The sequence below is a fragment of the Pseudomonas sp. MF5691 genome (assembly GCF_016405645.1).
Taxonomy (GTDB): Bacteria; Pseudomonadota; Gammaproteobacteria; order Pseudomonadales; family Pseudomonadaceae; genus Aquipseudomonas; species Aquipseudomonas shahriarae.
Window position 1 is genome coordinate 57481 of sequence record NZ_JAEKDC010000012.1, and the last position, 57671, is coordinate 115151.

At 55.6% G+C, this 57671-nt stretch carries 38 protein-coding genes (1 of these 38 running past the window's edge); 21 read left to right on the top strand and 17 right to left on the bottom strand.

What is annotated here, in order from left to right; genetic code table 11:
- From JFT44_RS17905 to JFT44_RS17935, 7 genes are all read right to left on the bottom strand, one after another.
- Positions 1-58: the beginning of a D-serine ammonia-lyase gene (locus JFT44_RS17905; protein ID WP_198830981.1), read on the bottom strand. 1298 nt of this gene lie to the left of the window's left edge; 58 of the gene's 1356 nt are visible here — the first part of the coding sequence; its start codon is at positions 56-58; its stop codon lies beyond the left edge, outside the window.
- Positions 59-84: 26 nt separating this feature from the next.
- Complete coding sequence (locus JFT44_RS17910; RefSeq protein ID WP_198830982.1) at positions 85-1428, bottom strand: gluconate:H+ symporter; 1344 nt, start codon at positions 1426-1428, stop codon at positions 85-87.
- Positions 1429-1690: 262 nt separating this feature from the next.
- Entirely contained in the window at positions 1691-2632 is a 942-nt protein-coding gene (locus JFT44_RS17915; RefSeq protein ID WP_057960601.1) for a bifunctional oligoribonuclease/PAP phosphatase NrnA, read from the bottom strand.
- Positions 2629-3825 (bottom strand): cysteine desulfurase family protein, encoded by a 1197-nt coding sequence (locus JFT44_RS17920; protein WP_057960600.1) that lies wholly within the window; start codon positions 3823-3825, stop codon positions 2629-2631. The genes JFT44_RS17915 and JFT44_RS17920 overlap by 4 nt, the downstream gene beginning before the upstream one ends.
- Positions 3826-3898: 73 nt before the next feature.
- Entirely contained in the window at positions 3899-4669 is a 771-nt protein-coding gene (locus JFT44_RS17925; RefSeq protein ID WP_057960599.1) for a sulfite exporter TauE/SafE family protein, read from the bottom strand.
- 1 nt (position 4670) lies between these two features.
- Positions 4671-5720 (bottom strand): selenide, water dikinase SelD, encoded by a 1050-nt coding sequence (gene selD, locus JFT44_RS17930; protein WP_057960598.1) that lies wholly within the window; start codon positions 5718-5720, stop codon positions 4671-4673.
- A 148-nt stretch (positions 5721-5868) separates the two neighbouring features.
- Complete coding sequence (locus JFT44_RS17935; protein ID WP_225923837.1) at positions 5869-6480, bottom strand: GNAT family N-acetyltransferase; 612 nt, start codon at positions 6478-6480, stop codon at positions 5869-5871.
- Positions 6481-6637: 157 nt separating this feature from the next.
- On the opposite strand from JFT44_RS17935, the gene JFT44_RS17940 reads away from it, so the two are divergent.
- From JFT44_RS17940 to JFT44_RS17975, 8 genes are all read left to right on the top strand, one after another.
- Positions 6638-7492: an AraC family transcriptional regulator gene (locus JFT44_RS17940; RefSeq protein ID WP_198818181.1), complete on the top strand. Its 855-nt coding sequence runs from the start codon at positions 6638-6640 to the stop codon at positions 7490-7492.
- A gap of 1058 nt (positions 7493-8550) precedes the next feature.
- Positions 8551-10743: a type I Zorya anti-phage system protein ZorA1 gene (gene zorA1, locus JFT44_RS17945; RefSeq protein WP_198830983.1), complete on the top strand. Its 2193-nt coding sequence runs from the start codon at positions 8551-8553 to the stop codon at positions 10741-10743.
- Between the two features lie 13 nt (positions 10744-10756).
- Positions 10757-11500 (top strand): type I Zorya anti-phage system protein ZorB1, encoded by a 744-nt coding sequence (zorB1, locus tag JFT44_RS17950; RefSeq protein ID WP_056741006.1) that lies wholly within the window; start codon positions 10757-10759, stop codon positions 11498-11500.
- Positions 11497-13125: a type I Zorya anti-phage system protein ZorC gene (zorC, locus tag JFT44_RS17955; protein WP_198830984.1), complete on the top strand. Its 1629-nt coding sequence runs from the start codon at positions 11497-11499 to the stop codon at positions 13123-13125. Before zorB1 ends, zorC begins: the two co-directional genes overlap by 4 nt.
- A complete protein-coding gene (gene zorD / locus JFT44_RS17960; protein ID WP_198830985.1) occupies positions 13125-16373 on the top strand; it encodes a type I Zorya anti-phage system protein ZorD in 3249 nt (1082 codons plus the stop codon). Before zorC ends, zorD begins: the two co-directional genes overlap by 1 nt.
- A 270-nt stretch (positions 16374-16643) precedes the next feature.
- Complete coding sequence (locus JFT44_RS17965) at positions 16644-18053, top strand: DUF262 domain-containing protein (protein ID WP_198830986.1); 1410 nt, start codon at positions 16644-16646, stop codon at positions 18051-18053.
- Positions 18046-20019 carry a DUF262 domain-containing protein gene (locus JFT44_RS17970; protein ID WP_198830987.1) on the top strand — a complete coding sequence of 658 codons (1974 nt, stop codon included), beginning with the start codon at positions 18046-18048 and terminating at the stop codon, positions 20017-20019. The genes JFT44_RS17965 and JFT44_RS17970 overlap by 8 nt, the downstream gene beginning before the upstream one ends.
- A 618-nt stretch (positions 20020-20637) precedes the next feature.
- Positions 20638-20847 (top strand): hypothetical protein, encoded by a 210-nt coding sequence (locus JFT44_RS17975; protein WP_070413310.1) that lies wholly within the window; start codon positions 20638-20640, stop codon positions 20845-20847.
- Here JFT44_RS17975 and JFT44_RS17980 read toward each other — a convergent pair.
- The 3 genes from JFT44_RS17980 to JFT44_RS17990 all read right to left on the bottom strand — a co-directional run bounded on the left by JFT44_RS17980 (position 20844) and on the right by JFT44_RS17990 (position 23312).
- The gene (locus JFT44_RS17980) at positions 20844-21521 is read right to left on the bottom strand and encodes a hypothetical protein (protein ID WP_198830988.1); all 678 of its coding nucleotides are present in this window, start codon (positions 21519-21521) and stop codon (positions 20844-20846) included. The genes JFT44_RS17975 and JFT44_RS17980 overlap by 4 nt on opposite strands.
- Before the next feature lie 90 nt (positions 21522-21611).
- Entirely contained in the window at positions 21612-22262 is a 651-nt protein-coding gene (locus JFT44_RS17985) for a HEPN domain-containing protein (RefSeq protein WP_198830989.1), read from the bottom strand.
- Between the two features lie 36 nt (positions 22263-22298).
- Positions 22299-23312: a YafY family protein gene (locus JFT44_RS17990; protein ID WP_198830990.1), complete on the bottom strand. Its 1014-nt coding sequence runs from the start codon at positions 23310-23312 to the stop codon at positions 22299-22301.
- A 376-nt stretch (positions 23313-23688) separates the two neighbouring features.
- On the opposite strand from JFT44_RS17990, the gene JFT44_RS17995 reads away from it, so the two are divergent.
- A complete protein-coding gene (locus JFT44_RS17995) occupies positions 23689-25170 on the top strand; it encodes a hypothetical protein (RefSeq protein WP_198830991.1) in 1482 nt (493 codons plus the stop codon).
- Positions 25171-25232: 62 nt separating this feature from the next.
- Positions 25233-28634, top strand: a complete 3402-nt coding sequence (locus tag JFT44_RS18000) for a TM0106 family RecB-like putative nuclease (protein ID WP_198830992.1) — start codon at positions 25233-25235, stop codon at positions 28632-28634.
- A 140-nt stretch (positions 28635-28774) separates the two neighbouring features.
- Here JFT44_RS18000 and JFT44_RS18005 read toward each other — a convergent pair whose 3' ends face one another.
- Positions 28775-29650: a WYL domain-containing protein gene (locus tag JFT44_RS18005; RefSeq protein WP_019582650.1), complete on the bottom strand. Its 876-nt coding sequence runs from the start codon at positions 29648-29650 to the stop codon at positions 28775-28777.
- Positions 29651-29769: 119 nt separating this feature from the next.
- Here JFT44_RS18005 and JFT44_RS18010 point away from each other — a divergent pair, with 119 nt between their 5' ends.
- Together JFT44_RS18010 and JFT44_RS18015 are read left to right on the top strand one after the other, a co-directional pair.
- Entirely contained in the window at positions 29770-30027 is a 258-nt protein-coding gene (locus tag JFT44_RS18010; RefSeq protein WP_069673146.1) for a hypothetical protein, read from the top strand.
- 10 nt (positions 30028-30037) lie between these two features.
- Positions 30038-31090: an ADP-ribosylglycohydrolase family protein gene (locus JFT44_RS18015; protein ID WP_198830993.1), complete on the top strand. Its 1053-nt coding sequence runs from the start codon at positions 30038-30040 to the stop codon at positions 31088-31090.
- A gap of 253 nt (positions 31091-31343) precedes the next feature.
- Here JFT44_RS18015 and JFT44_RS18020 read toward each other — a convergent pair whose 3' ends face one another.
- The 6 genes from JFT44_RS18020 to JFT44_RS18045 all read right to left on the bottom strand — a co-directional run bounded on the left by JFT44_RS18020 (position 31344) and on the right by JFT44_RS18045 (position 38688).
- Positions 31344-31658, bottom strand: coding sequence for a hypothetical protein (locus JFT44_RS18020; RefSeq protein ID WP_198830994.1), 315 nt, complete (start codon positions 31656-31658; stop codon positions 31344-31346).
- 34 nt (positions 31659-31692) lie between these two features.
- A complete protein-coding gene (locus JFT44_RS18025) occupies positions 31693-33525 on the bottom strand; it encodes a hypothetical protein (protein ID WP_198830995.1) in 1833 nt (610 codons plus the stop codon).
- A gap of 75 nt (positions 33526-33600) precedes the next feature.
- Positions 33601-34290, bottom strand: coding sequence for an OmpA family protein (locus tag JFT44_RS18030; protein WP_169989877.1), 690 nt, complete (start codon positions 34288-34290; stop codon positions 33601-33603).
- A 7-nt stretch (positions 34291-34297) separates the two neighbouring features.
- Complete coding sequence (locus JFT44_RS18035) at positions 34298-36412, bottom strand: hypothetical protein (protein WP_233098385.1); 2115 nt, start codon at positions 36410-36412, stop codon at positions 34298-34300.
- An 80-nt stretch (positions 36413-36492) separates the two neighbouring features.
- Positions 36493-37725 carry a hypothetical protein gene (locus JFT44_RS18040; RefSeq protein WP_198830996.1) on the bottom strand — a complete coding sequence of 411 codons (1233 nt, stop codon included), beginning with the start codon at positions 37723-37725 and terminating at the stop codon, positions 36493-36495.
- Entirely contained in the window at positions 37726-38688 is a 963-nt protein-coding gene (locus JFT44_RS18045; protein WP_198830997.1) for an ATP-binding protein, read from the bottom strand.
- 361 nt (positions 38689-39049) lie between these two features.
- Between JFT44_RS18045 and JFT44_RS18050 the strand changes: the two genes are divergently transcribed.
- From JFT44_RS18050 to JFT44_RS18090, 9 genes are all read left to right on the top strand, one after another.
- Positions 39050-39970: a restriction endonuclease gene (locus JFT44_RS18050; RefSeq protein ID WP_069673153.1), complete on the top strand. Its 921-nt coding sequence runs from the start codon at positions 39050-39052 to the stop codon at positions 39968-39970.
- Positions 39971-40338: 368 nt separating this feature from the next.
- On the top strand, positions 40339-45471 hold the full coding sequence (locus JFT44_RS18055) for a RecQ family ATP-dependent DNA helicase (RefSeq protein ID WP_198830998.1): 5133 nt from the start codon (positions 40339-40341) through the stop codon (positions 45469-45471).
- Between the two features lie 330 nt (positions 45472-45801).
- Positions 45802-47094, top strand: a complete 1293-nt coding sequence (locus JFT44_RS18060) for an HNH endonuclease (RefSeq protein ID WP_083294000.1) — start codon at positions 45802-45804, stop codon at positions 47092-47094.
- A gap of 379 nt (positions 47095-47473) precedes the next feature.
- Complete coding sequence (locus JFT44_RS18065; RefSeq protein WP_198799041.1) at positions 47474-50239, top strand: DNA methyltransferase; 2766 nt, start codon at positions 47474-47476, stop codon at positions 50237-50239.
- Positions 50236-51297: a YhcG family protein gene (locus tag JFT44_RS18070; RefSeq protein WP_198799042.1), complete on the top strand. Its 1062-nt coding sequence runs from the start codon at positions 50236-50238 to the stop codon at positions 51295-51297. Before JFT44_RS18065 ends, JFT44_RS18070 begins: the two co-directional genes overlap by 4 nt.
- Positions 51294-53411 (top strand): DEAD/DEAH box helicase, encoded by a 2118-nt coding sequence (locus tag JFT44_RS18075; RefSeq protein WP_198799043.1) that lies wholly within the window; start codon positions 51294-51296, stop codon positions 53409-53411. The genes JFT44_RS18070 and JFT44_RS18075 overlap by 4 nt, the downstream gene beginning before the upstream one ends.
- Entirely contained in the window at positions 53404-54594 is a 1191-nt protein-coding gene (locus JFT44_RS18080) for a GIY-YIG nuclease family protein (protein ID WP_198799044.1), read from the top strand. The genes JFT44_RS18075 and JFT44_RS18080 overlap by 8 nt, the downstream gene beginning before the upstream one ends.
- A gap of 396 nt (positions 54595-54990) precedes the next feature.
- Positions 54991-56787, top strand: a complete 1797-nt coding sequence (locus JFT44_RS18085; RefSeq protein ID WP_198830999.1) for a P-loop NTPase fold protein — start codon at positions 54991-54993, stop codon at positions 56785-56787.
- A 236-nt stretch (positions 56788-57023) separates the two neighbouring features.
- A complete protein-coding gene (locus JFT44_RS18090) occupies positions 57024-57539 on the top strand; it encodes a hypothetical protein (RefSeq protein WP_198799046.1) in 516 nt (171 codons plus the stop codon).
- Positions 57540-57671: the final 132 nt, after the last annotated feature.

Consider the following 57671-nt stretch of genomic DNA (forward strand, 5'->3'; position numbering starts at 1 on the left):
ATTGCTGGATAATGGGATGGCTTGCATACCAGGCGTCTAGGGTTTTGCCTTGAATCATGGGAACTGCCTTTGGAGTGGGGTTCATCACACAAACCGGGAAAGGATGAGGGTAAAGACCAGGGCTGCCACCGAGGCGAGCACGGTGGCGCCGGTGAATTTCTTGAGGGCTTCGGAGAGGGAAATCCCCAGGTACTCTTTTACGACCCAGAACGCCGAGTCGGTCACGTGGGTCCAGCCGATGGCGCCGGCACCGATGGCGATCACCAGGATCTCGGGGCTGTATTGCGGGTTCTGCCCGAGGATCGGCAACACCATGCCGGCGGTGCTGATCATGGCCACGGTGGCCGAGCCCACGGCGAAGTGCATCAGCCCGGCGATCAACCACGCCAGGATGATCGGGTTGATGTTGGACTGGCCCAGCACGTCCGCCAGGACTTTGCCGATGCCGCTGCCGACCAGCATGTCGTTGAACGCCCCGCCGGCGCCGATCACCAGCAGAATGCCGGCCAGCGGCGGGAAGCCGCGGTGGGTCAGGTCGAGCAAATCGCCCATGCCCAGCCCACGGCGCAGGCCCAGGGACCAGTAGGCAAAGCAAATCGACAGCGCCAGGGCAATCAGCGGGTTACCTATGAAAGACACCCACTCAAACGCCATCGAGCCTTTGGCCAGCAAGGGGATGGCCAGGGTTTTGCCGACCATCAGCGCCAAGGGCAACAGCACGGTGATCATCGCCATCGCGAAACTGGGGGCCTGGCTGTCGTCGATGCTCCCCTCACCACGCTCAGCCAAAAACTGCGCCTGGTTGGCCGGGGCCTGCCGCGCACAAGTCAGCTTGACCCAGATCGGCCCGGCGATCACGGCAGTGGGCAAGCCGACGATCAGCCCGTACAAAATCACCTTGCCGATATCGGCATTGAGCATGCCGGTAATGGCCGTGGCGGCGGGGTGCGGCGGCAGGATGCAATGCACCACCATCAGCGAAGTCGCCAGCGGTACACCCAGGTACAACAGGTTAATCCGAGTCTGACGGGCAACCACATAAATCAGCGGGATCAGCAGCACAAATCCCACCTCGAAGAACACCGGAATCCCGGCGATAAAGCCCACCAGCATCATCGCCCACGCGGCGTTCTGCTCACCCAGCAGCCGCAGCAGCGTGGTCGCAATGCGCTTGGCGCCGCCAGACTCCTCCAGCAACTTGCCGAGGATACTGCCCAACCCAATGATGCCGGCAAGAAACCCGAGCGTGCTGCCCATGCCCTTCTCAAATGCCGAGACAATCGCGGTGGGAGTCATGCCCGTGCCGACCCCCACCAGCAGACTGGCGGCGATCAGGGCCAGGAACGGATGCACACGGCATTTACCGATCAGCACGACAATCAACAGAATGGACGCGCCAAGGATCAATAGAGAAAAGGTAGGGGACATGGGTGGGTCTGCTCCATCGCAGTTATTGTTAGTTGTTTGCGATGGATTAGATTTCAGGCCTATGGCGGGGACAAACGATGATTCGTCAGGCGCTAGCTGACGCCTGTTCACTTATGGCCAGGGGCGGCCGATTGCATGACAATGCGCGGCGCCTGCGTAATTGTCAGGTCATTACAGGAGGATGTATTGCCCTGGCCCTGACGGGGTGCACCGCCAGCGGCGTCAATGAAATTGCGCATGATCCCCAGCCACGGCAGCCTCTTTAACTGCCGCGAAGGCTTGTTGGAACAACGCAGGTGCGCGCCAACCCCAACTTCAACAGCTCCTTACGCAGTAGCGGGCACTCAAGGACAGCCATTCCGGCCTGCCATTGGATCGACAGCAAATGGCTCAACTTTTGTTGGCTGGCCAAGGGCTCAGCCAGAAAGTAGCTTTTGCACTCGCTGATACTGATGACGTTCAACAGCCAGTCTTCACCCTGCGCGGCCATCCAGTGGGCGAGCGTTGACCGATGCGTTTGGATCAGCGCACTGGCATCCCACACCGCCATCTGCGCGAAAACCTGCGGCAGGTTGCTATCGGCTTTCAGCCGCTTCATATCAACCGCCAACGCGCCAATCAAGTCTGACTCGATAGTGGCTTGACACTCGCGCAAGTACCGCTCGGGCCAGCCCGCATCCAGTTTCGCCCGCCGTGCGAGGACTTCATAAGCCCGGATATCCGATTGGGTGGTCAACTGCCCGGTGAAATTCAGGGTATTGTCCAGAATAGCCGTGGCCAGCAACGCAGCACTTTTTTCGCTTATTAGCGGCAACAGCTCCAACGCTTCCCAACGCTGAAAAATCAGGGTCGCCGCTGCGCCGATTGGCAGGATGTCTGCCGCAGAACCGAGCTTCTGCGCCCAATAGTTTTCAAAGCCTGGGTGATGGTCAATGACTTCCACCACCTGTTCAGGAACCACCACCGGGTCGAAATAGTGGTAGTCGGAGACATCCACCAACACGAACTCATCACCCGCTCTCGGCAGATAGTCATCCAGAGATGACTGCCATCCGAGCACAGTCCTGGAGATGCTGGCATTGAGCGGGGCGCTACTGACGGCCCGAGCCTCAATGCCTTGGCGATTCAACAGCTCGGCGTACGCAATGCAGCAGGCATACGCATCGATGTCCAGGTACGCCGAGCCTGAGGTCACCACCCTCATAACACGTGGGCCACAGCGTGAGCTGCCGAGACAGTTGAAGACAGCTTCAGCGCTTGAGCGATCCCCTCCAGAATCCGCTCATACGCGAATTGACAATGTTCTTCGTCGATGGAAATGCGCACCGTGGCCCCGGCGATCTGCTCGGAATATCCCAGTTGTGTAACCGTGTTGGACAGGCTGAGTGTCTTGTCCGAGCATGCCGACCCACCGGTTATGTAGATCGACTGCCTGTTCAAGGCAAGCTGCAGTTTTTTTGTATTGACGCCCGGCAATGCAATAAAGCTCACACACGGTACACGCGGTGCTTGCTGACCGATCACGACCACTTCGCCCAGCATCGCTTGCAGCTTAGATTCAAATGTTTCCCGGCTCTGTTGTACCGCGACTTTACCGTTGCCGTATTTGTGCTGTTTCTCCTGCAACGCAGTTTCAATCGAAAGAATGCCCGGATAGTTCTGAGTACCACCGCGCAACCCGCCTTCCTGGCCACCGCCAACAATTAATGGCGACAAACCGTAGCGGTTTCTGGCGTATAGAAAACCGGCACCGGGCAACGCTCCGAACTTGTGTCCTGACGCAATAGCGAAATCAACGCCGGATGCGTGCAGATCCACAGGGATTTTGCCGATGGCCTGGGTCATGTCCGAAAATAGCAAACCACCCCCAGCCTTCACTTGTCGGGCGATTGCTTCGATCGGTTGAATCACGCCGGTTTCGTTATGCACCGCCATAACGCAAACCAATGTCGGGCGACCTGCATGGGTGCGGAGCAGCTGTTCCAATTGTGCAGTGTCGAGCAGTCCGTTCATTTGATGCCCGATCGCTATGGATTGCAGACCTTCCAGACCGTAGCGGTTTATGTTCTGCAGGGTGCAGGAGTGTTCGATCGCTGAGTACAGCACCAAGGGTTGCTCATGTTTGTAGCGTTCGAAAAAATCATGAAACACCTGGCTACAGCCCTCACTGGAGCCGCTGTTGAAAATCAGGCAGTCGGCGTCCACTTTCAAAAGGCTGGCGATGCGGCCACGCGCCCGTTCGACTCGTTCGAGCAATTGAACGCCGAGGGCGTGATTGGCGTTGGGGTTGGCGCATTGGCGGGTCGAGAACAACGCCTGAAGCATGTTGCTGACAGCCATTGAAACCGGTGCCGAACCACAGACGTCGGCATAAACTGCATCCACAGCAATATCCATATCAAACACTTCCAGTTTTCTGTTTTATGTCATTCAGGATGCTGCTCGCATAATGCGAACAGAGACTCACGGGTCAAACAATAAGGCGCAGCATGAGCTGGATCGAGCACAGCAAAACGAAAGCATTCAGTGCCTGTTTCAGATGCCCTGAGTCCAGCCGATGAGAAAGCATGGCTCCGAGGAAACCACCCACCACTATCCCCAGTACCAATTCACCGGTGTAGCCGAGAAAGTCCATGGTGGAACCCACTCTGCCGAGTAAAGCCCCACTTGCTCCGATGATTCCGATCAGCGCCGAGGTCGAAATGGCCTGCTTTATCTGCAGACCAAACAAGCTGATCAGTACAGGCAGGTAGATGAACCCGCCGCCCTGGCCGACCAGCCCGCACAATACGCCAAGCACCAGCCCTATCAGTGGCAACGACAGCGATTGATGGTTGCACAACAGGGCCACCGGTCTATGGAACAGATGCGTCACCAACAGCGACATCAACCCCAGCAGCCCGAAGACGAACAGGATGAAGTTTTCGCTGAATGCATCAGCATGGAGAGAGGCAAAAAAGTTGGCGACAGCCATCGGTACAGCAAAGCTTCTGATCACTCGCCAATCCGGCTGAAACTTGATGCGGTGCAGCGCGAACGACACGAGGGACGAAAAGAAGCCTTGTGCGGAAGAAAGTCCCGTCACGACTTCAATCGGCAGTTTCTGACCGGACAAGATCGGGTAAATCAGCACCAACAGGGGCGTCACGATGATGCCCCCACCGATACCGAACAGACCTGACATGAAACCAGCCACCATGCCCACACCGACCATAACCGGGTAGATTGTCACGGCTACCATCTCAGCAGACCTTGATCTTGCCGGTCCCTTCCGTCATCCGACCGATAACAATCAGATCAGGGCAAAGCGCCTGCCACTTCTGATGGTTCTTTTCAAACCCTTCGGCACTCACCGTGAACAGCAAACCGCCATTCGTTTGCGGATCATGCAACAGAAACTTTCTAGCTAATGGAGGATCAGTCAGGTACTCCACGTTCTGCGCGTACTTTTTAATGTTAGAGAAAATACCGCTGTCAGCTGAAGTCACCGCCACTGCCAATGACTCTGTGCCGTCATAAAAAACCAGACCGCTTGTATCCAGGTCAACATCCAGTTGCCCCAGCCCGACCATCTCACTGATATGGCCGATCAAACCGAACCCCGTGATATCAGTCAAACTGCTCACCTCAGGGCTTTCGCTCAGCGTGCGGCCAAACGCGTTGTTGCCGGTAATCTGGGCAAGCGTCGACGCAGCAATATCCTTTTGTTCAATCACTCCGCTCTTCAGGGCATTGGCGAGGATGCCGACACCGATCGGACGCGTCATGACCAGCAAATCACCGGCCCTGGCCGTGTTGTTTTTCTTCAAACGGTGTTTTTCCACCTCGCCAATGATCGAGAAGCCGTACAAGGGCTGGCTGTTCTTGATCGTATGACCACCGACGATGCTGACATTGAACCTGTTCATCACCGACTGGGCGCCAAGGATCATCTGCGTAACTTGCTCGACCGAAACCTGTTCCGGGTCGAACGCCATGATCGAGTTGGCAATAAGCGGACTCCCGCCTGAAGCAAAGATATCGCTTACAGCATTGCTGGCTGCCAATTGGCCGAAGATATAAGGATCGTTGACTATCGGAGAGAAAAAATCGGTGGTGAATAACAGATATTTTTCACCTGCGTCATAGACGGCGCAATCGTCAGAAGACTCAAAGCCCAACACCACCTTGTCATCCGAAACCGTATTGGCTGCTGCAGTTTGCGACAGAATCTTCGTTAACACACTGGATGGGATCTTGCACCCGCACCCACCACTCTCAGATTTATCCATGATCTGACAAAACATCGACATCGACTTTCCTTAGAATCCATTTTCCATAATTAAAACAGCGTATTAGCGTGCTAAAGCATACTGTTATGCCCTATTTCCGCCGACAAAACTCGCATGGTTTCATTGCAGAAATATGACGAAATGGGGGTGTTTCGATGTCATGTGGATGTCAGCGAGCAATGGTGTGCTTGGCTGCGGGGTCAGGGTAGGCAGAGTTTCTTGTTACTTCAGACCCAGTCATTTTCTGTTCCAGCCATTCTTGGTAGGTGATGCGGCTGATGTGTTCCGTCCGATAGTCTTGGAGGAACTGGTTATATTTGTTTTCTTCGGTGTGATGAAAGCGAAAGCCACACTTCGATTGAGCAGCATGGGATTGGATGTTGTCGGCGAAGTAACCACACCAAAGTGCTTTGAGGTTCAGGTTTTCAAAAGCGTGTCGCATCACTTCACGCACTGCTTCCGGAATCAGGCCTTTGCCCCAGTAAGGCACGCCGATCCAGTAGGCTATTTCACCTTCCTGCTCACTGATTTCAAAATTGCTGTTGCTACCTATGAGAATGCCCACACAACCAACAGCACGGCGATTTTCTTTCAATTCGACCGCGTACACCTCTGGGTGATTGAAGACTGTGCGGATGATGTCGGCACTGTTCTCCACACTGGTGTGCGGAGGCCAGCCAGCGATGGGGCCGACTCGGGTGTCTTTGGCATATTCGTATAGATCGGCGGCGTCCGTGTCCTGCCAGGGACGCAGCAAGAGGCGTTCTGTTTTAAGTGTCATGGCCTGTACTCGTAATGGATTGGTGCGTTCGGGACAGAGTATTGGGAGACAGACCATCGGTACACGCTAGTACCTCGGCTTTTTCGGTACTTTTCAAAACAGTTTCACCAGGCGCTGATACGATTGTGGCACTTGTTTGTTGTAGCGCTGGGGCACTATGCATCACATTCCGAAACTTTCCGCTCCTGACGAATCGATGCGGATGGGAGAAACCACGCTCGCGCAAGGGCTAGGTTTACCGCTTTCCTTCGGTCATGCTTACTTGACGCTGCTGGTATGCCTCTGCGGTAGTGCCCACTTCACTCTCAACTTCAAAGAGCATGCGGTCAGGCGCGGTGGTGTGATGCTGCTGGCTGAAGACACGATTGCCCTGCTCAAACGTCGCTCGCGCCGCTTCAAGGTGTTTTTCTGCCTTATGCCGAAAAACTTTGCAGCGGAGGTTGCCTACCCACTGCCAAATACCTTGTTCGTATTTCTGCATGACCATCCTCATTGCGTCCCATCCAAGGACGACATGCCGCTGATAGAGGGGTGGGTGACGCAGATGCGGAACATTGCGCAGACCTGCCCCACCTACCAACGCATCATGTTGCGCAATCAACTGCAGAACCTCTTTTTGAAAATAGCCGAGCAACTTCCAGCCAACCAAATAGAGAACAGGGGATTCAGCAGGAAGGAAATGCTCAGTTGGCGCTTCTGGGAATTGATAGGCAAACACTGCATCCGCCACCGAGATGTGAAGTTCTACGCCGACGCACTGAGTATCACACCGTTCTACCTGTCGCAGTTGACCAAAGCGTTTTTCAATGACACCCCCAAGGGCCTGATCGATCGGCAGGTAACCTTGGAAATCAAGGCTCTCCTTTCATACAGTGACTTGGCTATTGGCCGTGTGGCCGACGAACTGAACTTCGCCGACGCATCTTACTTGTGTCGCTACTTCAAGCGCCAAACGGGGATTTCGCTCTCCCGTTACCGTAAGCACAAGAGGGAGGAGGGCGGGCAGGACTGACCTGCGGTCGAAATAGCGGAGGGAAGGCGCACGAACAATGCGCGGCAGCAGAACCTGCGTGCTATCGCCTACCCGCGCCGGCATGGTGTTTGCTGACGTGCTCAAGCGCGCGGACCCAAGCCGAGGTAGGGGAGTGACGTGTGAGCGGGCTTATGATGGGCTTGGGGAGTAGGGATTGAGTTCGGTCGGCAGAACGCCGTAGATGGATGTTGCTGAAAAGCTGCTGAGACGCGCCAATATCGGCATTCATCCACAGCGATTTTCAGCAATATTCGGTACTCCAGATACAGCGAAGCCCGCACTGGGCGGGCTTCTCTGGTGTTTCAATTGGTGGGCCGGGGTAATCTGAATTGATTCTGTATCGTATTGATTTTTATTGATTATTTTCGGTTATATTTTCTATTGGAATACCTTATGGAATACCATTCGCGAATCTTCTTAAATTCCTGCCTTTACGTCGACCAAAGTTCAATTCCACAGCTGTACTTCGGATTTCGCCTTTGAGTGGAACCAACGGCTACTGATAGCGATTGCTGGCGCTTGGTTCATTCCTTCACTCGCTCTGGCGAGTCGGCGCGTGCCTTATCGCTGTCGCGTACAGCAAATGCGCTCGTGCTCCAACTCCTCAAGATGTCGCTCGTATTGAGCTGATGGTTCGCGAATTGGATGTGCAGAATCAAAGTTTCGACACGGATTAAATTGCAGAGGGGCTGGAGGGGATTTGGTGTCTCTGTACAGTGGCCGCGAAACACACACCCGATAAGCCTATCGGATCTCCCAGATCAGGGATCCATTGATCGCGTCCGGCTTTACGACGGTCAAGGCTCAGGCTAAGGTGCTGGCATAAGGACATGATTTTCTAACATTTGTCCACGGAAGGTTCCTGATCAGTCGTAGTGAAACTACCGCCCTTCCTTTCCGACTTTGTTGTGCCCTGAAAAACGCGTGCCGAGCAAGGTGCTGTCATCGATCACCAACGGGATTGGCGATTGACGCATCAATGTGGTTGTTGCAAGCGTCCCGAACATCAAAAAATTGCTAAATTGAAGGCGGAAAGTATGGATTTTTCGACGCTGTTGCATCTATGGGGTGCAGCAAGCTCCGAGCAGCTGATCGCGCCAATAACGGTAGTTGGCTTCGTTTTCATTTTGTGCGCTTGGTACTTTGTCCGTTATTTTTGTCCATCCTTCAAACTTAGCAGTCAGCTGAAAAAACTGACTAAACGTGTGCACGGTGTGAAAGCGCTCGCCCCGTCTCAACGGCGCTCTGAATTGGAGCAACTGTTCAAAGGAAGCAAGCTGGAGCACTCTTGGCACGAATACGCTGAAACGCTGCACGACCAGTTTGAGTTTCAAGAAGGCGAACAGGTTCTTGTCCGGTCGCGCGCCACCGCCGGAGCCGCGCATTTTTTCTCACCTCAAAGCGTGGTTGATACCCCACTGGGAACCGAGTTTTATAAACACCTGCCTGGTATTTTGACCGGCATCGGTATTGTCGGAACCTTCTTCGGCTTGATGCTAGGCCTACAGCATTTTGATCCAAGCACCCCTGAGCAGGTAAATGCCAGCGTCGATAAGCTGCTCAAGGACGTGTTGTTTGCGTTCATCGGCTCCTTTATTTCAATCATGGCCTCTATAGCCGTCACGATTACTGAAAAGTGGCGTCTGGGCCAATGCTACAGGCTCCTTGAAGCGTTCAACGAAACCATCGACGGGCTTTTCGACAGTGGTGTCGGTGAGGAATATCTAGCGGAGCTTGTGCGCTCGAGTGCTGAAAGCTCCGTGCAAACCCGTCAGCTCAAGGACAGCCTGGTAACCGATCTGCGGGAAATGCTGCAGAACCTCGTTGATACCCAGGTCCGCGAAAGCCTCAAATTAGCGGATACCTTGTCAACGACTTACCGTGACTCTGGGCAGTTGTTGGCGGATCAGGTAAGCAGTGCGATTGAGAACAGTCTCAAATCCCCCCTTGAAGCTATCGCGGGTGCGGTTCAGGCCGCCAGTGGCGATCAGTCAGGGCAAGTACAGAACCTTCTTCAGGATGTTCTAGTTGCCTTCATGAAAAAGCTGGAAGGTACGTTCGGCCAACAGTTCAATGGCCTACACGAACTGATGGGCCAGTCCGTTGCCGCCATGCAGTCGATGCAGCAGGGCTTTTCGACGCTGATCCAAGATATGCGTTCGGCTAGCGAGTCCTCGACCCAAAACAGCTCGACTATGATCGCTCAGTTACTCTCCGATATGCAGGCCGGACAGAACGCCATGCAAGCGGGGATGAACGAGATGCTTGCCAATCTCCAGGCTTCTGTTGCCCGTATCGGCAACGAAGGGGAGGGGGCTGGTGCTCGAATGGCCGAGCAGTTGGAGAAGTTGTTTGCTCAAAGCGAGGCTCGCCAACAGGCAATGGCTGAGAATCTCCAGGCTTTTGTTGAGTCGATCAAACAGAACATCGGCCAAGGTCAACAGGAAACCATGGCGAAAATTGCGGGCTCCGTTGAGGTGCTGGGTGAGCAACTCTCGGCAGTCTTCAAGCAATTGGAGCACGGCCAGCAGCAGATGGATCAAACCACCCGCGCTGCACAGGCTGACCTGCATCAAGGCACCCGTGACTTGGTGGGCGGTCTTGACGAACAGGTCAAGGCGTTGCTGCAAACAGTGTCAGAGCAACAGAAATCTGCACAGGACACAGTTAAGGCATTGAGTGCCCAAACAGAGCAGCATTTGCAGAGCATGCAGCTAGGCGCAGACAAGATGCGGGCGGCGGCTGAGCGGTTTGAAACGGCCGGACAAAGCGTTGCGCGTGCCAGTGAGTCGACTGCGGGGCTGATGGGCACAGTCCAGGGCGCAGGTACTGAGCTTGCACAGGCATCACGTGAGTTGAACACCGTGGTCGCGGACTATCGAAACAATCGTGAAGCGCTGGCGAAAACTCTCGCGGTCATCGAAGGGGTTGTCGCAAGCGCGCAAGGGGAGGCCAGCGGCCGCAGCCAGTATCTCCAGGACCTGAAGGTTCAAAGCGAGCGGATGCAGGCGCTTAACCGTGAAGTTTATGAATACCTGGAAAACATCAGTGGTGTGTTGGGTAACGGCTTTAAAGAGTTCGGTGATGGTATGGATCGGACCTTGAGACAAACGCTGGGTAGTCTGGATGCCGAGCTCGATAAAGCAGTCAAGAGCCTCGCTGGCGGTGTAGAAGGGGTCAAGGAAAGTCTCGAAGACTTCGGCGACATCATGGAACGAATCAGGCAGTAACGGAGGCTAGTCGATGTTTGGTAAGCAAATGCCTTCGGTTGTCCGTTCAAAAGACGAGGGAGAGAAGCCGTTCTGGATCTCCTTCGCTGATTTGATGACTGCGATGATGATTCTATTTCTTGTGGTCATGGTGGCGGCTTTGAGTTCTGTGACGCAGCGTATTAACCAAGCGGAGCAGGGAGAGAAGCAACGTAATAGGGACATCAGTCAGATCTGCGAGCACCTGAGCCTTAAGGCGAAGACTGCCAGTAAAACCATCGTTGTGGACTGTAAGGACAATCGGATTAGCTTCGGCGATGCTGGCCGATTTGGGCATAACCAGTACGCACTGAGCAACGATGGCCAGTCGGCACTTCAGGAGGTTGTGCCGATGATTCTGGACGCGGCTAACAGTGAAGAAGGCCGAAAGTGGTTCAAACAGGTTGTGATCGAGGGATCGACAGATACCGACGGTTCTTATCTTTATAACCTGCACCTTTCACTGCAGCGTTCAGAGTGGGTGATGTGTAGTCTGCTCGATAGCCGCAGCCCGCTCCAAGTCGGATTGTCGCCGGAGCACCAACAGCAAATCAGATCGATTTTCCTGGCGGGCGGTGTGTCGTTCAACAATGCAAAGGACACCAAGGAAGAAAGCCGGCGAGTGGAGTTGCGGATGCAGTTCTTTGGCTTGAAGGAAAAGGAGGACAACCTCAAGCCAGAGGTACCGGTGTTCAATAACACTGATATGGAAAAGTGTCAGTTGGCGATGAGCCGATGACCAGCCCAATCGCGAGGCTTTCCGCCGCTATTAACCTGAGTCTGTTGGCACATCGCACGGGGCCGGCGCCTGAACCGTTGGCGCGATTCCCCCGTCTGGGTGCTGCTGGAATTGATCTTTACGAAAGATTCGAACGCGCTGAAAAAGCTTTGCCGCCACCTCAGGAAAAGCGCCGCGCTGCGATAAACAAATTCCGCAATGTACTCCCACTCAACGCCTCAGAATGGCGTTTGGTTTTTGCCGGTCTCTCGGACAAGAGTGAGCGAGTCGGACCGATACTGGACGATGACCAGCTTTTTGACCGAGTGCACAAAGAAATCCATCATCGCATTGAAAAACGGAGACTGAGCCGCCGAGATTGGTTGGCGCTGTGCTTTAGCTATTTTGGGTACGAGGCCGCCACGCCTGATCAGAACGCCAATTGGTGTGTGTTGCGGGCAGACGTTCAGCTTGGCTTCGAATGCGTCAGAGGTCAGCAAAAACGCGAGAAGGAATGGGTGCATATCGTCCAGCAGCATCAGGAGCTTTTTTCCGAGCAGGCAGGTGCCAGGCTGGGTGACCAGATGTTCAAGGGAGAGATCAGCGACCTTTCGGCATTGCAGACGATTGCGCAGATCCCTGACAGCAGTTGGCTGTGGCGAAGGATCTTTAACGTACTTATCTCTCGTATATTTATGTTGGATGACGCCGAGTTTTCTCAGCGCTTAGCCGACCTTGTCGACATCGGCCGGCAGCATCCGCGGTACATGAACGACATTCTGAGTGCATGCCTGTCGCGTTATCACTTGGCAGCGTATCGAGAGAAACCGTCGTCGCTGCTCAAACAGGTCGCCCTCGACAACTGGGGCAGCCCTCAGATCCGTTCCAGACAAAACAGCTGGCTGCAGTACGTTGAAAAAGATGTCTGTGCAATGGTCGTTGCGTGGTTCGCGAAGGAAGATCTTGAGCACTTCTTCAACCTGTTGAAGGGAGACTCCGAGGTCGATCAATCGCGTCTGCATTATTGGCTGCGATTTGCCAACCAAATGAGCTACACCCGAATTGTTATGGGGGCGGATGCGTGGAATGACCGCGGGCGGGACTTCGTCCATTTCCGTGAGAAGAATAAAGGGCGCTTGAGTAAGTTGGTAGGCGGTCCTGGTCACAACAATGCTGTTGTCATGCAGATTGGGAACTACTTTTTCGTAGAGTTCTCCGGTACAGGCAATGCCTGCTATGTGTACAAAGCAGATGATTCGCCATTCAACCCAGACAAATCCCACCTTGAGCTTACCGCCGAGCTGAAGCAGGCAAATCGTGCGCTGGATCGAATGCGGCATTCACCTGCACCGAGCCGCCCAAACCGTATAGAGGGTTGGCTGAGCAAATTCGATGACTCTCTAGGGAAATTGGGCATTCGCGTGCAGAGTCAGGCCGGCACGCCAGGGGCATCCAAACCCATGGCTTTCGAAGACCAAGTCCGTGACGCTCTAAAGTCGGTCAAGCACAAAGTCTATGACCAACGCGCGCGCGGTGGCGCGTTTCAGGTCCAGCTTGATGACAATGATCAGGCTGCCGTTGCAGCGCTCCAACGCCTGGGCTTCAAGCCCGTCAATCACCAGCCACTCAGGTTTTGGAGACAGTAATGCTCAAGCGTTTGCTGAAAGGCATCGGCCGGCAGCCGAATTCGGTGGTAGAAAATACTGAGCCTGTTTTTTCCATTGAGGAGCAGGGGATTTGTTATCCCCTGAGCTTGGCGGAGAATGTGCAGTCCTGGCCGCTGGCAAGCTATTTGGATCAGTTGGAAGAGGAGGAGTTCGTCTCTCAGCTCAGCGATCGTTGGTTGCTGACGTGGGACGAGCTTTATCGGCTTCTTGATGAGCCAGAGCACTTAACAAGTCTGCCGCTATTGGGGTTGCCGCCACAGACAGCCCTCATCCCTCAATTGAGCAGCCAAGGCAGTCTTGCCTCTGACGACTTCAAGGTCGCTGTCAGTGGATGGCGCGACCCGCAGTCCAATGCAAATGTGCAGGTGCAGCGTACAGGTGCCATCGTCCAGCGCCACGGAATAATGGAAATTCTGCCCGAGTCGTCGTGGAAACTGACCGGTGCGGTACGGCAACTTTATCTGGCTCAGCAAAATGAGCCGGGTGAAGTAACTAACCAGATTGGCTGGGCTAGCATCAGGAAGTTGGCGCGCAGGGCTGGTGCCGGTATGGATGGCTTCTTGGATAAGACCGTCGTTATCAAACCTGAAAGCTTGCGACTCAACCCGCGAAAATCGACAGTAGGCAATATACCGGTTATCGAACTGGAACCCACCTTTGAAGGCCAGCCGGCAAACTGGCTTGAAAGTTTCGACGGCGCCAATCAGGTTCAGGATCGATATCGGGTGACTGGTGATGATGGATCGCTGACACACGTGCTGATTGATCCCGAAGTCAAATCTGTATTGGACTATGTGCGCTCGTTGCCCGGGCGTCGGGTCGCTGGGGACGATGCTCTTTCTTTCGTCCGCAACCCTTACAGCGCACTCGGCGAAAGTGCCGCGCAAGTGTTGGATGCCGAGACTTATGAAGACGACCTGGCCGAGGCTGGGATTTTCTTTCATCGCTTTCATCTGGGGCCCAAACTGGATGAAGCGGGACAGCGCATCGAGCAGGTAAATCTGACGCTCGAACCGATCTCGCCAACGCCGCAAGCGCCCATCGAAGTTGAATTCAAAGCGGCCTATGAGCTCGCGCCGTTCGTGCATGAATTGCAACTGAAGTTGGCCGCTGGAATGCCAGCTGGTTTCTGGCAGGGCTATGAGCTGGAACTCAGCGATTTTGATTTGCGCCAGTTGGCAGGTATCAGCGACCTGCTTAAGCGTTGGCAAAACGAAGCGGCCGGTATTGAGTTCGACTCAGTTTTGGATCTGTCTCTTTACGGCGACCGAGTGACAGGCATCGGGGAAGCGGAACGTATTACTTCACCTTTTCTCGTCAAAGAGGCAACCGAGAACTGGTTACCGAAGGATTTGGCCGCGCTGGGCATTGACGCAGAAATTCTTGGGCGTTGGGATCCATCCGACCGTGCTCAATTTGAAGCGTTTGAGCAGCGGCTGGACGAAGCCCGCGCAGCCGGTGATGAAACGGTTTGCTTGCCGGAGTCCGAAACACCGCTCTCGATTGCCGCCGCCGAGCAACTTTTTGATGCCTGGTCAAAGAAGATCGCCCCTGTCGAGACCGGCCTGGTCCAGCTACAGGAAAAGGTTGGCCGCGCCGTGCTGCAAATTGGGCACAACATCGACGAACCCACCTACGTCCAGATTCGTCAGGCCGCATTACGTGCCGCTTTGGACGCAACGCCAGAGTTGCCCAGCTTGCTCAAGCCTGAAGTCGTCTTGCGTGAGCACCAACTTCAAGGCGTCGCGTGGTTGCAGCACTTGTACCGCTTGTCCCCTTCAGACGTGTCAGGTTGTTTGCTCGCGGATGACATGGGGCTTGGGAAAACGATCCAGTTGCTCACCTTCCTTGTCTGGTACCTGGAAAAGTATCCACAAGACAAACCGACACTGATCGTCGCCCCAGTTTCATTGCTTGATAACTGGGAGCGAGAGCTTCATCGGTTCTTCTTCGCTGATGCGCTGCCAGTGCTGAAGTTGTATGGCTCAGCCTTGAGCGCAGTTAAGTTCAAGAAGGAAGAAATTCCTGCCGACTTGAAAGCAAAAGGCATCAAGAATCTTCTGCGCCCGGGTTGGATGGGCGGCGCCCGAATCGTCCTGACGACTTACGAGACACTTCGCGATCAGGAGTTTTCCCTGGCGCGCCAGCAGTGGTCGATCGTCGTGTGCGATGAAGCGCAGAAGCTGAAGAACCCCGCGGCACTGGTGACTCAAGCGATCAAAGCCATTCCTGCGAGATTTCGAGTGGCGTGTACCGGTACGCCTGTCGAGAACACCCTGATCGATCTCTGGTGTCTGTTCGACTTCATTCAACCAGGTTTTCTAGGTGGTTTGAACCAGTTCGGTCGCGAGTATCAGCGCCCAATCGAAGCCGCGTTGGAGCGTGACACGGTTGCCCTGGAGCGCCTTCGAGGGCTTATCGATCCGCAGACTTTGCGCCGAACCAAGCAGGACATTGCCAAAGACCTGCCCGCCAAAATCGAAGACACAGCATGCCGTTCACTTAGCATGCATGCCTTGCAACGAGATCTGTACCTGTCCGAAATATCCGCGTACAGCCAGAAGCAGCAGATTGAAGAACAGCTCGATCAAAAGACCTCCGGCATGCTCGGATTGCTGCACAAGCTCAAGCTCATTTGTGCTCATCCTTACAGCGTTCAGCCAGACAAGCGATTGCGCGACAACTCGCCGAAGCTGCAATGGTTGATGCAGACCCTTGAATCGATCAAAAGAGCTGGAAATGGCGACAAGGTCATTGTCTTTACCGAGTTGCGTGATATTCAGCGGGAGTTGCAGCACTCGATCCAGGAGCATTTCGGGTTTCGGGCAACCGTCATCAACGGCGATACCAGTACCTGCAGCCAGAGTGCGAATAGCCGGCAGCGGCTGATCGACCAATTCCAGGAGCTGCCGGGATTCGCAGTCATCATTCTATCGACCATCGCTGTCGGGTTTGGGGTGAACGTGCAGGCAGCCAACCACGTCATTCACTTCACCCGTTGCTGGAACCCGGCTAAGGAAGATCAAGCAACTGACAGGGCTTATCGGATTGGGCAGGAGAAGGATGTCTATGTGTACTACCCGACGGTTCGTGATGCGCAGATGCCGACGTTCGAAGCGACACTTGATGAGTTGCTGAGTAAGCGGCGGGCGTTGGCGCGGGACATGTTGAGTGGGGCTTCGGATATTCAGGCTTCGGACTTTGAGGCGCTGCTGAAAACACGCTGAGCCCGACTTGCAGGAAAATGTTGCTTGGCGATATGTCAAATATAAGTACAGGTAAGTTCCTGCTCGGGTTTGCAAATAGGCAAAAACCAGCCAAGTGGCGCTAGTCTGGTACAACCTGTGAGCGGATTGCTTACCTGTGCACACGTCCAGTATTGGCGCCGAAAGCTCAGCGGCTTACTGTGCGCAGCATCCGAGTCTGCTGCCCACCTTAACCCGCTCTCCTGAGCAAGGCATGATGCAAGAACTCCTAACCGGAAGAACCCGACTGCTATGACCAATCTGAGCACGGAAGCGATTCACCTGCCGCAACCCACTGAACTATCCAGCAAGATCGTCAGTGTCTATGAACTGCTTATGGATTCTGCGCTGGATATTCCCCAGTACCAGCGTCCCTACAAGTGGACCGGGAAGAATATCAACCAACTGTTCTCCGATATCGCCATCCACAAGGACAAGTCCGCCTACCGCTTGGGCACTATCGTTTTTCATCAAGAGGGTGGGACAAGGAACATCGTCGACGGCCAGCAGCGGACTGTCAGCCTGCTGCTGGCGGCCCGTGCGTTGATTCAGCGTAACAAAGAAAAAAAGCTCGAACGCAAAGACCTGCAAGAGCGCCTGCTAAAACTTGAGCAAGCGATGGTGAATCCAAGCTTTAGCAGCGAGATCTCGCAGAAGAACATCCACAGCAATTACCTTGAGGTGGCCCGCATCGTTTCCCGCGCGGACTTCACCGAGGTGCATATCGACTTCTTCCTGAACAAGTGCCAGGTCGTGGCCGTGGCCTTGAACGATGTGTCGGAAGCCTTCCAATTCTTCGACTCGCAGAATGCGCGGGGCCGGGACCTGGAGCCCCATGATTTGCTCAAGGCTTATCATCTGCGTGAGTTCGGCCCGCATGACGAGCCATTGAAGGCGGCAACTGTAGCGCGTTGGGAGAACAGCGACTCCAAGGAGTTGGCCACACTGTTCTCCCAGTACCTGTACCGCATCCGCAACTGGTCGAAAGGGGTTTCGGCTCGTTACTTCAGCAAAGATGACAGCGACTTGTTCAAGGGCGTGAACATCGACACGGTGGCCAGCTATCCCTATGTGGAGCAACTGCGCATCGCCCACCATTTTGTAGATAACTACAACGGGCAGTACGAGCGCAAGATCGACTCGCGCGAGCTCGGTTTTCCCTTTCATCTGGACCAGCTCATCATCAATGGTCGGCGCTTTTTTGAGCTGATCAGCCACTACCAGAGCAAAGTGGCGCGGATCAGCGCCGAGTCCTGGAACGGGCATGAACTGGTGGGGGCTGAGGGGCTTGATGGCTATGCGAAAACTATCATGGATACCCTCAATACTTACCCGGCAAGAACCCGAACCGGCGATTGTTATGTACGGGCGATGTTCGATTGCCTGTTGATCTATTACATCGACAAGTTTGGTCACGCGGATATCTCTCGTGCCATCGAAAAGGTTTTCGTCTGGGCCTATAGCCTGCGCCTGAAGATGCAGGTAGTGCAGCTGGCAAGCATGGATAACCACGTGCTGGAGAACAATCTGTTCAGGTTGATCAAAGACGCCACACGTCCTGCCGACTTTATCAACTGCAGTCTGGCGGTGATGAGCGGTACGAAGTCAACCAGGACCGATGAGATCGAGGCTCTGTTCAAGGCGATGAAATATTATGAGTAATGAAATCAGGCAGCTTTCCATCAAGGCGCTGCTGAGCGGTAGCGTTGAGTATGTTATTCCGATGTATCAGCGTAATTACGCCTGGGAGGAGGGTGAGATCACTCAGTTGATTCAGGACGTGATCGACTACCTGCCAATGACCTCTGATAAAGCGCGCAATTACTACATTGGCACTCTGGTGGTGTATGAGCGCCCGGATAGCAAAACCCCGGTGTTTGAAACTATTGACGGCCAACAGCGGCTGACGACCCTGTCGTTGTTGACGTCGTATCTGAAAAACACCCGGTTGGTGGATCTCGCCTGGTATTCGACTTTGAGCATTCACTTTGACAGCCGCGAACATTCGCGCGCGACCTTTGAGGCCATCTTCGAGGGGAAGTTCAACGACGATCCTGCCGAGGTATTGGTCGGGAGGCAGATCAATACCGGAATCCTTAATGGCTATCGGCTGATCCAGAAAGTCTTGCCTCAGAAGCTGAAGGAGAAGGGAATTTCGCCTCAGCAATTCGCCGACTACTTGTTTGACTTCGTACAAATCATGCGGGTTAAGGTACCGGCTGATACGGACCTGAACCATTACTTCGAGATTATGAACAACCGCGGTGAGCAGTTGGAAAAGCACGAAGTGCTCAAGGCGCGGATGATGGAGAAGTTGCAGGGCTGCGAGCGGAGTCAGAATTGCTTGCACGTAGTGTGGGAAGCCTGTGCCAACATGGAGCGCTATGTGCAAATGGGCTTCACGCCTAGACAGCGTGGCAGCATTTTTGGCGAAAAGAACTGGGGACGTTTTGAACTCGCTGACTTCGATTCGCTTCGGGCTGCGTTGCACAGTACGCAAGAGATGGCTGCCCAGCAGGACACTCGCTTGACCCTTGATCAGATCATTGCCAAGGCACCGGTCGCTGCGAAGCAGGATGAGCCAAGTGAGGACTCGCCAGAGCGTTTCAACACGATTATCAACTTCCCGAACTTCCTGTTGCATGTGCTGCGCGTCGATATCCAAGCGGACATCCCTCTGGATGACAAGCGCCTGCTCGACACCTTTGAAGAGTACGTATTAAAACAACCCGACCCAGTGGCCGCGGTGAAGCGTTTTACCTTCAGCCTGCTGCGCTGCAAGTATCTGTTTGACCAGTATGTAATCAAGCGCGAGTTCATCAAGGGCGCTGATGGCTGGAGCTTCAAACGCTTCAAGTGGAATGAGGGCGGTGAGCGCAGCCGCGCTGGTCGAGGAAGTTATGTGAATACCTTCGGCGAAGAGGACGGTAATGAAGGCATCAACCGTCGCATTCTGATGCTGCTGTCGGCATTTCATGTTTCTACGCCAACGCTGGTCTACAAACACTGGCTGAATGCAGCGCTGCATCACCTGTTTCATGCTGATCAGATTGACGCTCAAGCTTATGTTCAGCACATGGAGTCGGTCGCCAAGGCGTTTGTCTTTGACCGATTTCTCGCTCCAGATACAGGCCTGGATTACTACGCGATCATTTATCAGAACAAGGGTGGATGTCAGACACGTCGCGAAAGCATTACCGCGGAGAAAATTGAGTCCAGATTGACGTTTGGCAACATCGAAAACAACCTGGTGTTCAACTTTCTGGACTACCTGCTTTGGCTTGAGCACGGCGCAAGCGAGCCGGTTAAATCCTATGAATTCACTTTCCGTAGTTCGGTAGAGCATTACTACCCGCAGCATCCATTAGACGGACAAGTTCAGCTCGACGCTGGCGCGCTGAATTCGTTCGGCAATCTCTGCCTGATCAGCCATGACAAGAACTCACGCCTGAGTAATTTCATGCCCGCGGCTAAGAAAGAGTTTTATAAGAACAACACCATCGACAGTGTTAAGCAGTATCTGATGATGGAAGCAGAGCCTTGGGAAGCCGGTGCTATATGCACACATTCCCAACACATGAATAACGTGTTGCTCAGGAGCCTCGCCAGTAAACACGAAACCGAGTAAACCCTGCAGGATGCATCTGGTTACTCAAGAACCTCGCTCTGAACACCGCATCCGGAATGGCGCTCAGACCCAGGATGCGGTTCTCAGCGAAAACTGTCGGCTCAACCGTTCACGACACTCCCTGTCGCGAAGGCCCCTCATGCTTCTTTCATCAACAGGCAAAACGATGGTTTTCATCGACCCGAGCCACTGAGATCTGTAACCCCGAGAGGCCGCACCATGAAAAATCTGTTCGCAATTGTTGGCGTCATCGTCGTCGCCAAGAAAGGCTACGAGTTCTTCCGTGAATACATGGAGATGAAACAAGAGCTGGAAAAACGAGCTGCTGAATCGGCCTGACAACTGCGGCACTGTCGACCGCGTTTTTTTCACCACCAGCAGGTTGTTCTCTAATGCCCTGGCCACCACATCCCTTCACATTCACCTGCCCCCAATGCCATTGGCATAAAACAACTGTGCCACCTAGCGATGCGTTGCGTGAGGGCAAAGACTGGTTTTCAGCTTGCCCTGCATGCCAGCATGTCGACCTGGATGTCCGGCCTGCGACGGGGCTGGAAATCTTCAAGGCCAAGCTGGCGCGACCGTTTAGCTAAAGTCTCATTCAGTTCGAGGTTTGCGATGTGTAAAGATCAAGCTGAAGGTTACCCGGACACCCCATCACCCTCGGTAGTTGAAGCAGAGGGTGAGGTCGAGTACAGCGAGGAGTTCGCCGCCATGATCCTCGAACAGGAGCAGAGCGGCTGTTTCCAGGAAATTGATGTCGACGACATGCTCGCAATGCTCGACCGCATGATCCTTGAGGCCCAAGGCTTGGGCAGTGTGCATTAGCTCTCCAAGCAGAGCGTCAACAACTGATCCAGCTTGCATGGCGAGACTTGGCCGTCCATGCCCCAATGATCGCAGGAGTATGTGCCGCCGCGCACCGCTTTGCCTTCGTCGTCATAGACGGCAATGACCGCGTTCCACAGTGATGCCTTTGGTGCTTCGCTCAGAGGATCCAGGCACAGCAGATGAGTGGGTTGGTAGACACCGCCATCCTCATAGCCCTGATGCCCCACGACCATCAACCAGTGGCCTTCCAGCTTCGACCAGCTCATGCAGACCAGGACGACAGCGTCGCTTTTAATGGCGTCCTGTACAGCGTCGACGATCTCTTTCTTATTTCCATTGATCAGCTCAGACAAAATTCCCTCACCCCGAAAATGCCCCGCCAGGCCAATCAGGTCCTTGGTGGTTGTGCCCCGGGAAACCAGTGCGCCATGCTCTCGAAGTGCATTACGGAATCGGCCTTCGCGACTGCGTCCATCCCAGTCGCCCATGTAGGCGATATGTTCCCTCTCAAGCGCACCCAGGGTAATCAGGCCCATCATGAGGGCGTAGGGTCCGCAAGCGGCATCAGCATCTCCTTGACGCATGTGTATCAGGCCCGGTTTGTCGAGGGCGCTGGTAACAGGGCCGTCGGGGGAAACCATTAGCCAGGGACTGACAAACATTTTATTCATTGCAAATTTCCTTGTCGCAAAGCTTTGACCGCAAAGCGGTTGCTTCCCTTGATAGATGGATGTGGCAATCAGCGGTACTGACTGCGGACGTCAGACCCGGACCACCGGGTAGCAGGCGTCTCCCCAGAGGGTGTCGGGCTTATCAAGCATTAACTCAATGACCAACGGGACCAGCTTGCCGAGCAGATTGCTGCAGTCGCGCAACTGAGGTCGATTGATGCTGCTGTCCCAGGTCGCACCGCCGTGCATGATCTGATTACGCAAGGTGTAGATTCGATTGAACAGCACCGCGAGCACTTCAGCGGTATCGCGCTGTGCCAGCGCTGCCTGCGCTCTGCGTCGGCCATCGGCAAAACGCTCGGTCCATTGCTGTTCGCTGATCTTGCCATTCTGGTAATCCCAGAAACTCTGAAAAACGTACTGATTGTCCAACAGCACGCGAATGCTTCCGGAAAATTCAGACCACACCAATTTCTCAATCTGCCGCCCCTGGTCCAGGTCGCACAGCTTGCGAAGAAAGGCGCGGAATGTTTCCTGCTCCGAAAGTCGATAGTTCTCATCGATGTCAGTCGCATAGGCCGCGTTGAAGGCAATCCACAAGAAGACGAAACGGCCGTCGGCGTCGTCTGCCTGCTCTGCCCGCTGCAGCCAGCTCAAGGAGCGGTGTACACGCAAAGTGAGATTGACGTGATGAGTGTCGCGTTCAAGGCGGTGACGCGCCTTAAGGGTCTGGAAATCCATGAGGGCTGACTCGTTAGGCAGATAGGTGGTTGTCGTTCACATCGTGGTGTCATGCAAGGCCAGACTTTGGCGCTGACTGTCGATCAAGGACTGGCGTAGAGTCTTTGGCTCGTCGATACGGATGGCGCCAGCTTGTGACAGCAGCCACCATTTCAGCTCCCAGCTGTTGTTGATCGTGGCGGTCAAGAGAGCACCGTCCGATTCATCAATCAGTTTCATATCCTCCGACAGCGGAGTCTCGCGCAGGCGTTTGGCGAGAGTGGGGTCGACCCAGGCGCGTAACTGGATCATCTGGCCTTCGCCAAACTGCATGGCACCACTCTGGACGTAATCGGCTAGCTTGAAGTCCGCGGGTCTTCGGCCGGGTTGACTGAGAAGAGTGACGGCTTCGAAGCGATGGGCTGCGTACAGTCGAACGTCGTCGAAGACCTCGGCGCAGGCGACCAGGTAGGTGATCTGTCCGCGCTGCACCAAACCCAGTGGACTGAGCGTGAGTTCATGCACGCGATTTTTATTCGCCGACCGGTACCGGCAGTGCAGTTGCAAGTCTTCGAGCAGTGCTCGATGCAACTGGTCCAGATGCTCTGCATTGATTTCCGGGGCAATCAAGTTCAGTGCCGGTTGTACGCTGGCGACCTTGTCGACCCAGCGCGCCGAAGCGCTTTCCTCACCAAGAGCCGTGAGCTTTTGTCGCGCTTGACTGAAGCGAGGTTCAAGGCTCTTGAGCATCAGCCCGGGTACCAATGGGCGAATGCTGTCCTCCACCAAACGCAGGGTCAGCGCTTCTCCCACCGTGATTCCAGGCAGGTCGATGGAGCGTCCAGGTTGCCAGTACCAACCATAAGGCGTGCCTTTATCGTTGCAGTGCAATGGAAACAGGCTCGACAGTTCGTTGAGGTCTCGCTCAACCGTACGTTTTGTCGTGCGATGGCCGGCCTCTTCCAACTGTTGGTGGAGTTCGGCGGCAGTAAGGCCTGGGGCACGATTTGGAAGCAGTTTGAGCATTTCCCATTGGCGGGAGATGGTTGTGCGGGTGGAGTGCGTGGGCAACGCTGGTTTCCTTACTCTGGCTCACGAACCGCAGAGCATGGCGTCAAGCGTGAGTAATATCAACTAGCCATAAGTTCGAGGCAAAAAAGTCATCTCAATGTCCGGGGAGCCTCTGCCTTTACCTTTGGATGAAGCACATTGCACTCATGCGCGTCACACCTTGTCGCCGAGTGAGGAACAATGGATGTCGACTGAATTGATGGGTGTGCCTGAATTCTTTACATATGGACGCGGCAAACTCTGCGCGCAAAGGAATAGTGTCTATCCGGGGCTCCGGACCTGTTCCGTTTGTTTACCTGTATGAACAAACAACGTGGACGTAGCTTGGTCTTTTGCTTAGGGTGTGGCCTTTAGACACTATCTGGAAGGCGGCGGGATGAAGCGCAAACAGTTCCTGAATCAACCTGAAGTTCAGTCTTTCATTGCATGGCTGGAAGCGAATTTGCCGGCGCTCACGTTCAAGCTGCGTTTCAAGTCCAGCAAGTTCGTACCTGGCGGTTTGGTGGCTGATGTCCAGGGGTTCGAGCAGGTCCTTGAGCACTATCGCTGGAAGGCAAGCTGGCTGGACACCCACCCAAGCCCGGTGGATTCACAAACCTGGCCTGAAACCCGGTGCTCTCTCGGGCAGCTTCGCGAGTGGCTGACGAGCGCAGTCAACGCGGGCGATGAACAACAAGCTTTGCAGGCATGCTTGCAAATCCTTTGTTGGGGTGGTGTGCGGGGAGCCATTCCCTTTTTGCATCGTTTGGCCGCAAAAAACGAGTTGTCGCGTTATTTGAAAAAGATGGCCGTACTTGTGTCGCTTGACGGTGGCAATGATCTTGATGATCTCGATACGAGTAGCGTCGAGCGTTTCGATGCTGGCCTGACCAAGATTCACGCCTTGTTGGATATCTCGGGATCCCCCATTTATGACAGTCGCGTAGGCGCTGCGATTGCCATGTTGTATTCGATGTTTCGTCAACAATGGGTGGGAGTTGGCAAACCCTTGCTCGCATTCCCGTCCGGAGCCGCTCGTGGCAGCCAGATTCGCAACCCGGGAGCTTTCTTGAACGGGCTGGCGGCGCCGCAGTTTTCGGCGATCGATTATGCAGAATGGGCACGTTGGCAAGTGCGCTTGGGCTGGATTATTCGAGACCTGCTTGAACGTACCAAATGGTTCGCCGAGCAAGGGTCAATGCCCGCGCGTTGCCACGCCTTCGAGGCCAGTCTGTTTATGCTCGGCTACGACCTGCGGTGCTTCGGTGCGATGCTGGCGACTGATCCGAATCCAGCATTGCCAGAGATCGAGGTGAAGACGCGGGAAAGTGACGGCAATGGTTGGGTACCTACGGGGCACCCCTTCAGTCAGGTCCTCAAGGATTATCTGACGTTCCGTCACGGCGGCGCACTCGACAGTAAAGCGTCCTTCGTTGCCTGGCTGATGGCCGACCCAAACAATGATCAATCACTCAAGCGTGCTACCGCCCTGGGCTACTGTTTCCCGTTTACGATCCAGGAGTTCGACCTGTTCGGTCGGCCGCTCGAAGAGCTTGAGCGAATCGTTGCTGGTGGCAAGGATGGATTGTGTGCGGCACTGGCGACCGAGACATTGGAGCCATTCTCTCTGGGTGATGAACGGGTAGGTGTCTGTTTGGTGGATGTATTGATCACGGGCAATGCGTATCTGCGTGCGACGACCGAGAAAGAGCGCATCGACTACATCATGAGTGCCGGGTATGCAGGTACCGCGAACTCCGCAAGGACGTTGATGGCATTGGGGCGTAACGTGGGCAAGCACTTCGGTCTGCTGGATGAACAACATTTGCCGACGACTTTGTTTGGGCAATTTTTCTGCGAATGCTTGCTCGACGCCTGACTCCCATACGACATTGAACCAGCGTGACGCGATCCAGGTCGCTTCACCGGACCGGAGCGACCATGCAAACCCGAAACGGAATTCAGCTGTACTCCGCCTCAGATATCTGCGGTTTTCTTGAATGTCAGCACCTGACGGCGCTAGACCTTCAGAACCTTGTCTTGCCCATGGCAAAAGCGGCGGCGAGCGATCAGAACCGATTGATACAGGACAAAGGCCTGGCCCATGAGGCGGCCTTTTTCGAGCGGCTCAAAAGCGAATATGCCAACGTAGTCGACATTGCCCAGGGCAATCCGAGTTTCGCGCGTCGGGTGGAACTGACTATCCAGGCCATGAAGGCCGGTGTCGACATCATCTTCCAGGCGTCGCTTCAGGAAGGCGCATTTATTGGTCATGCTGACTTTCTGCGTAAAGTGCCGCTGGCGTCGGCACTGGGCGACCACAGCTATGAGGTGATCGACACCAAGCTGGCGAAAACGGCCAAGGCCAAGTTCCTTGTGCAGGTTGCGCTTTATTCACGAATGCTGATCTCGATCCAGGGTGTGCAGCCAGCGTTTATGTATGTCGTACTCGGTGATGCTGCGCGTACCGAACAGGCCTTTCGGGTCGCCGCCTACGCCGATTATCTGGAGCATGTGCTGCAGCGTTTCGATGCGTTCGTGAACAGTGCCGAACCGCCATTCACCTATCCCGAACCATGCGGGCATTGTGGGTTCTGCGCCTGGCGTGATCGCTGCGACGAACAACGACAGCAGGACGATCACCTCTCGGCGGTAGCGGGTATCAGCCGTTCGCAAATCAAGAAGTTACAGAGTGCCGGCGTGACCACATTGCACCAGCTGGCGGACAGTGCCGACGACCTGCGCATTCCGAAATTGCAGGCAGAGTCGTTGAGCAAGTTGCGGCATCAAGCGCGTTTGCAGTTCCAGGGGCGTTCCAGTGATGTCCCGTTGTTCGAACTTCTGCCTGTCTCCGGTGAGCGGCGTGGCTTCCATCGGATGCCCAAGGCGGTCGAAGGTGATCTGTTCTTCGATATGGAGGGCAATCCGCTGGAGGAGGGTGGCTTGGAATACCTCTTCGGTCTGTACATCGACGAAGCTGGGCAGCAAACCTTCAAGCCCTTCTGGGCGCATACCCGAGAAGAAGAAAAGGTCGCCTTCGAGCAGTTCATCGACTGGGTCATCGGTCATTTCAAGCGTTACCCCAACGCGCATATTTACCACTACGCCAGTTACGAAGAGACGGCCATCAAGCGCCTGATGAGCCAGCATGGGACGCGTGAAGCACAAGTGGACTGGTTGCTGCGCAACGGCAAACTGATCGATCTGTACAAGGTCGTGCGCGAAGCGATCCGGGTTTCGGAGCCCAGTTATTCGATCAAGAATATCGAGCACTTTTACATGGATCAACGCGACGGCGATGTCACCAATGCTGGCGCGAGTATCGTGTTTTATGAGCGGTGGAAAGAGACCGGCGAATCGGTGTTGCTTGAGCAGATCGAGCGCTATAACGAAGACGATGTGCTATCCACGTACCTTTTGCGCAACTGGCTGCTGAAGATCAAACCGTCAAATTCCGGCGTTTTTATCGGAACTCAGGCCGAAAGCGAGAAGTCGGTCGTGGAGCAAAAGGAAATCGAGATTCTTCTGGAGAGTTATCGCGTTCGTCTGCTCGGTGGCCTGCCAATCGAGGAAGAGGCCATGAGTGACGAGGATCAGGTCACCTTGCTCACTTTCCAGCTACTCGACTTCCACCGCCGCGCAGATAAACCGACGTGGTGGCAGATGTTCAGCCGTCTGGACATGACAACAGAGGAACTGCTGGAGGATATCGAGAGTCTGGCCGGATTGCAGCGCACAAAAACACCTCCGGAGCCGATCAATCGGTCCTATCTGTATGAGTACAGTTTCGAGCCTCAAGAAACCAAAATGCGTACCGGCTCTCAAGGTGTCATCACCGAGTCCCTGGTCAGCGCACAGCTGGTTGATCTGGACCATGACAACGGTCTGGCGACATTCAAGGCTACCGAGAGAAACGCGCCGCCTGATTACTTCGACATGATCCCCGGCAAGCCAATCCCGTCCACTTCGCTGCGCAAGGCGTTGTTCCGTTATGCCGACAGCCTCCTGGCAGGCGAACAGCGCTTCCAGGCGGTTACAGACTTCCTGCATCGACGCGCCCCACGGGTGAAAGACGTTGAGCCTGGTGCGCCACTGCTTGATCCCGGTCTGCCGACCATTGATGCCATCAAGCAAGTGGTACGCAATCTCGATAACAGCGTGCTGTTTATTCAAGGACCGCCGGGTGCAGGTAAGACCTATACCGGTTCCCATGTCATCGTGGACTTGCTCAAGGCAGGCAATCGCATAGGTGTGACATCCAATTCGCACCACGCTATCAATAACCTGCTGGCGGCTGTCGAGTCTCGTGCGCAAGAGGAGGGATTCACTTTCAAGGGTTTGAAAAAATCCTCGGAGGGAGAGGGTACGGAGTTCACTGGCCGCTGCATTCGTTCGATCGAGGACAAAACCGAATTTCTCGATGCTTGGGGGCCGAACATTGATTTGACGGCCGGCACTGCGTGGCTGTTTGCCGATCCCGCCTTCACCGAGCAACTGGACTATCTGTTTATCGACGAGGCTGGCCAAGTGAGCGTGGCGAACCTGGTCACGATGGGTATGGTTGCAAGCAACATCGTACTGATGGGCGACCAGATGCAATTGTCACAGCCGGTGCAAGGCGTGCATCCGGGCCGCTCGGGCGATTCCATCCTCGACTATCTGCTGGATGGCACACCCACTATCGCATCTGATCGCGGAGTGTTCCTGGCGCAAACCTGGCGCATGCACCCCAACGTGTGCTCGTTCATTTCGCAGGCTGTGTACGAAGGTCAGCTTTCTTCGGCGCCCGGTACCGAGCAGCGGGTATTGGTGCTGGATGGCCAGCGACCGGAAGTGCCCAATAGCGGACTGATGTTTTGCTCTGTGGAGCACGATGGCAACAGTCAAAGTTCGGCCGAAGAGGCGGCACGGGTCAAAGACCTTTACGCATACTTCTTGCGCCAGCGTTATGTGGATAATAAGGGCGTCGAGCACGCGATCTGCATCGAAAACATCCTGGTAGTAGCCCCCTATAACCTGCAAGTGCAATTGTTGAAACAAGTGCTGCCAGCGGGTGCTCGAGTCGGTACTGTGGATAAGTTTCAGGGGCAGGAAGCAGAGATCGTCATCGTGTCGATGGCGACCTCGAATGAGGATTATCTGCCCCGAGACATTGGTTTTCTGTACTCGAAGAACCGCTTGAATGTGGCCGTCAGTCGGGCGAAGTCACTGGCATGTATTGTCGCCAGCCCTGATCTGACAGCCATTCGTTGTCTGACTCCGCACGACATGAGCCTGGTTAACGGATTGTGCATGGCTGTCAGGTATGGAACGGTTGCCAGCGCCCCTGTTCGTCGTGCATAGCAATCCCAAGGGGCTTTTACATCTATCAGGCAAACCTGGCTCGAAGAGTGCTCCCGGCTTGGCAGAACGTGGACTGGCCACAATGACCGCTAGCCCACACTCGACCATGAACGAAGCACATTGGAAAAGGGAGATGCGCGTCAGTCATTCATGAGCCAGGGACGCAACTCCTTGAGGTTGGTTGCCACGATTTGCTGTGCCTCGGGGTTAGTGGCCTGATTTCTCGGGTCGATCTGATAGCGTTGCAATACATACTTCACCAGCGCTCTACGACTGGGCACTACCAGCTGGCCATCAGTCATGCCAAAGTCGGTTTCGATGATTGACTTCTGCGCTGCGTTCAGCCGTCCATCGGCTGCAAAAATGACGGGTATCTCGGTATTCCAGTCTTCATCCAGCTCACGAGTGTTCTGCGATTCGTCGAGCAAATCCGGCTGGCCCCGCAGGCGGCTGAGTACAAAGTCGCGGTACTGGCCGTTCTTCTCGCAGTAAGCCCGCACATGCCAGCGCATACCGGTGTAGACCAGTGTGTGAGGGGCGATCAGTCGAATTTCCACGTTTGGTGTGTTGAGCGATACGTACTCGGTTTCCAGGCGCAGGCCATCGCGACAGGCCTTGAGCAATGGGCGCAGGACTTCCGGCCGGATCGGGCGATCCGGGACTTCCAGCACCTTGGTGTGAGCGTAAGCCAGGGCGAGCCCATCAATGTGAGGAGCGCGTTCGTTGTTCTGGTAGAGCAGGTGCAAATAGGCGCTTGCGCTGTCGTCGATGAACAGCGGCGTGAACGCCTTGCCGGGCACGTAGCCTTTTATTTTTTTGTCATATGTAAGGTTTTTAGGCGCATGTTCCGTGATGTAGGTGTTGATGTCCTTGGACGCCTGCTGGCGACTGATACCGAAGCTCTGCATCAAGTGTCCCGTGGTTAACCGGCCCTCCCACCAGGCAACGGTCTCAATCAAACGATAGCGAAGTGCCAGATCCCAGCGGACCTGTTCGATGGACTGCTTGCGTTTCATACCCTCTCCATGTGCGCGAATACTTTACCTGTATAAGTCTACATTCTAGACCTGTCGCTTAACACTACATATCGTGTGTCTGTCTTCAAAATGAATTGAAGTCACGAAAGGAAGTGGACATGAGTATGTCGGAAGCGGTTTCGACGGGTGCATTGCTGATGATGGGAGCAATCCTGCTGGTGTTACTGCATCAGTGTCTGAGATTGCGTGAGCTCTGGCAGATGGCTATGGGCTGCCAAAAAAATGCGCGCTGGGCGCGGATTTGGGAGGCAGAGAACCGCGAGTTGCGTTCGGCACTGCGCGCTGAAAAAGCACATATCGAGCAGTTGCAAAGAAAGCTGGTGATTTTGCAGGAATTGATCCCGGCTGAGGGATAAGGGAATGGACATGAACAGACTTGAACGGATTAAAGGCTGCCTGCTGGGAGGCGCTGTTGGCGACGCGTTAGGCGCCCCAGTGGAGTTTCTCGAGTGGTCGGTAATCGAAGCCAGGTTCGGTCCACAGGGAATCATCGATTTTGTTCCGGCGTACGGTATCACCGCCGCCATTACCGATGACACTCAGATGATGCTTTTTACCGCGGAAGGCTTGTTGCGGGCCTACGTGCGCGGTAGCTCACGAGGGGCTTGCCACGTCCCTGACGTCATTCATCATTCACTACTGCGCTGGCTGATAACCCAGGGTCACGCTGCTGCGATACCGGTTGATGGAGACGGGTGGTTGTTCGAGCAACCGGCGCTCTGGTCTCGGCGCACACCTGGTACTACCTGTCTCACTGCACTCAAGGCCAGTCCACGGCTGGGCGCTGTGGCCGAGAACAACAGTAAAGGCTGTGGTGCCCTGATGCGAGCCGCACCTTGCGCCTTCTTTGCAAACGCCTTTGACTACGCTGCCCAGTCAGGACGCCTGACTCACGGGCATCCTACGGGCTATCTGGCGGCCGGGATGTTTGCCGATATTCTCCAGCGCATTGTCGATAGAGAAGACAGCCTGGAACACGCGATCACTCAGAGCCTGGCCCAATACGGTCAAGTTCCCGGTATGGAAGAAACACGAGCCCTCATTGAGCGTGTTCTCTTCTTCTTTTACGAGGGCTACCAGCCCACCGCGCAACGAATAGGCGAACTCGGTGGTGGCTGGGTCGCCGAAGAAACGCTGGCTATCGGATTGTGGTGCGCCCTGGCAGCCTCCTCGTTAGAAGAGGGCGTGATCAGAGCGGTGAATCACGGTGGTGATAGCGACAGTACCGGGCTCATCGCCGGGCATTTGTTGGGGGCACAGTATGGTGCTACAGCGATTCCTGCTCGATGGTTTGAGCAACTGGAATTGCGTGAGGTGATTGTGCAGGTAGCTGAGGATCTTGAGCGCGTGCCCCGTGAGTACTGTGGGGTTGGCGGCGAGTTCGATCAGCAGATCGAATTGGCATATCCCGGGAGTTGAGCACACGTAACGCAGGGTGGCTCAAAGGGGCGCTCGCGGAGCTACTGGCGCGGCAACGATTCTGAAGAATAGGTGGGTGATAGTTCGCCCGTTTTATCGAGCTGCGTACAGGACGGGGCTTTGAACCTTGAGATTTCACATCAGCTTTGTTCAGCACGATGTACAGCGACTCTGCATGGAACGGCGTGGACTCGATGAATTCAATGTCGGACTGGTCGATGGTTCCGGCCGGGTCAAGCCCGATGACTCAGACCTATGCCTGATTGACCAAGGAAGCTGCAGTGCTGTGGTTTGAAGCAGCAGCCCCACCGGTCGTACCAGGGTTATAGTCCGGTGTATCGATGATGCACAGGTTGCCGAATAGGTCCGGGTCCATGGAAGCCTTGACGCTGGTGAAGGGCAGAATGTGCTGGTCAAGTACGTGGTGCAACGCTTCCAGATCAATTCCAATGTCAACGACCCCAAGCCCGAGGCCCAGCAACTGGTGCTGGCGCACCGGGCTCAGTTTTGCGGCCTTGGCTTTGCATCGATTGAAACGCGGCAGGAGCATGCGCGTTGTGACGTTCACGCCCCTGTCTGCTGGCTACCCTGGCAACCCTTGATCAGATCGCCCGCTCGAGCAGCTGCGCCTCGGCGATTTGGCCATCTTGATAACGCAGCAACACCTGGTGTTCACCTTGATTGAATAGCGATTGGTGCAGCTGGCGGGTGTCGAATGGACCTTGTGCCAGCGAACCGGCAATGCTGTCCAATTGCGCCGTGAAGCTTTGGCTTAGCGTGCTATCGAGGCTGAAGACTCGTGAGCTGGTCAGTTCCATCTGCGAGCTGTACACACTGCGACTCTGGGTGGCGATAGCGTCGAGCTGCCCCAGACTTTCAAGTACCTTGGCTGCAGCGCTGCAGTGACGTTGCTGCGGATCAGCCATATAGCGCAAGGCGCTGCTCACAACCTGCAACTGAGTAGCTTGCAAGTATCCGCTCACCCAACTTTCCATCTTCGCCAGGCTGCCTTTCAGCGCTTGGCGGGCACTGTCTGCCCCGAACAGCTTGTCGGCCTCGACAGCCTGGGCGACGTCCAGCTCTTCTTTCATTTTGCGGTCGAAGAATTGCCTCAGAGCCGTGATCTGGCTGTGCTGGCTTTCGAGGGTCTGCACAGCGTAGTGACTAATGCCGTCTTGCGCGTAGTGGTCGAGCAGGTCCTGGGTATAGTCGACCATTCCGGCGAGCGATTCCCAGCGGGCTTCGTCCAGTTCGCGCAGCACGCTGTCGAGCTGGCATTTAATGGCGTTCAGCTTCTCGTTGATATCGTGCAAGTGCTTCTGGCCCACGGCTGAGGACACAACGTTCCACACCGCACCGCTGAGCAGCACGTTCTGCAGGTCTTCCGGTAATGACAGGCTGGCCTGCTCGCTGATCTTGCCACCGGTACGGACGAAAGCTCTGACGCTGCCATCATTGTTGGCGTTTTTGGTCAATGTCTCGAAGGGCAGGCTACAAACTACATAGTTGCCCCTGGACATCTCTCCTAACGCGGCAAGCCCCGGCACATTGGCCAGCAACGGGCTGAGCGCGCTGATCTGGTCGGTGGGTAGCGGACGATGTACGCCTGCAGGCGGTCGCTGCAGCGTGTTGAGTTTCAGCAGTGTTTCGCCCTGGCCGTTCTGCACAACCAGCTCTGAGTTTCCCGGCGTGGAGGCGGGAGCTACATTGGTCGGTGCCGGTGCCGGTGCCGGTGAACGTGTCGCAGGCGCTTCGCGGTGCAGGCGAATCCAGCCCATCTGGGCCACAAATGGCACGGTCACCCTGTAGGCTTCGGCAATGCTGCTATGCAGGCCGAAGCCAGCTGTAGCTACGGCGCCGATGGGGTTCAGGCGAAACCCCGTGGTTGCCACGGTGAACAACGCCGCGCTGCTTGCTGCCGACAGACCGACCGCGGTGCCAGAGCTTACTGAGAGCGCGTCCTTGAGGTTGAACAGCCCGGCCAGCACCTTGGTACTGGTGGCGCGCTCAAAGCGATCGTTAGGCGCCAATTCGCGCCAACCGGCACCGAACAGCGCCAAGGCGATCTGACGTTCCTTGTCGGCGACGGACCGGCTCGCTGCGTCGCTGCCATTGAGCTTCTGATAAACGTCGTTGACGATTTCGGCATAGGACACAGCAGACTTTTTCAGGAAACGGCGCGTCAGATTCATCGCCGAGTGCCCGCCGAATTGCTGCAGTTCGTGCCCCAGCAGCTTGAGCTGCTGTTGGTCGTAGCCGGCAGGTCGGGAGCTGTGCTTGGCTTGTACCAGCCGCTTCTTGACGTCCGCGTCCAGACCGGCGCGGCCTCTTGAGAAGTCGGTGATGATGTCCACCAACATGTCCACCTCATCGGGCTTGGCGCTGAGCAGGCTGGCGAAGAGTTCGTCGTCGCAATCGATTCCTGTAGTTGCCATCGTGTCCTTACCTCTCGGTGTCTAAATCAAGTTCAGGGGAGCAGCCGGCCAATATAGAACGTGGGCTGCATCGCGCTAATTTGCCGTCGGCAGCTGCGTGGCCACTACCAGCTGCACCTCCACTCGACGGTTGAGAGCACTGGCAGGATCCACGCCCGGTTTGGGGCGTGAGTCACCGTAGCCTGCCACCACCACGCGCAGTGCCTGCTGTGGCTCAAGTGCCTGAATCAGTAGCTTGCGAGCCTCGCGTGCCCGTGCGGCAGACAAGGTGTAGTTGTCGTCATACACCGTGCAAAAACGCTCATAGTCAGTGACCGGGCGGGAAACCGGCAGGTTGTCGGTGTGCCCCTCTACCAGCACTTGCCCCTGGCCGTAATCCTGGATGAAGGTGGCCACCCGTGCACTGAGCAGGGTCAGTGCGCCTTTGGCTGCGGGGGTAATGCAGGCGCTACCTCGGGCGAAAGCATTATCGGGGAGGGTCAGACGGCGGTTCTGAATGTCGATGTCCACCAGATCCGTTTCGCCGGTGCGCTGCAGGTCCGACTGCATAGCGGCCAGCAGTTTGCTCAGGCTTGCCCGCTGGGCTGCGTCGCCCTTGCTGCGCTCTTCTTGACGAGCGGCCTCCATCTGCTGCTTCTCAACTGCCATCGCAGCCTCGGCCGCTTTGTTCTGCAGCACCGACACCACAAGCATCAGCATCACTACGGCCATTACCCCAGCCATAAGGTCGGAGATCGAGACCCATTCATTGGGTTTTTCTTTCATGGCCGTCTCACGCTGTCAGAGGCTCGTCGGAAGGCTTGCGTGCCAGCGACTGCTGGGCTTGATCGGCCATCTGCTGGAGCAGGGCAACCGTAGAGCCCGCCGCTTGCTGCAGGGGTTGCAGGTGATTGGAGAACTGCTGTCCGACCTTTTCCGCCAGCGCTTGGGGCAGGTTGGCGACCTGCTGCGTGCCTTGCTGCGTGCTGGTTGTCAGCGTCTTGAGTTGGGAGGACAGCTGCGCCAGGTTTTTCACCGCTTCGCTGAGCAGTTGGCCGCGCTGGTGCGGGTCGCTGCGCAGCTCACCTGCCAGTTTTTCGAGCACTAGCAAGGTTTGCGTGCCTTGGGCGAGCAGTTCCTGGAAATGCCCATGCAGCTTGTCAAAGCTATCGGGCAGCTCTTTCAACTGTTCGAGCTTCTTGCCCGTGGCTCGCATGTTCCTATTACTCTCAGAGATATCAGTCAGCCCTTGAGTGATCTGTTCTCCCAGCGTCCTCATGTTTTTTTCCATCTGACTGATGGCGCCGTTGAGCTCGTCGTTGGTCGTCGTGAACATCGCGCTGGCGTTGGTCTGAGCCCTGTTGGCCCCTTCGATGTTGCGGCTCACGCTCGCCATCACCTCATTGACCTCGCCAGAGAGCCGGACTACGGCCTCGGAAATATTGTCGGTAGCCGATCGCAGGTTCTCCGACATCGTCGTGGTGTTGTGAGTGAAGTCCTGGCTCATCCGGTTGACGTTATCCATCATCCCGGTCTGCAGCTCGTTCATTACGTCACTCAGGCGTGAGATGTTGGCATCGAGACTGCCCTGCATCGTCTGCAGGTGGGCATGGAAGTCATCGTTGAGCTTGTCGATGGCCGCACCGACGCTCTTCTCCATGGTTAATACGCTGCCTTCCAAGGCACTTGCAGATTGGGCCAGCTGCTTCGCGGCTTTACCCATGGTAATGCCGGCTTGCTCGAGCGTATTGAGGTTGTTGGTACTGGTGGTGACGAACAACTCCAGGCTCTGCTGGCTGGCTTGTGTATGCGCGCCAACTGCCTGTGTCGCTTCGATACCTTTAGTCGAAAGTGTGGCCAACTCATCAAACCGCTCTTGCAGATGAGTCGCCTGCGCGCGGTCTGCGTCGAGTTGCGCGCCATGCTGCCCAGTCAGGGTCGCCAGCAAGGTTTGGCTCTGGCGCTCACGGCGCTCACTTTCATCTCGCGCGTGCTCCCATTGCAGGGTAGCGGTCTGTTGTAGGCGCTCCGTCAACTGGTGGCCGTGTTCGAGTGTCTGCCCCAGCCCGGTGAGCTGCTGGCTCGACTGTTCCAGTTGCGCCTGTAGGCGGCCGAGGCCAGCGTCGAGGCCCAGCAGGGTTTCTCCTTGGCCCTCGAGCAGGTCCAGGCGCGGCAGGTGGGCGGCGTAGCGAGCCAGTGCCGCGAGATAGCCTTCCGCTCCGCTGAGTTGTTGCAGCTGCTGCAGTTGCCCGTCCAGATTGGCGGCGGTCCGCGCGAACTGCTCATCGCAGGTTTGTCCGCGTTTCAACTCGATCAGCTTAAGCTGCTTGAGTTCATTGCCCAGCAATTGGCTCTGACCGGCAATGGCCTGCACCAGTTGCTCACCGACGGCGGCCAGGGCCTGCCGGGTGAGTTGGTCACGGAGCTCGGTTGCGTTCTTGTGCTGATCCCGGCGGTTGTCGATGTCGCGCTTCATGCGGTCGACGCACCAGCCGGTCCGGCGGCTTTCAGCGGACCAGCGGGCAGAGTCCCACAGTTTCAGCGCGATAAAAGCGATGATCCCCCAGGTCGAGGTTTTGAACTTGGTACCCAAGTCTTTCATCATGCCCGTGAGCTGGCCCAACGAGTCGCTCATTGCGTTCAGAGAATCGGCGTTGCCCTGCAGGATTCCAGAGGCTTTGTCCAAGGCCATGCCCAGGCCCAGGAAGGTTCCCAGCAAGCCGACGATTAACAGCAGCCCCGGCATATTGGCTACGATGCGTTCGGGTAGAGTGGCCACTGCCTGGTTCAACTCACCGAGTGCCCCGTGCTCGATGTCCAGCGCGCCCTTGTGCGTGCCGCCTTGCCAGTTGCGCTCCCAAGCCGGAGCGCGGCCGAACACCTCGGCGGTGATCAGCGAAACCAGCATGCCACCTATGATCACCGTGCAGAATACCAACTCCAACGGGTTCCCCAACGATGGCGATAGGAACTCCAGAACTGTGCCACTCACGCTGCCACCTCAACCTGGGTGAATTGTTCGGCACGCTTGCGGCAGTCGGCTTCGAAGATGTTGGCGAAGCTGATGATCAGCGATTGTTCCTCGCGCTTGAGGTTCTCCCACTTCTCGCCGTTTTGGGCGCAGCGAATCAGCAGTTCACCCACCTCAAAACCGTCGTCGATAAGGTATTCACGGTCCTGGTCGATCAGGCGCTGCTCGTCATTTTCCAGTAATTGCAGGAAGCCCTCGGCTGCATAGACATAGTTGCGCTTGGCGAGGACATCGCTGGCAAGTTTGTCCAAACGGGCCTCGTCGGTAGGCAACAGTTTTTCGAGGTCGGTGAGCACCTTGGCCTCCTCGACCGGCAGTGGTTCCAGCTTCGCTAAATTGTTCAGGCGCTTGACGATCACCTGGTCGCGGGACACGCGCTTGCCCAACTCCTCCCAGGTGTCTTGATGCTGCTTTAGGTCCAAGCCCCACACGTTGATCATCTCTTCGAACACGAACGGGATCACCGGCTTGCCGAATCGAGCGGTGGTCAAGCTGTCGAGGCGCTCCATGGCATCGTCATCGAGTTCGGCGTGGCCTTCTATCAACTGGCTGGCGATCTGAATGATGAACAGCGGCTCATCCAGCACATTGTGAATTTCTTTGACGTGCTCCATCTGCTCTTCGTACAGGGGCAGCAGTTTCTGCACAGCTCGAATGCGTAGGTAGTGCTCGAAGTTGACGAACGCTTCATCCTCGACCAGTCGGCTGATCCGAGCACGAACCAGCTCGTAGCGGTTGCTCATGGCCAGGCCTTCGAGCGCTTGGCGGCCCGACTCATCAACGTGCTCCATCGCGGCTTCGAGGTCGGCGGCACGCTGTTCGGCTTCTTTGACTTCCTGATCGTTAAGCAGATGGCGCTTGATGTCGCGGGCGCGGGCGATAACCCATTTGATCGCCGCATCGACCTTGGCTATAAGCGGATGGTTATCCAGATGCTCCAAGACAGCCAGTGCCTTGTCGAGCGCCATGCTGATGCCCTGAACCCAAGGGATTGGCACATTCGCGGCGATGGTCCTCAGCACCATACGGGCTTTGGAGATATAGGGTTTGGCGGCCTTGTATAGACGCTTGACTTCACCAACGAAGGTTTCGGCCTTGTCAGCCAGCCAGTTGACCGCCTCTACGACCTTCTCCTTGACCACCTGAACCGCTTTGCTGACAAAACCTTTGATCTTGCTTAACCAGCCCATTTACCCGTCACTCCTTGAGTTCACGCCCAACAATTTGCGTGCGATATCGGTACGCCCGGTCTGTTCGCCAGGTGTGGAAACTTTTATGTCATTGCGTGTCAGGAGCAATTGCTCGATGGCGCCGAGCACATGCTCAGGCGTCAGCCGTCCACCGCCGCCTTCCAGCAAGGGTTTGGGCAACGCCAGGCGCAGGCAGGTGCGGATTTCCCGGCCAGAGAGACCGGCAGAGGGCTGCACTAGCGCCTCAATCAGATCTTCGCGCACCAGGCTCAGAGGGATGCCTTGGACCAGCAGCTTGGCCCAGATCGCTCGACGTTCGTCATCACCTGGAAGCTCGAAATGAATATGCTGAGAGATGCGGCTGACGAACGCCGAGTCGTAATTGCGAGCGAAGTTGCTGGCGAAAATCACGATCCCGGGGTGTTTCTCCAACTCGATCAGCAGGGTCGAGCGCATCGCGTTGACTTCATTGTCGATGCCCTGGGTCACTGAGGATAGGCGACGACCGAGCAGCGTATCGGCCTCATCGAGAAACAGCACCGCGTCCTCGTTGCGCGCTGCGGCAAACAGGCTGACGATGTTCTTCGAGGTGTCACCCATGAACTTGCTTTCCAGGTCAGCGATGCTGGCATTGATCAGCCGCTTGCCGATACTGCCGGCGAATGCTTCGGCGGTGAGGGTCTTGCCGGTCCCTGGGGCGCCATGAAAATTGAGCAGCGTGCCTCTGCCGTTTGGGTCGACCTGCGCGAAACCCCAGGTCTCATAGATGACGTCGTGATAGCGAATCTTGACTAAAGCCTCATCCAGTTGCTGACGATTACTGGCCGAGAGCACCACGTCCCGCTCAAGGGTGAAGCGCGGTTCGCTGCTGCGTTGCGGTGCACAGGCGTCAGCTAGGGCGGGTGCGTCGGGAGCGACGAGTTCAGGACGAAGGTTTTTGTACAGGTATTCTCTGGAAGACATGCTCAGCTCTGCCTCAGGTTATGGGGCAGGCAGATGACCAGGCCGGAGGGCGAATGGCTGAGCAGAGCAAATGTGCGGCGCAGGGGAATGTTCACACGAGAATTCCATTTGTCGAGGTGATGGGTGCGAAATGAATTGTGGCCATTTGCTTGTATCGACCGGCTGCGACGGTACTTGAGGTGGATGTAAAAGAAAAGCGCGTCGGATTTATTCTCGTAAGCCGGTTGGGGCTAGGCTTGCTGCTTCCACTGCGAACTGGCATTTTGCGCGAAGATATCAATGCGGCATCATGCCGAATGAGCGTGAGCAACCCTCACGACGACCGTCCTGAAAGCGTCGCGACGACCGAAGAGGAAAAACGATGTCGATCCCGGATTTTCAAAGTGTCATGCGCCCCGTGTTGGAGGCTGTTCGGGACGGTGTTGCGATACCGCTTAGCGCACTTCGCGAGTGCATCGCTGATGTACTCCAGCTAACTGAAGATGAGCGCAAGGAGCGGCTGCCATCTGGGCATCAAACGGTGATCAACAACCGCGTGGGCTGGTCTAGGACGTATCTCAACAAAGCAGGTTTGTTGACTATCCCGAGCAAGGGCATGGTGCAAATCACCGACCGTGGTCGGCAAGCGCTGGCCAACGGCCCTGCGCGCATCACCGTGACTTGGCTGAAGCAGTTTCCTGAGTTCGCCGATTTCCACACCGCCAAACCCCAGACCACCGAGGTGCTGAGCGTGATGGGGGGTGTGGCTGTGGAGCGCGCCGAGACGACCCCGGATGAGCAACTGGCTGATGCTCACCAGGCACTTATTCAGTCGCTCGCCGAAGACCTTCTGGCACAGGTGAGGGCTGCCAGTCCGATTTTCTTTGAGCAGCTGGTGGTCGATTTGATGTTGGCCATGGGCTATGGCGGCTCGCGTAAAGAAGCCGGCAAGGCAACCCAGGCTACTAATGATGATGGCATCGACGGGATTATCAATGAGGATAAGCTCGGGCTGGACGTGATCTACCTGCAGGCCAAGCGCTGGAGCAATACGGTGCATCGGCCGGAGATTGATAAGTTTATCGGTGCGCTGACTCGGCAGCGGGCGCGTAAGGGGGTGTTTATCACCACCTCGGATTTTTCCGTGGGGGCCCGGGAGGCGGCGCTTGGGCTGGATATCAAAGTGGTGCTGATCGATGGGGTTGAGATGGCTCGGTTGATGGTTGAGAACAATTTGGGGGTTAGTGTTAAGCAGGTTTATGAAGTGAAGCAGCTGGATAGTGACTACTTTTCTGGGGAGTGAAGGTGGGGGAGGTGGGTTGATTGCTTCACCGGGGTGATTTTAATCTGCTCAGTAAGCTATTGATTTATAAAACTAATATCGACTTTTGTTTTTGGTTGGAATACCAATTGGAATACAGCACTCCACTTGACTACTCGTTTGCATTCGAACTGACCAGCACGCTTCGTAACCATGATTGGCAGTGAACTGCCCATAGCTGCAGATGGCGACAGGTAGAAGTCGGTCAACGATCGGATCGGGGCGCTGAGCATCTTTCTACTCGGCCTGCGCAGTTCATGCGTTTCTGTCCTGCATCAGCATCCGATCATGTATCGTGATGTAACGCTAAAATTTGGCCATGCCTCGCGGTCAGAAAGGACTCTGGATGTATGAGTGAATCAGCAATTCCGAACGCTTTGATTTTCGATTTGGAGGTGGTACCTCCGACTGAGTCAAAGCCGGCCAAAATAATAATGGTCGGGGCGTTGCGGCCCACTACAGGCCAAGAGTTAGAGCTCAAGATTTCCAAAGATCCAATGGCGGCGCTTGCTCAGTTGGATGCACTGGGGCAGGGGGCAGACTGTGTACTTGGGCACAACCTGATCGACCACGACCTGCCATTGCTCAAGTCCCAGGCACCTCAACTGGCGCTGCATGACCTAGCTGTAGTCGATACCCTGCGCTTGTCGCCGCTGGCTTTTCCAAAAAATCCGTATCACCGGCTGATCAAAGATTACAAGCTCATCCGCGAAAGTTTGAATTCCCCGCTCGGAGACTGCCGCTCAACGCTTACGCTTTTCCAGGACCAGCAGGCCGCGTTTGCCGATCTGAAGTTGATGAATGTACGGGAGCTAATGTGCTACCAAACATTGATCGCTGCAAAAGGTAGTGACCTTGAGTCTATATTCCAGGCGATTACACAGACCCCTGCGCTTCCTCTCGAAGAGCTGCGCGCGGCAATCACGCAGCTTCTGGTCGAGACTGATCCGGCGTTCAAACGGCAATACAAAGTTTGCCAGACCCGGCTCTTCAGCTTGTTGGAAAATGATCTGGAGCGGGATGAGTTGCGCTGGCCACATGCCTATGCGCTCGCCTGGCTTCGCGTCTCTGGCGGTAACTCGGTGCTCGCACCTTGGGTGAGGCATCAGTTTCCCGAGGTCGGCCGAATCATTGGAGAGTTGCGCGATACCCCCTGTGGGAAAAAGGAGTGCGAGTACTGCAGCTCCGAGCATGACCCGGTCCAGGAGTTGAAACGCTACTTCGGTCACGACGAATTCCGTCGTGATAGCGATGGTCGGTCTCGCCAGCATGATGTGGCGCTTGCTGGTATGCGCGGTGAAAACGTTCTTGCCGTATTGGCCACAGGGGGCGGTAAGTCAATCGGCTATCAACTGCCGGCCCTGAACCGCTATCACCGAAATGGCAGCCTGACGATCATTGTCTCGCCGCTCCAATCGCTGATGAAAGATCAAGTAGATGGGCTGATCGCATCCAACGTCCAATGTGCTGCCGCCCTGAGCGGTCTGCTGACTCTCCCTGAGCGAGCCGATGTCCTGGAAAAAATCCAGATGGGTGACATCGGCGTGCTGCTCGTCTCGCCTGAGCAGTTTCGCAACAACACTTTTCGCCGGGCCCTCAGGCAGCGACAGGTTGGCGCCTGGATCTTCGACGAGGCCCACTGCCTGTCAAAGTGGGGTAATGATTTTCGCCCTGACTACTTGTATGCCTCGCGCTTCATTAGTGAATACCACAGAGACCAACCGCTCGCTCCGATTGGATGCTTCACTGCGACAGCCAAGCCGGACGTACTGGCGGACATCCGCGCGCATTTCCAAGACACCCTTGGCATTACTTTCAAGGAGTTCATTGGCTCGCACGAACGCGTCAACCTGCGCTTTGAAGTTGTCCCGTGTCAGAAGTCGGAAAAACGCCAGCGTACACAGCAGTTGCTGGAAGACAATCTGGTCACCCAAGAGGGAGGGGCCGTGGTCTTTGTCTCCAGCCGTAAAGGTGCGGAGGAGCTTTCGGAGTTTCTGGTTGGGAAGGGTTGGGCTTGCAAGTATTTCCACGCAGGGCTCCCGCCTGGCGAGAAGACCGACATTCAGAACGATTTCATCAAAGGGGTGCTTCGAGTCATCGTTGCCACCAACGCCTTCGGCATGGGGGTCGACAAGAAGGATGTCCGCCTGGTCATCCACGCGGATATCCCCGGCTCACTTGAAAACTACCTGCAGGAGGCTGGCCGCGCCGGTCGAGATCAGGAAAGCGCCCGCTGCGTGCTGCTCTACGATCCACAGGATATTGAAGCGCAGTTTGGGATAAGCGAGCGCTCCAAGCTCAGTCTTCGTGATATCCAGCAAATTCTGAAAAAGCTGCGCGGGGAAACTTCAAAGCGCAAAGGACGAGAGTTGGTTATTACGGCCGGCGAGATTCTGCTGGATGCAACTGTCGAAACGACATTCGCGGCAGAAGATCGTGATGCCGAAACCAAGGTGGTGACGGCCATCGCTTGGCTGGAACGTAGTGATTTTCTGCGCCGTGAAGAAAACCAGACGCGTATCTTTCCCGCCCGCGCTGCGCTCACCCTTGAAGAATCGCAGGCGCGTCTCGTGGAGGCGAAACTCCCCCAACGCAGGTTTGCCGAATTCAAGGCAATCCTCAACTACCTTTTTCAGGCCAAGGCCGACCAACGCATCAACACCGATGAACTCATGACGCTTACCGGCCAGTCGCTGGAGGAGGTTGCCGGGGCCTTGAAGCAGATGGAGCAGATGGGAATCCTGATCAATGATTCTCAGCTGACGGTGTTTGTCCGGCATGGCATCGTCGGCTCATCCAATCAGCGGCTCATGCAATCGCTGGAACTTGAAAAGGCATTGTTCGAGTTGCTGCCTGAACTCTCGCCAGATGCAGAAAATGGTGAATGGCAAGACATCAACCTTTCCCAGCTCAACACCGCATTGAAGGCCAGGTTGGAGCGCGACGATGTGAATCCCATTCAGGTACTCAGGCTGCTCAAGAGTCTGGCCCAGGATCGCGACGGTGAAAGCCAACAGCGCAGCACCTTCGAAATTCGCCCGATCAATCGTGATCATTTGAAGCTGCGCTTTACCGGCCGTCATAGTTGGAAGCGTATCAGTGCGTTTGGTGAGAAACGCCGCACCATTGCAACGCTGCTGCTTAATTACCTCATCTCCCAACTTCCACCGGGTGCCCGAGCCCGCGACCTGATGGTCGATACCACCTTTGGCAAGCTGGTCGCCACGCTTGAGGGCGATCTGGTCTTGAAATCCACGATGCCGGCAGGTCAGTTTCGCAGAGCGGTGGAGCACGTGCTGTTGTATATGCACCAGCAGGAAATCCTGACTCTGAACCACGGTATGACCGTCATGCGGCGTGCGATGACAATCAAAGTGGACGGCGAAAAGGCTGAAAAGAAGGTGGGGTTTTACAAGGACGATTACGCGAAGCTCGATGAACATTACCGGGAAAAATGTGTTCAGGTGCATGTCATGCGTGAATATGCCGAGCGCGGAATCCATGACATGGAACCGGCGCTCAGGCTGGTACTGGCGTACTTTGGCAACCCCAAGCGCGACTTCATCAAAGAATATTTCAATGAGCGCGAAGAAGTTCTGAAACTCGCAACCAGCGAGCAGTCTTGGAAGGCCATCACCCATTGCTTGAGTACCGTCCAGAGATTGGTCGTTGCCGACAACGATGACGTCAACCGATTAGTTCTGGCCGGTCCAGGGTCTGGCAAGACACGTGTCATCGTCCATCGGATTGCTTACTTGTTGCGCGTGCGCCGAGTACCCGCCAGCAGCATCATTGCCTTGGCATTCAACCGGCATGCGGCCAATGAAATCCGCAAGCGCTTGTTAGCATTGGTTGGAGCCGATGCTTACGGTGTCAGCGTACTGACCTACCACGCGATGTCGATGCGATTGACCGGCACCCGCTTCGAGCGCGGTGAGCCCGTCGATGAGAAGCGGTTGACTCAGGTAATCACCGATGCGGTGCACTTGCTGGAGGAGGGTGGTCGGGCGACCGGTGAGGACAACTTATGCGAGCAACTGCTGCGTGGCTACCGTTACATCATGGTTGACGAGTACCAGGACATTGATGAGATGCAGTACCGACTAGTCAGTGCGTTGGCTGGGCGCAATGCAGAAGAGGACGGGCGCTTATGCATTTTGGCGGTTGGTGATGACGATCAGAATATTTACGACTGGCGCCATACCAGCAATCAGTACATCGAGCAGTTCCGCGACAACTACGATGCCAGCGTCACCTACTTGGTGGATAACTATCGTTCGTCCGCCAATATCATCAATTCGTCGAACCGGGTGATCGGGGAAACTGAAGGCCGGATGAAGGCAGATCATCCCATCACCATCGACAAGGCTCGCCGGGAGCTACCCGCAGGTGGGCAATGGGAGGCGAGAGATCCGTCCCGGGCGGGTAAGGTGCTGCGAATCCAGCTTCCTTTTGCTGACCGGTCCAATGGCAACCTACAGGCTCAAGCTATGGCGGCTGAGCTGGCGCGGCTTATTTCACTGGAGGAAAACGGCACCTGGAACGGATGCGCGATACTGGGCCGAACTCATGCCTATCTCAAACCGGTCCAAGCCTGGTGCGAACTCAACGAGGTCCCTTATTTTCTCGCCTCCGAGAATGAGGACTCAATCCCTTTAACGCGCCAGCGGGGCTTCCTGAAAGGGATAGGGTGTTTACGCTTGATCGAGCAGCCTCAGACGGCGACGGAGGTCATCTCTACGCTTCGGCCGAGCCTGGATGATCCGCACTGGCAAGAGTTCTTTGAAACAGCCCTCCTGTGCCTTGTTCAGGAAATGGGCGAATGCCAGCTGTCTTCACAGTCAATCATCGACTGGTTATACGAGTACCCGCGGGCACTTCGCAAACAAGGAAGGCAGGGCTTGTACCTTGGCACCGTACATTCCGCCAAAGGCCTGGAGTTTCGCCATGTCGGATTGCTGGACGGCGCCTGGAGCAGCACATCTCAAAACTTGAATGCCGATCGCCGCCTCTACTACGTTGGCATGACGCGGGCGGAACAAACATTGACCTTGGGAGAGTTCGAGTCCGGAAATCCTTTCAGTCCCAAGCTTTCACACGGTGCCTTGGTACAAAGCTTTGCCGGCGATTTCGATCCACGACTGTCTCGCACCTACATTCAGCTTTCGCTGGCTGACGTAGACATCGGCTTTGCCGGCAGAAGCACTGCGACGCATCAGATACACCGGGCGATCGCCGAACTACAAACGGGCCACCCCCTTCTGCTCACGCGCGATGGCGAGCGGTACTTGCTTCAGGACGCCCAAGGGCGAGTCGTTGGTCGTACTGCGAAAAACTTCAAAGCGAACGTAGAGATAGACCAGTGTCATGTGGAAGGGATAATCGCCCGGTATGCCGATGAGGCTGATCTGCAGTTTCGACCTGCTCTGAAAATGGACATGTGGGAGGTGGTGATTCCTAGAATCAGCGGGACGCCGAGGTAATGTTCTGGCGCTTCGGCGCCTACATATGTGCGAATACTTTACCTGTACAGGACCACACTATGGACGTGTCTTGTGAGATTACATATCGTCTCTCTGCCGGCGCTTGCCGGGAACAGCTACTTCTGCTGGAGGGTATGCAAATAGAGCCGCCGCGCGAGGCGTCATGGAGTTGCATCGATGCATACCTCTGGCCGCAGCCGACTTGTGTGCTGCTCAAGCTGCTTGATTCCATGCCGATACGCGTTCTCGACGATGTATCGAAGCTGTAGACGTTTGTAGCTGGATTGCTTAGGGTGTGGCCATTCGATATTGCCCTTTCAGGGAACGAAAATGAGTACGTCATTGCAAGATGTTGTCAAAAAATTCGAGCGAAGCTCACCCTTTTCAATTCTTGCCGCAGACTGGCCTACGGCCGTCCGTGATGATTTCGCCGAGTTTGTACTGGCGGTGCATGACTCAGGTCTCGACCTATGGATCATCGCAGATGGCCAGATACGCTTGGGCAACAAGAGCGGTACCCGTGATCGCGCAGAAGCCTGTCTCGCCTGGATAATTGCGCAGAAAAACGGGCCCATCATCAGCTTCTCACGCCTCGTTGCTGGCGCTGACACCCCTTGGGAGGCAGTCGGAAAACCCGCGCTGGCGCGTTTGCAAGCGCCAGGCTTTTTGAAGACATATCCAATTAAGAACCGTGTTGTCAAATGGCCCAACGAGTACTCGCTTGATCAATCCGCGAATGGAGAGCCGTTCTCAACGGCCTCACCTGTGCCTGGCCAGTTCAACGGGCATGCGCTAACCGTTGAACAGATCGTAAGCGGTCTCGAACAAGCGGGATTTGTTTTGACACCCTTGCCGGGAAACAAAGTATTCCGCCTGATGCATCCAGCGTTGGATGAGCCGATTTATGTCAAGAGGGGGGCAGGTCAATCGACGCGTGCACCGTTGGTGTTGCATCCCATGCATGCTTCAAAGCTTGTCGAATGGTCCGAGATAACCGGTGTCGAGCGTCCAGCGGAGCCTTACTACCACAACAGCAACCTGCGTGGTTTTCCCAAGCGCCTCCATAGCGGCACTACGCCCATAAACTATGGGATTGCTTTTGGCTTTCGTGACACTGCAGCAATGAATGCTCTTGTCCAATCTCTGCTTGGTCACGAGTCCCTTCCTGACGAAGTGCCAGCTATGCCGGCTACGCCGGCTGCGATGACTATCGATCTGGGGGAGGTAGCTCTGACTGACACAGAGCGAGACGCTTTGATCAAAGCTCGTATCGGTCAAAGCCGTTATCGCGATTCCCTTGTGGCTTATTGGGGCGGTTGCTCAGTAACCGAGTGCTCCATTCCCCAATTGCTGCGTGCCTCGCATATCAAGCCTTGGCGGTCAGCGAACCATGCCGAGCGACTTGATCAGTTCAATGGACTGCTTCTGACCCCTAACCTCGACTTGGCCTTTGATCAAGGCTTGATCAGCTTTGATGACGATGGCGACATTTTGCTGAGCCCTGAAGTAGATGCAGCGACAGCGGCGGCGCTCCATTTGAGCCCTGCATTGAGGTTACGGCAGATCGAGCCGCGCCATCGCTCCTATCTGACATGGCACCGTGAAAACCTATTCCGGAATTGATCCGCTCTAACCCGATGTGTGACCACCTCCTAAATTTTCTGCCCTGAACGAATCACCGGATGGCTGGCCATGAACGAACTACTGCATCACCGTGGCTCGCTCTGCGCTTAGCCCAAACGTGCTGTCCCCACTAAACTCCAGAATTGGGTTAAGTTTTTCTTCTGTCACTGCTGTGATCCAGCTGCAATGCGGCCATCGCCGCTCCAGTAGCTCCGCTTTCGCCACACGCGGTACGACCTTGTTCGAGGCTATCGGGGTTATCATGTCAGGCCGTGGCCGGCACGAAGGTTGAAGCCCTCAAGTGGTCTAGCCATCATCCGCAAAATTATCGGCTTAATCCGCCGTAATCGTGCATACGCGATCTGGACAGTGGTAAATCATGAATGCAGTAGAAATTGAGTCCGCTATTTCGGACCTGGCCCTTGAGCCCTTTGACGCGGTGGAATTTCCGTTTGTCTTCCTGGCCGCTTTTGGCAATAAGGAAACAGCCCTCAAACGCTTGCGTGCCGGCAACAACAACGCTTCCGACGTGCCCGGCGGTGTGCTACTGCGCAGCAACATCCATATCGCCGCATGCGAATCTGGTAGCGTAGGCGAAACACTCAAGGCATTGCGCGCCAGCCCTGCCACCACAAAAGCCAAAGCCAAGTTCATCCTTGCCACCGATGGGCAAACGCTTGAGGCCGAAGAGCTAATCACGGGTGAAACCATCACCTGCGATTACCCGGACCTCCCCAACCACTTCGGCTTCCTGTTGCCCTTGGCCGGTATCTCCATTATTAAGGAGATCAAGGACAACCCCATCGACGTGCGCGCCACCAGCCGCCTGAACAAGCTATATGTCGAGCTGCTGAACGAGAACCCTGACTGGGCCAAGGACGAGCGCCGCGCCGACATGAACCATTTTATGGCGCGGCTGGTGTTCTGCTTTTTTGCTGAAGACACCGACATTTTTAATGGCGATGGCCTGTTTACCAAAACGGTTGAGCAGTACAGCGAACGCGATGGCTCTAACACCCATCAGGTGCTGTCTGAAATTTTCCGCGCCATGAACATTAAGTTGGCCGAGCGAGCCACTGTTCAGCCTCGCTTACCCAGCTGGGCCAACGCCTTCCCTTACGTGAATGGCGGTTTGTTCTCCGGCAGTACAGAAGTGCCCGATTTTACGCGGATGGCGCGCACCTACCTGCTGCACGCTGGCAACCTAAACTGGCAAAAAATTAACCCAGATATCTTCGGCAGCATGATTCAGGCTGTGGCCGACGATGAGGAACGCGGCGCTCTCGGTATGCACTACACCAGCGTGCCCAATATCCTGAAAGTGTTGAACCCACTGTTTCTGGATGACCTGCGTGCGCAACTGGACGCAGCAGGCGACAACAAGGCCAAACTGATTAACCTGCGCAAACGTATGGCGCGCATTCGCGTGTTCGATCCGGCCTGCGGCTCCGGCAATTTCTTGGTCATCGCCTACAAGCAGATGCGTGAGATAGAGGCGGAAATCAATCACCGCAGGGGCGAGGCCAACAATAAATCGGAAATCCCACTGACCAATTTCCGCGGCATCGAGCTGCGCGACTTTCCAGCAGAGATTGCCCGTCTGGCACTGATCATTGCCGAATTTCAGTGCGACGTACTGTATCGCGGCCAGCAGGATGCACTGGCCGAGTTTCTGCCGCTGGACTCGCAGAACTGGATTGTGTGTGGGAACGCACTGCGCTTGGATTGGTTAAGCATCTGCCCGCCAACCGGGACAGGGGTGAAGGTACTTGCTGATGATTTATTCAGCACGCCGCTGGATCAGGCAGAGATCGACTTCCAGAACGAAGGTGGCGAGACATATGTCTGCGGAAATCCACCATATATCGGAGGGAAAAAACAAACCGCCGAGCAGAAGAACGACATGGCTCGTGTCTTTGGACGCGGCGGGCAGCACAAAAACCTTGACTACATTTGCGCCTTTATCCTCAACGCATGCCGCTTCTTGGAGCATGCTACCAAGGCGGCATTAGTCACTACCAATTCAGTGGTGCAGGGAACGCATGTCCCAGTACTTTGGCCATTGGTCTATCAGAACGGTTGCGAGCTTGAATTCGCATATGAGACCTTCAAGTGGTCGAATAATGCACAGCGCAAGGCTGGTGTGTCATGCACGATCCTCGGTCTGACAAAGAACCTTGTCGGATCGAAATATATCTATGGGGACGTCGCGCGACGCCAAGTCACCAACATCAATCCATACTTGGTGGAGGGCCCCAATATCATCATTGCCAGTCAGTCACGGAACGCCAATGCGCTTTCCAGCATGATTACGGGTAACGCTGCATATGACGGCGGGCACCTATTTCTAACTGTCCAGGAGGCGCGTCAGTTAACGGGCGACCATCCCCTGATAAAGGAAAAGCTGCGGAAGGTGTCGGGGACCAGCGAATACGTGGATGGTATTACACGCTACTGCTTATGGCTTGATGACGAAGATTTGCCACTAGCGAAAAGCATCCCGCCCGTCGCTTCACGAATAGAAGATGTAACCAGATATCGCAAGAGCGGCGGCGAAGTGGCCGCGACGCTTATCAAGAAGCCGCATCAGTTTCGATATCGGAACGCCTGCAAAACGTCCCAATTGCTTGTTCCTCAAGTGTCATCGGAGCGGCGGGAGTACCTTCCTATTGGATTGCTCGCACCGGACATCGTGATTACGCACCTCGCTCACGCGATCTACGACGGAACGTTGGTCGACTTTTCTGTGCTTGCTTCTCGCTTACATCTGACTTGGATCACTACTATATGCGGCAAGCTGGAAACACGTATCCGTTACTCAAGCAACCTCGGCTGGAATACCTTCCCCGTTCCATTGCTAACAGAGCAAAATAAAGCTGATCTAACTGCCTGCGCCGAAAACATCTTGCTGGCTCGTGAAGCACATTTCCCCGCCACAATCGCCGACCTGTATGACCCGGACACTATGCCGGACAACCTTCGCAGAGCCCACGAGCGCAACGATGAAGTGCTGGAGCGCATTTATATCGGCCGCCGCTTTAAGAATGGCACCGAGCGATTGGAAAAGCTGTTTGACCTCTACACCAAGATGACAGCAAACACAGCAAAGGCTGCGCCGAAAAAGCCACGAGGGAAAAAGGCATGAGCGACACTCCTGCTAGCCTAGCCACGCCGCCCGAAGGTTACGGCGACTGGTTGGCCGACCTCAAAAGTCGCATCCATAATGCCCAGCAGCGCGCCACGCTGGCGGTGAACCGAGAGCTGGTGCAGCTATACTGGCAAATCGGCAACGATATTTTGACCCGGCAGGCACAACAGGGCTGGGGGGCCAAGGTAATCGAGCGCTTGGCACAGGATTTGCGCGCAGCCTTTCCCGATATGAAAGGGTTTTCGCCACGCAACCTCAAGTATATGCGCGCCTTTGCCGAGGCGTGGCCGGACGCGGAATTTGTGCAGCAGGCTGCTGCACAATTGCCTTGGGGTCACAATCTGGTGCTGCTGGACAAGTTGCCAGGCCCCGAAACTCGCCGCTGGTATGCCGCCAAGGCCATCGAGCACAACTGGTCGCGCAACATTCTGGTGATGCAGATCGAGACTCGTCTGCTGGAGCGCAGTGGCAAGGCAGTCAGTAACTTCGAGAGCCACCTGCCCAAACCGCAGTCCGACCTGGCCCGCGAGTCGCTGAAAGATCCTTACCGCTTCGACTTCCTCGGCCTAACCGAGGAAGCGCAGGAGCGCGAGATCGAAAACGCTTTGGTCAAACATGTCACCGAGTTTCTTTTGGAACTGGGCGCAGGCTTTGCCTTCGTTGGCCAGCAAGTGCTGTTGGATGTGGGCGGTGACGAGTTCTTCATCGACCTATTGTTCTATCACCTCAAGCTGCGCTGCTATGTGGTGATCGAACTCAAGGCCGGCAAGTTCAAGCCCGAGCACCTGGGCCAATTGAGTTTTTACCTCACTGCAGTGGATGCCCAGCTCAAGCACCCACATGACGGCCCCACCATCGGCCTGCTGCTGTGCAAGAGCAAGAACAAGGTAGTGGCCGAATATGCCTTGCGTGATAACGCCCGCCCCATCGGTGTGGCCGAATACCAATTGGTGGAGTCCCTGCCAGCAGAGCTGCAAACCAGCCTGCCCAGCATCGAACAAATCGAGCGCGAACTGGCAAGTGATGACGCATCCATGGACGACGACTCGCAATGACCGAACAGAACCACAACCCAACCAACACTTACACGGTGCCATCGGTATCCATCACCACGGCGCACACCGGGGCTTCCAGCAAAGCTAATGAGTTGGGCATGCGTACCATGCAGGAGCGCGCCTATACCAAGCGCGGCGAACAGTACCTGCTGATCAAGTCGCCCCCTGCATCAGGTAAGTCCCGCGCCCTGATGTTTATCGCCCTGGATAAGCTGCATAACCAGGGCTTGCAACAGGCAATTGTCGTGGTGCCGGAGCGCTCCATTGGCGGCAGCTTCGCCGATGAGCCGCTGAGCAAGTTTGGTTTTTACTGGGACTGGCAAGTGGCTCCGCAGTGGAACCTATGCAATGCTCCTGGCATCGATGAGCCGCGTGTGGCCAAATCCAAGGTGGAAGCCGTACGCGCTTTCCTGAAAAGCACCGACAAGACGCTGGTCTGCACCCATGCCACCTTCCGCTTTGCCGTGGAAGAGCTAGGTATCGAAGCCTTCGACAACCGCCTGATCGCCATCGACGAATTCCACCACGTTTCCGCCAACCCGGACAACAAGTTGGGCGGCCAGCTAAGCGCGTTTATCGGCCGCGATAAAGTGCATTTGGTGGCCATGACGGGCTCATATTTCCGTGGCGACAGCGAGGCCGTGCTGGCCCCAGCGGAAGAAGCCAGGTTTGAGACGGTGACTTACACCTACTACGAGCAGCTCAACGGCTACCGCTGGCTCAAGTCGCTGGACATCGGGTACTTCTTCTATACCGGCAAGTATGTAGATGCCGTCGCCAAGGTGCTGGACCCAGCACTGAAAACCATCATCCATATTCCCAATGTGAATGCCCGCGAAAGCCTCAAAGACAAGGAGCGCGAGGTCAACGAAATCATGAGTGCGCTGGGCGATTGGCAGGGTGTCGACCCGACCACCGGCTTCCACCTCATCAAAACCAAGGACGGTCGCACGCTGAAAGTGGCAGACTTGGTGGATGACAGCGACGCGTCCAGGCGGTCCAAAGTGCTCAGTGCACTGAAAGATCCTACGCAGAAGAACAACCGCGACAACGTGGATGTGATCATCGCACTAGGCATGGCGAAGGAAGGCTTCGACTGGATCTGGTGCGAACATGCACTGACCATCGGCTATCGTTCGAGCCTGACCGAAATTGTACAAATCATTGGCCGCGCCACGCGTGATGCCGAGGGCAAGGAACGCTCGCGCTTCACCAACCTGATCGCTGAGCCTATGGCCGACCAAGCGGCTGTAGCCGAAGCAGTGAACGATATGCTTAAGGCCATTTCCGCCAGCCTACTGATGGAACAGGTGCTTGCCCCGCGCTATGAGTTCACCCCGAAAGATACTGGGCCGAAAGAAGGCTTCATTTACAACGGTGGTGAGGGCTATCAATCAGGTGGCACCAATCTGGGTGTGAATGAAACCACAGGTCAGTACCATGTCGAAATCAACGGTCTGACCACGCCGCAAAGCACAGAAGCCACGCGCATCTGCAAAGAAGACTTGAACGAGGTGGTAACCAGCTTCCTGCAGGACAAAACTGTGCTGGAACGCGGCCTATTCGACAAGGAAAATACCCTACCCGAAGAGCTGACCCAACTGCGCATGGGCAAGATCGTGCGCGAGCGTTACCCCGACTTGAGCGACGTCGACCAGGAAGCAATCCGTCAGCATGCCATCGCTGCCATGAATATTACCCAGCAGGCCAAGTTGATGTTGGCTCAGGCCGATGCCAACGAAAGTGACACCTTACAAGGCAGTACGGCCCTGCTGGAAGGCGTGCGCAAATTCGTTAACGTGCGCGAGCTAGACATTGATCTGATCGACCGCATTAACCCCTTTGATGCCGCCTATGCGGTGCTGGCGAAGGCTATGGATGAAAAATCCCTGCGCCAGGTGCAGGCCAGTATTGCAGCCAAGAAGGTGAGCATTCCCGAAAACGAAGCACGAGACCTGGCAATGCGCGCCCTGCAGTTCAAAAGCGAGCGCGGCCGGCTGCCAGACATCAACTCCGCCGATGCCTGGGAGAAACGAATGGCTGAAGGTGTGGTTGCGTTCGCACGTTACCGCGCCCAAGCCAAAGCGGCGCAGGGAGAATCCGCCAATGGATAAAATGAACGATGACGACCTGCTAAATGCGCTAGGGGTAGAAGTACCCTCGCTTAAGACAGCCACTCGAACCCCTCGCGAAGAACGCATCATCGCGGGCTTCGAGGACATTCAGCGCTTCTATCAGACCCATGGCCGCGCCCCACTACACGGCGAAGACCGCGACATCTTCGAGCGCTTGTACGCCGTGCGCCTGGATCAGCTTCGCAACTTACCGGAAGCACAAGCCCTACTGGCAGGCTTGGATAGTCACGGCCTACTGTCAGGTGCTGCGGTAGCCACGGTAAATGTGAATGACCTGGATGAGGATGCCTTGCTCGCCGAGCTGGGCATCGGCAGTGAGTCCGTCGACCAGGACGACATCACCGTGCTGCGGCATGTGCGTTCCAGTGCGGCAATAAAGGCGGCAGAAGAAATTGCCGCCCGGAACCCATGTAAAGACTTTGAGAGATTTAAGCCACTGTTTGACGAGGTGGAAGCAGGCCTCAAGCAAAAACTATGGGTAACCAAGCCCTTTGGCAAGAACGCCAGCATCGAGGTCGGGGACTTCTTCATTCTGAGCGGACTCATTGCCTATGTCGCCGAGGTGGGAGACACCTACAAGACGCCGAATGCGGAGACGAATGGGCGTTTGCGGGTCATCTACTCCAATGAGACAGAAAGCGATCTGCTATTACGATCCTTGCAGCGGGCGCTCTACAAAGACGGTGACGGGCGTGCAGGGTCTCGGATCATCAAGGTAGACTCTGGCCCACTGTTCAGCGACATAACCGAGCCGGACGACATCGAGACTGGCACCATTTATGTGCTACGCAGCCTGTCCAACCATCCCTACGTAGCCGAGCACCGCGAGCTGATCCACAAGATCGGCGTAACCGGTGGCCGAGTGGAAACGCGTATCTCGGCGGCGGCGAAAGATGCCACCTACCTGCTGGCCGATGTGGAAGTGGTCGCAACTTACAAGCTTCACAACCTGAACCGCACCCGGCTGGAAAACATCTTCCACCGCTTGTTCGGCGCAGCGCAGCTGGACTTGACCATCGAAGACCGCTTCGGCCATTCAGTCAAACCTAGGGAGTGGTTCCTGGTGCCGCTGCATGTGATTGATGAAGCGGTTGAGCGCATTCGAGATGGGTCAATTACCGATGTGGTCTACGATCCCCACTCGGCTCGCCTGGTCAGCTAAAGACACTGATGAGGTAAACGATGACTAGATCGATGTCGCGCGCTTGCACGCGACATCGATCTAGTCTGATCCCGAAACTCCTCTGGGCGTCCGCTAAATTGTTCTGCTTACTGCAAGTGGCGCTACTGCCGATGTCAGTATGGTATGCACGATATCTACAGATCCCGGCTTTCATGCCGCCGCTCGTTCTGCTTTACGTTTTCTCTTTCCTGAGCTTTTGCCTACGACTATACGGCCCGACGGACTTATAGGAAGGGGTGTTATTCACTAGATGTCGAAATAGTGGCATTGAATCGCTTTTTAACGAATGATGGCGGTTATGAAAGCGATGCTGCGTGTCTGTGGCAGTAAGTCCAGCTCGTAAGCAAGGGATGCTCCGCAAGCAAGGAGGCTCAGATGTGGGCTGATGTCGATACAAAAAACGATTTTCTGAATTACTCAGAAGTGGCCGATCTTGTTGTGGACGTCATCCGTGATCCGTCCATGCGTCCGGTTACCGTAGGCGTGTTCGGTTCCTGGGGTACCGGGAAGTCCACGCTGCTCAATCTGATCGAGCATGGACTGAACCCTCCTCAGGGAGCGTCTGAATTCGTCGTCGTTCGTTTTGACGCCTGGTTGTATCAGGGCTTCGATGACTCCCGCGCCGCGCTGATGGAGGTCATCGCCTCCACCCTTATCGACGCTGCCAAAGAAACCAGCTTTCTACCTGAAGCGAAGAAGCTTTTTGCGCGGGCCAACAAAATGCGAATGCTTGGTCTCATGGTCGAAGGTGGAGCGCTTGCTTTGGGTATGCCTGCTTTCGGTTTTGGTGCGAAAGGGGTGGAAGCTCTGGGGAAGCTCTTTTCCGGTGAAGCGGATCATGACTCGTTAGGAACTCTCAAAGATGAAGGTGGTAAAGCGAAGGACAGCTTTACCGGGCTGCTTGGCCCAGAAAAGCAGCAAACTCCCCCCCAACAGATCGAGGCGTTCCGAAAGGAGTTTTCAGATGTCCTCATTGGTCTCGACAAAACGTTGGTCGTTTTTGTCGACAACTTAGATCGCTGCTTGCCCAAGCAGACGATCCATACCTTGGAGGCTTTGCGTCTATTCCTCTTCATGAACCATACGGCTTTTGTCGTGGCGGCAGATGAGGAGATGGTTCGCCATTCGGTCAGTGAGCATTTCAAAGATCCTGGTGATCGTCATGTGACTGATTACTTGGATAAACTTATTCAAGTGCCTGTTCGTGTGCCAAGGTTGGGCGTTCAGGAGGTTCGGGCGTACCTATTCATGCTGTTTGCCTCGGCCGGTAACAAGGTCCCTGGCGAGCACATCGAGGCCTTGAGAGTCGGGCTTGAAGATAACTTGCGCAAGGCATGGAGAGACGAGCCCATCAGCACAGAGAGGGCCTTAGAGTTGCTGGGCTCTAATGTGCCTGTGGAAGTTGCCGAAGCTTTTCCGATTGCTGATCGAATTGCGCCAATGCTCGCAAGCTCCAGCTCCGTGTTGGGTAACCCCAGAATCGTGAAGCGTATGCTCAACGTCGTTCGAATGAGGGTACGGGTAGCAGCACTGCGTGAAATGCCTGTAAACGAGGCCCTAATCGCCAAGGTAGCTCTTTTTGAGCGTTGCATGGAGGAGAAAGCGGTCGCCCATCTTTACTCGATGATAAATAGTGCTGCCGGCGGCAAACCTGAAGTGTTGGCCGAACTGGAGGGACTACTGGAAGACCCCGTGAAATTTACGGAGGCTTGTCCGGATTTATGGACCAAAGTAGACCTCGTGCGAGATTGGATCAGGCTCGAACCGCAGCTTTCGACTGTAGACCTTCGTCCGGTCGTTTATCTGAGCAGGGAAACCACTCCCTTACGGGTATTGCGCGCAGGTCTTTCTGCTGATGCGGCTGAAGCGCTTGCTGTGCTCAAACGGACGTCCAACACCTCGTCACCTTCTGCAAAAGCTGCTCTACAAACCATATCCGGTGGTGAGCACGCGGCCGTCATGACCCAGTTAATTGAATCGATGCGGTCGCATTCTGAGTGGACAAGCAAGCCAGTCGGCTTCGACGGTGCGCAGTTGCTTGCCGAGAAGTCACCCGAAGCCGGTGCGCTGCTATCGGACTTCATTCACACCGTAATGCCGGACAAAATTCGGCCTTGGCTCAGCAGCAAGCTTAAGGGCGCGAGCTGGTACAAGGAGCGGGAGAAGAAGTAATGGGAACCTCTACGTCAAGCAAAGGGCCTGGGGGTAATTCTCCATTTGTGCCTGGGTGGGTGGACACCGATGGGCAGCAGGTACCCGAGGCTCCTCCGCAGCGATTTAAAGACTTCCGCACAAATCTGGGGAGATTCGTCTCGACAGGAGACGGCGATTACCTTCGCTCTGCGATAAGCAGCTATGCAGGCGGTGCAACCGGTGGCAGTGGCATTGGACCTGCCCGGTTTGGCTCCATGGCCGGAGCCGGTGGAGCCTTATTTGGTGCGATGGCCACATTGAGGGAAGGGCATTCCCCTCTGGGGCTGGATCTCGCTGCGTTGAACGGCCAGGACACGGACATTGCTATCGACATGATCGTGCAGGCGCTTGCCACTGAGGACGGCGATTCTGATCGCGTTCGGGTTGCGATGAACGAGGCGCTTTCGGAATGCCTAGAGGGTTACCAAGAGTTTGATTTCGCGAGCATCACTGACGAGATGCTTGTACAGATGATGCTGGTGTACGTCACCAAATGCGTGTTTGGACAAGTGGTGCTCGATTCGAACGATGCGTTCGCAAAAGCTGAATCACCTGGCCAAGTCGAGCAGGCCGAGAAGGAACTGTACTCTCTCGTTGAATCGGTGACCGACAAGCACATGCGTCCCTTGTTGGGAGGCAGTCTGAAAGCGCTCTCCAGCACACAAATTGAAAAGATTCAGATAGCCGCCATCCGCGAAGTGTGGAGTGAATGGGAGGCATACCAAGAGTGACAGACCTCATTTTCCATCACGAAGCTGATCAGCTTCGCTCGCAAACGGCTAATGAAATTCCCGTACTGATGTACGGCAGTCGCCCACCGGCGCGGGGCACTTGCTCTATAGGGGGGCCGGTTCGCGCCGCAG

Excerpts from the sequence above, each read along its gene's own strand:
- JFT44_RS17910 (WP_198830982.1), bottom strand. The coding sequence starts at position 1,428 with ATGTCCCCTACCTTTTCTCTATTGATCCTTGGCGCGTCCATTCTGTTG.
- JFT44_RS17915 (WP_057960601.1), bottom strand. The coding sequence starts at position 2,632 with ATGAGGGTGGTGACCTCAGGCTCGGCGTACCTGGACATCGATGCGTAT.
- JFT44_RS17920 (WP_057960600.1), bottom strand. The coding sequence starts at position 3,825 with ATGGATATTGCTGTGGATGCAGTTTATGCCGACGTCTGTGGTTCGGCA.
- JFT44_RS17925 (WP_057960599.1), bottom strand. The coding sequence starts at position 4,669 with ATGGTAGCCGTGACAATCTACCCGGTTATGGTCGGTGTGGGCATGGTG.
- selD (WP_057960598.1), bottom strand. The coding sequence starts at position 5,720 with ATGTCGATGTTTTGTCAGATCATGGATAAATCTGAGAGTGGTGGGTGC.
- JFT44_RS17935 (WP_225923837.1), bottom strand. The coding sequence starts at position 6,480 with ATGACACTTAAAACAGAACGCCTCTTGCTGCGTCCCTGGCAGGACACG.
- JFT44_RS17940 (WP_198818181.1), top strand. The coding sequence starts at position 6,638 with ATGCATCACATTCCGAAACTTTCCGCTCCTGACGAATCGATGCGGATG.
- zorA1 (WP_198830983.1), top strand. The coding sequence starts at position 8,551 with ATGGATTTTTCGACGCTGTTGCATCTATGGGGTGCAGCAAGCTCCGAG.
- zorB1 (WP_056741006.1), top strand. The coding sequence starts at position 10,757 with ATGTTTGGTAAGCAAATGCCTTCGGTTGTCCGTTCAAAAGACGAGGGA.
- zorC (WP_198830984.1), top strand. The coding sequence starts at position 11,497 with ATGACCAGCCCAATCGCGAGGCTTTCCGCCGCTATTAACCTGAGTCTG.
- zorD (WP_198830985.1), top strand. The coding sequence starts at position 13,125 with ATGCTCAAGCGTTTGCTGAAAGGCATCGGCCGGCAGCCGAATTCGGTG.
- JFT44_RS17965 (WP_198830986.1), top strand. The coding sequence starts at position 16,644 with ATGACCAATCTGAGCACGGAAGCGATTCACCTGCCGCAACCCACTGAA.
- JFT44_RS17970 (WP_198830987.1), top strand. The coding sequence starts at position 18,046 with ATGAGTAATGAAATCAGGCAGCTTTCCATCAAGGCGCTGCTGAGCGGT.
- JFT44_RS17975 (WP_070413310.1), top strand. The coding sequence starts at position 20,638 with ATGTGTAAAGATCAAGCTGAAGGTTACCCGGACACCCCATCACCCTCG.
- JFT44_RS17980 (WP_198830988.1), bottom strand. The coding sequence starts at position 21,521 with ATGAATAAAATGTTTGTCAGTCCCTGGCTAATGGTTTCCCCCGACGGC.
- JFT44_RS17985 (WP_198830989.1), bottom strand. The coding sequence starts at position 22,262 with ATGGATTTCCAGACCCTTAAGGCGCGTCACCGCCTTGAACGCGACACT.
- JFT44_RS17995 (WP_198830991.1), top strand. The coding sequence starts at position 23,689 with ATGAAGCGCAAACAGTTCCTGAATCAACCTGAAGTTCAGTCTTTCATT.
- JFT44_RS18000 (WP_198830992.1), top strand. The coding sequence starts at position 25,233 with ATGCAAACCCGAAACGGAATTCAGCTGTACTCCGCCTCAGATATCTGC.
- JFT44_RS18005 (WP_019582650.1), bottom strand. The coding sequence starts at position 29,650 with ATGAAACGCAAGCAGTCCATCGAACAGGTCCGCTGGGATCTGGCACTT.
- JFT44_RS18010 (WP_069673146.1), top strand. The coding sequence starts at position 29,770 with ATGAGTATGTCGGAAGCGGTTTCGACGGGTGCATTGCTGATGATGGGA.
- JFT44_RS18015 (WP_198830993.1), top strand. The coding sequence starts at position 30,038 with ATGAACAGACTTGAACGGATTAAAGGCTGCCTGCTGGGAGGCGCTGTT.
- JFT44_RS18025 (WP_198830995.1), bottom strand. The coding sequence starts at position 33,525 with ATGGCAACTACAGGAATCGATTGCGACGACGAACTCTTCGCCAGCCTG.
- JFT44_RS18030 (WP_169989877.1), bottom strand. The coding sequence starts at position 34,290 with ATGAAAGAAAAACCCAATGAATGGGTCTCGATCTCCGACCTTATGGCT.
- JFT44_RS18035 (WP_233098385.1), bottom strand. The coding sequence starts at position 36,412 with ATGCTGGTTTCGCTGATCACCGCCGAGGTGTTCGGCCGCGCTCCGGCT.
- JFT44_RS18040 (WP_198830996.1), bottom strand. The coding sequence starts at position 37,725 with ATGGGCTGGTTAAGCAAGATCAAAGGTTTTGTCAGCAAAGCGGTTCAG.
- JFT44_RS18045 (WP_198830997.1), bottom strand. The coding sequence starts at position 38,688 with ATGTCTTCCAGAGAATACCTGTACAAAAACCTTCGTCCTGAACTCGTC.
- JFT44_RS18050 (WP_069673153.1), top strand. The coding sequence starts at position 39,050 with ATGTCGATCCCGGATTTTCAAAGTGTCATGCGCCCCGTGTTGGAGGCT.
- JFT44_RS18055 (WP_198830998.1), top strand. The coding sequence starts at position 40,339 with ATGAGTGAATCAGCAATTCCGAACGCTTTGATTTTCGATTTGGAGGTG.
- JFT44_RS18060 (WP_083294000.1), top strand. The coding sequence starts at position 45,802 with ATGAGTACGTCATTGCAAGATGTTGTCAAAAAATTCGAGCGAAGCTCA.
- JFT44_RS18065 (WP_198799041.1), top strand. The coding sequence starts at position 47,474 with ATGAATGCAGTAGAAATTGAGTCCGCTATTTCGGACCTGGCCCTTGAG.
- JFT44_RS18070 (WP_198799042.1), top strand. The coding sequence starts at position 50,236 with ATGAGCGACACTCCTGCTAGCCTAGCCACGCCGCCCGAAGGTTACGGC.
- JFT44_RS18075 (WP_198799043.1), top strand. The coding sequence starts at position 51,294 with ATGACCGAACAGAACCACAACCCAACCAACACTTACACGGTGCCATCG.
- JFT44_RS18080 (WP_198799044.1), top strand. The coding sequence starts at position 53,404 with ATGGATAAAATGAACGATGACGACCTGCTAAATGCGCTAGGGGTAGAA.
- JFT44_RS18085 (WP_198830999.1), top strand. The coding sequence starts at position 54,991 with ATGTGGGCTGATGTCGATACAAAAAACGATTTTCTGAATTACTCAGAA.
- JFT44_RS18090 (WP_198799046.1), top strand. The coding sequence starts at position 57,024 with ATGGCCGGAGCCGGTGGAGCCTTATTTGGTGCGATGGCCACATTGAGG.